Source organism: Streptomyces sp. NPDC042346 (genome assembly GCF_055581845.1).
The window spans coordinates 222,662-279,090 of sequence record NZ_JBVJEH010000007.1 but is presented as its reverse complement, the minus strand read 5'-3'; the positions used below and the strand labels follow the sequence as shown (position 1 = coordinate 279,090).

Genomic DNA, 56,429 nt, shown 5'->3' with positions numbered 1-56,429 from the left:
GCGTGGATCGCCTGCTCGGTCACCTCTTCCCAGCCCTTGCCCCGGTGGGCGGCCGGCTTGCGCGGGGCCGTGGTCAGGGCCCTGTTCAGGAGCAGGACGCCCTGACGGGTCCAGGGGGTCAGGTCGCCGTTCGACGGCCGGGGCAGACCGAGGTCGGTGTTCAGCTCGCGGTAGATGTTCTCCAGGCTGCCCGGCAGGGAGCGGATCTCGGGCGCGACCGCGAAGCTGAGGCCGATCGCCATCCCCGGTGTCGGGTAGGGGTCCTGACCCACGATCAGGACGCGCACGTCGTCGAAGGGCTGCTGGAACGCCCGCAGGACGTTCGGTCCGGACGGCAGGTACGTCCGGCCCGCGGCGATCTCCGCGCGCAGGAAGTCGCCCATCTCCGCCACACGTCCCGCGACGGGGCTCAGAGCCTCCGCCCAGCCGGGCTCCACCAATTCGTTCAAGGGTCGCGCTGTCACGGTCCGTCACTCTACCGGCCTACAGTGACACCCCGGTCCGGCCGATCGGCGGGACGCCCCTGGACCTTCTCCGGCGGACAGGCCCTAGACTCCCGCCGCTCCCCTGCCCTTCGTCCCCTTGTCCTTGTCCCCTTGTCCCCTTGTCCCCTTCACGCCAGGACGGTGCACCGTGGATTCCGTGAACGCCCCTTCAGAGGCCGCGCAAGGGCTGGTCGTCGGCGTGGACTCGGGCGGCTCCGGGCTGCGGATCGCCCTGGCCGAGGCGACGAGCGGCACGGTCCTCGACACCCTCGCCTCCCGGGAACCGGTCAGGACCGGGCCCGGCGGGATCTCCGCCGCCCATTTCCTGGAGCAGGTCCTGCCGGCCGTCCACGTCCTGCGGGAGCGCGCCGTGCCGGACTCCCTCGGCTCGCGGCCGGTCCTCGCCGTGGCCGTGGGCGCCGCCGGGATGGCGACGCTCGGGGACGAGCTGCGGGCCGAGCTGCCGGGTGCCTTCGCCGAGGCGTGGGGCGTGCGGCGGCTCGCGCTCGCGGCGGACGCCGTCACCGCGTACGCGGGGGCGCTCGGACAGCGGCCCGGCGCGGTCGTCGCGGGCGGCACGGGAATGATCGCGCTCGGTACGGATCTGGTGTCCTGGCGCCGCGCCGACGGCTGGGGGCACCTCCTCGGCGACTGCGGCAGCGGTGCCTGGATCGGCCGGGCCGGCCTGGAGGCGGCGATGCGCGCCCACGACGGGCGGCGCGGCGGTTCGGCGGCGCTCCTGGCCCGGGCCGAGAAGCTGTTCGGTCCGATCGCCGGCCTGCCGGGCGTGCTCTACCCCCGTACCGACCGGCCGGCCGTGCTCGCCTCCTTCGCCCCGGAGGTGGCGGAGTGCGCCGCCGGGGACCCGGTCGCGGCGGACGTCCTCGCCCGGGCGGCGGGGCACGTCGCGGACGCCGCCGAGGCCGTGTGCCCGGCGGACCCCGGGGCCCTGGTCGCCCTGACGGGCGGTCTCTTCAAGATGGGCGACCCCCTCCTCGTACCCCTGCGGGCGGCGCTCGGGGAGCGGATCCCGCACGCCCGGACGGTGGCGCCGGCGGGCGATCCGCTGGCCGGGGCGGTCACCCTCGCCTCGGCCCTCGCCACGGGCATCCTGAGGCTGCCGGAGGACCCGTCGCTGCTCCGCCTGTTCGGCGACGCGGCGGCGGAGGCGGCGGCATCCGCCCAGGTCGGGGGTGGTGCGGAGGCACCGGACGAGTCCGGAAGCGGGCACGGAGACCGGACATAGGGGGACAGACGGCGCGCGATCGCACCTCACCGAACAGCGTGGCCGACGAAACCAGTAGCATGCGGCGCCATGAGCTCCCCCACTGGGCCTGCTTCCGGCCTGCCTGTACGAATGCCTCGACCCCGCCAGTCCGGGCGGCACCGTCGCCCCGAACCCGCGGCGGCGCCCGAGGGCGCTCCCGCACTGGTTCTCGCCGTTCCCGGTGTGCCGTCGGCCGCCATACGCTCACTGGCCGAAGAGGTCGTGAGCATCGCCCGCTCGGAGCTGCCCGGCCTGGAGGCCGTGATCGGTTTCCTGGACGGCGACGACACCGAGTACCCCGCGCTCGCGACCGTGCTCGCCTCGGTCGAGGTGCTGCGCACCCAGCGCTACGAGCTGGCCGTGGCGGCGGGCCGTGAGGTCACCGCCCCGACGGGTCCCGCCGCGGTCGTGGTCCCGCTGCTCGCGGGCCCGGACAGCGCCCTGATGCGCCAGGTCCGCCAGGCCCTCATGGACAGCGGCAACACCGCCGAGCTGACCGAGGTGCTCGGTCCGCACCCGCTGCTCGCCGAGGCGCTGCACGTGCGCCTGTCCGAGGCGGGGCTCGCCCGCGCCGACCGCGCCCGGCTGTTCACGGTCGCGACGGCCGCCGACGGCATCATCCTGGCCACGGTCGGCGGCGAGGAGGCCGTGCAGGCCGCCGGGATCACCGGCATGCTGCTCGCCGCGCGCCTCGCGGTGCCGGTGATGGCCGCCGCGCTCGACCAGGAGGGTTCGATCACCTCCATCGCCGAGCAGCTGCGCGCCTCGGGTTCGGTCCAGCTGGCCCTCGCGCCGTACCTGATCGGCCCCGAGCTGGCCGAGGGCCTGCTCGACGAGGCCTCGAAGGAGGCCGGGTGCGCCGCGGCCGAGCCGCTGGGTGCCTACCCGGCGATCGGCAAGCTGGTGCTCTCGCAGTACACGGCGGCGCTGGGCATCCCGCCGCAGCAGCCGCAGGGCGCGCCGACGCTCTGAGACGTGCCGTAGCGAGAAGGGCCCGCACCGGAGGCATCCGGCGCGGGCCCTTCTGGCGTGGCGGGCTCTTATCCGACCTCGTATCCGACCTCGCATCCGACCTCGGATCCGCCCTGGTCTCCGGCTCAGCCGAAGACGACGCAGGAGGCCGCCGGGGCCTCGATCGCGCCGGCCCGGACGGGGACGCCGGTTTCGGGGTCGAGGTCGAACCAGGTGACGTCTCCGGAGCGCTCGTTGGCCGCGTACAGCCGCCGCCCGGAGGGGTCGAGGGTGAGGTCGCGGGGCCAGGCGCCCCCGCAGGGCACGGTGGCGACCAGGTCGGCCTTCGCGCCGTCCGGGTCGAGGGCGAGGACGGCGAGGGTGTCGTCGCCGCGGACGGCGGCCCACAGGAAGCGGCCGTCGGGGGCCACGACGACCCCGGACGGGTAGCTGGGGCCCGTGGTGCCCTCGGGGACGACGGGTGTCTCGCCGAGCGGTTCGAGGACGCCCGCCCCGGCGTCCCAGCGGCAGACGGTGAGGGTGGGCTCCAGCTCGTTCAGGACGTAGGCGTGGGTGCCCGAGGGGTGGAAGGCGAGGTGGCGCGGGCCGGTGCCGGGGCGCAGCGCGGTCTCGCCGTGGAGGGTGAGTGCGCCGGTCGCGGGATCGAGGGCGCAGATCCGTATGGAGTCGGTCCCGAGGTCCACGCTGACGATCCAGCGGCCTGAGGGGTCGGGGAGCACCTGGTGGGCGTGGGGGCCGCTCTGGCGCTCGGGGACGTCGCCGCTGCCCTCGTGGCGCAGGACGGCCGTGGCGGGGCGGGGGGTGCCGTCCGCGGCCAGCGGCAGGACGGTGACGCTGCCGGAGGTGTAGTTGGCGGTGAGGAGGTGCCCGGCGGCGAGGGCGAGATGGGTGGGGCCGGCGCCGTCGACGGGGACGGGCTCGCCGAGCGGCCGGGGTACGGGCCCGGTGACGTCGAAGGCGGCGACGGCGCCCGGCTCGGTCTCGGAGACGGCGTGGAGCACGGGGCCGGCGAGAGCGAGGAACGAGGGATCGGCGACGCCGTCGGAGGCGCCGGTGACGGTCAGCGCACCCGTCTCCGGGTCGACGTCGGCGGCGAGGACGCCGAGACCGCCCACCGACGTGAACGACCCGATGTACGCCCGCAGCCCGCTCCGGCCCTGTACCGCCCCTGTGTCGCCCATGGCGCCTCCCCTGTCGTGGGGCCGGTCACGGACGACCGGCCGTCGTCCGGTCGACGGTAGCAGGCGGTCTAGACCAGCCGGTTCCGGTGTGGCCCCGGGGCGGGATCAGGCCGCCGGGACGAGCGGGGCGCGCGGCGAGGAGCGCAGCGGCGCCGCCAGATCGACGAGGGCCTGCTCCAGCCCGTGCAGGTGCCCGAGGGCCGCCTCGGCGCCGGGGTGGTGGCGCGGTGTCGCGGCGGTTTGTCCGCCGGAGGCCGGGACGGGGCGCGTCGGGGGTACGAGGGCGTGGACGGCGGCCTCGACCCGCCAGGCCGCGGCCGCGAGCCGGGCGTCGTGGGAGGCGTCGGGGTCGGCCGCGACGAGGGCGAGGCCCCTGATCTCGCGGGCGCAGTCGTCCAGGAGCGCGAGCACCCGGCGGGCCCGGGCCTTGCGGGCGCGCAAGGGGCTCAGCGGATGCACGAGCGGGGCGAGGGAGAGCCGGACCCGGCCGAGCAGGAGCTCCAGCTCGGCGGCGTGCGGCGCCGGGTCGGCGACGGGGTCGCCCGCGAGCCGGCGGGCGGCTGCCGTGGTGCAGGTGTGGACACAGGTCACGGCCCGTTCGATCCAGGCATTGGTGGCGGCGTGCGTCGTCACCGGCAGCAACGCCACGCCGATCGCCGCACCGATGGCGCCGACGGCGGTCTCCTGGAAGCGCAGGACGAGCAGTCCGGGGTGCAGGACACCGAGCAGCCCGTAGAGGAGCCCCGCCATGACGGTCACAAAGAACATCATCCAGCTGTACGAGAGCGGGGCGGTGTAGAAGATCCCGAAGACGCACACGGCGACGAGGAGGGCGGTGGGGCCGGGCGCGCCGGCGAGGGGTACGGCGACGAGGAGGCCGGCGGCGATGCCGGTGACGGTGCCGAGAACGCGGCGGAAGCCGCGGACGAGCGTCTCGCCGCGCGAGGCCGTGTTGACGAAGATCCACCACGCGGTGCCGACGGCCCAGTACCAGCGCTCGTGGGAGATCAGCTGGCCGGCGGCGAGGGCGACGGCGCAGGCCGCGGTGGCCTGGAACGCCTGGCGGGTGGTGGGACGGGCCAACCCGGTCCCCGGCAGCGGGGCGGGCGCGGCGGGCGGCGGGACGCGCCGCTCGATGCACCAGGCGCCGAAGCGGACCGCTCCGGCGGCGAGGAGCGCGAGGGTCACCGCCGCGTACAGCTCGGGGAGCTGGGCGGGGACGGCGTGGAGGAACTGGGTCACGAAGAACTGCATGAAGGCGAAGATGCCGAGGGCGTGCCCGCGCGGGCCCCAGCGGCGGGCGTACACCCCGGCGAAGACGACGAGCAGCCAGGCCGCGTCGCGCAGAAGCGGCGCGTCGTGCAGGAGGGTCGCGAGCGCGAGTACCGGGAAGCCGACGGCCGGCAGCAGGGCGGTGGTGACCGCCTGGCGGCGCACGGTCGGGTCGCCGACGGTGAAGAGCGCCAGCAGGGCTGCGAGGCCGGCGGTGATGGACGCGACGAGGGACAGGCCGAGCAGCTCGGCCAGGGCGACCGCGAGCGCGATGCCGAGGACGGCACGCAGCGAGACCCTGAGCCGGACGAGCCCCGGATCCGGGGCCATGAAGTACTTCCGCACGGCGGCCAATCCCGCCCCCCTTGATCTGTTCCTCACCGCGAGCGAGGCTCCCCGGGGGTGGTGGGGGCTCGGACACGACGAAAGCACCGCGGGCCGGTCCGGCCTCGTCGCCGGACGGCGCTGCGCGGCGCCGAAAGTGTGTGATGGCTACAAGAATAGACCGAAGGGGGTGCAGCGGCTCAACTCACCGCCGAAGGAGTGGGCCATTGGCCCACCATGACAGCGCAGCGAGTGACCGGACGGAGCCATTGGCCCACGCTTCCCGCACACCGCACACGGCTACAAGCGGCTCGCCCAGGCCAAGGTGGCCGAGGTCAACACCCACTCGTCCTGGACGGTGGCGCGCGGCGGCGCCACGGACCCGACGGGCTGAGGAGCGGCCCGCTCGCAGGCATGTCGGGCGACGAGCTCGTCCGACGCACGGCACACACTCCGCGTTCAAGACGTGACGCAGCCCACACCTGGGGATCGAACTTCCGAGACGGGACCGCATCTTGTCGGTGTCACCCCTCGACCGCAGGAGACTTCCGTGCCCCCTACGCACCGCTACGACTCGCGCGTTCCTGACAGTGCCGGCGAGATGCTGGTCGGCCGGGAGGCCGACCTTCGACGCGTCGACTCCTTCCTCGCCGGCGCGTCCACCGCCGGCGGCACCCTGCTGATCTCCGGGGACCCCGGGGTGGGAAAGACCGCGCTGCTCGCGGCAGCCGCGTCCCGCGCGGAGGGTGCGGGCGTGCCCACCTTGCGCGCGACGGCAGTCCAGTTCGAAGCACAGACCAGCTTCAGTGGTCTCCAGCAGCTCCTCCAGCCGGTGATCGGCGAGGTGGGCGGACTCGGTCCGGCCCATCGGGAGGTGCTCACCGTCGTTCTGGGGCAAGGCGCGGGCCCCGTGCCCCCTCACGAAGCCGTGGCGCGGGCGCTCCTGGCGCTGCTGGCACGGACGGCGGGCGAGCGCCCTCTGCTGATCACCCTCGACGACCTGCAGTGGATGGATCCCACCAGCGCCCTGGTTCTGGGAATCACCGCCCGTCGGCTCATCGGCACGAAGGTCGGACTGCTGGGCTCCGAACGGCCCGGTGCGGGCGGCTTCTTCGAGCACTCGGGCCTCGCGGTCCACCTTCTGCGCCCGCTCGACGACCGGGCCGCCGACGCCCTGCTGGTCGACCGCTACCCAGCCCTGGCCCCACGGGTCCGACGACGCCTCGTCACCGAGGCGCAGGGCAATCCCCTGGCGCTGCTCGAACTCCCGGTGTCGCTCACCGACTCGCAGCGCACGGCGTCGGAAACGCTCCCCGGGCACCTGCCGCTGAGCAGCCGTCTCCAGGCGGCGTTCTCCTCACGCATCGGCACTCTCCCGGCGGTCACCCGCTACCTGCTGCTGCTCGCCGCGCTCGAAGGCACGGGCGACCTTCACGCCCTGGAGCGAGCCGTCGAGGGCCGGTGCAGCCTCAAACAACTCGGGCCGGCCGAACGGGCCCAGCTGGTCAGCGTCGACGACCGCACCGGTCGCCTGGCGTTCCGTCACCCGCTGACCCGCTCGGCCGTGGTCGACCTCTCCACCCACGACCAGCGACGCCACGCGCACCTCGCCCTCGCCCGCCCCCTGAGCGATCAGCCGGAGCGCCAGGCCTGGCATCTGGGTGAGGCCACCGTGGCACCGGACGAGGCGGTGGCCGCTCTCCTCGAACGTGCCGCGCGCAGCATGAGCCGCCGGGGCGACGGCTCCATCGCCATCGCGTCGCTGCTGCGCGCCGCGGACCTCAGCCCCGACGCCGAACAGCGGGCCCGCAGACTGGCGGAGGCGGCGTACGTCGGCGCCAGCGTCACCGGTGACCTGTACGAGGTCCCGAGGCTGCTCGACCACGCGCGACGAGCGGCGCCCGGCCCCGGATCCCTCGTCACGGCCGTGGCGAGTTCCGCCTATCTCCTCAACGGGTCGGGGGACGTCGACACCGCCCACCGGCTGCTCAGCGCGGCGGTGGCCCTGCAGCCCGAGCCGTACGACCCGGACGATCCCGTACTGGCCGAGGCGCTCCACACGCTGCTCCTGATCTGCTTCTTCAGCGGCCGGCCCGAGCCGTGGCAGCCGCTGGACGCCGCGCTCGGGAGATTCGGCGGCGATCCCGGCGCGCCGGCCATCACCCGGGCGACCTTCGGCGACCCGGCCCGATGCACCCGCGACGACCTGGAGCGGCTCGACACGGCCGTCGCCGAGCTCACCCACGTGTCCGACCCGCTGCGGATCGTCCGCACCGGGATCTCCTCCGCCTACGTCGACCGGCTCGGCGGCTGCGCCGACGCGCTCCGGCGCGTGGTCGAGGCCGGGCGCAAGGGCGAAGCGGTCGCGCCGGCGATCGACGCGCTCTTCCTCCTGGCCAATCACGCGCTGCTCACCGGTGAGTGGGAGCAGCTGAACAGAGCAGCCCACGAGGGACTCGCGATGTGCGAGGACCACGGCTACCCGATGCTGGCGTGGCCGGGGAAATTCCTCCTCGCCGCCCGGGCCGCGATGCAAGGTGACCACGCCACCGCGAACGCTCTGACCGGCGAGATGGACCGGTGGGCCGGGCCGCGGCGAGCCGGTGCGGTGCGCTTCTACGCCGCGCACACGCGCGCCTTGTCAGCGCTCGGCCGGGGGGACTTCGAGGAGGCGTACCGACAGGCCGTGATCGTCAGCCCCGCCGGCGAGTTTCCCGCCTTCGTCCCCCACGCCGTGTGGCTGGTCATGGACCTCTCGGAAGCCGCCGTGCGGACCGGTCGGCGCGGCGCGGCCCGAGCCCATGTCGCCGCCGCCCGCGACACGGGGCTGGACACGCTCTCCCCGAGACTGAGAATGCTGCTGCTCGCCGCGGACGCCCTCGCCGCCGACAGCGACACGAGCTCGCTCTTCGAGCAGGCCCTGACGGTTCCGGAGGCGGAGCGCTGGCCCTTCGACCTCGCTCGCGTCCACCTCTCCTACGGCGAACACCTGCGTCGGTGCAGAGCCGCCGCCCGCTCCCGGCACCACCTGGCGACGGCGAGGGACGTCTTCGGGCAGCTGGGCGCACACCCTTGGACCCGACGGGCAGCCCAGGAACTCCGTGCCGCCGGCGGCCACCGGGAGGACGACTCCGGCGGTTCCGGGTCCCCGCTGACGCCGCAGCAGTCGGAGATCGCGAAGCTGGCCGCCGCGGGCTTCACCAACAAGGAGATCGGTGAGCGTCTCTTCCTTTCCCCGCGCACCGTCTCCACTCACCTGTACCAACTCTTCCCCAAGCTCGGCGTGTCTTCCAGGGCTGCTCTGCGCGACGCGCTCGGCCGGCTGGAGGAGGGCTGAACGGGTCTTTGGCGCGGGCTACGTCACATGACGGAATCCACCGCGCCTCCCCGGCTCCTACCGTTCTCCCACGACCTCACCCAGCCGATGAAAGCAGGAATGGTGATGAGCGAGAACGTCCGGCCCAAGAACATCGTGCTCGTCCACGGCGGCTTCGTGGACGGCTCCGGGTGGCAGGGGGTGTACGAGCAGCTGAGCCAGGAGGGGTACCGCGTCAGCATCGTCCAGAACCCGACGCTGTCCCTCGACGGCGACGTCTCCGCCACCCGTCAGGTCCTCGACTCCCTGGACGGGCCTGCCGTCCTGGTCGGCCATTCCTACGGCGGTGTCGTGATCACCGAGGCCGGCAACCACGAGAAGGTGACCGACCTCGTCTACATCGCGGCCTTCGCCCCCGACAAGGGCGAGTCGGTCAGCACCCTGATCGCCGATCCCCCGCCCGGCGCCCCCGTGCCGCCCATCCTCCCGCCCCAGGACGGCTTCCTGTTCCTGGACCGCGACAAGTTCGCGGCCTCGTTCGCCGCGGACGTCCCGGCGGGCCTGGCCGCGTTCATGGCCGATTCCCAGGTCCCGTGGGGCGTCGACGCCCTCAACGGCGCCGTGTCCCGGCCCGCTTGGCGCACGAAGCCGGCGTGGTACCTGGTGGCCGCCGACGACCGCATGATCCCCCCGCCCGCCCAGCGCGCCATGGCGGAGCGGACCGGCGCCCAGACCGTCGAAGTGCCCGGAAGTCACGCCGTCTACGTCTCGCGCCCCGGCGCGGTGGCCGACCTCGTCAAGCAGGCTGCCGAACGCTGAGACCGGGGGCAACGCACCGCCACGTCCGCCTCGCGTACGGCCATGCCCGGGTCACGTACCGCCGTGGCCCGGCCTGCGACCCGGACGGCGAACAGCCGCCGAAGGGCCACTCGCGCTACCCCGAGGGCAACGGGAAGACCACCCGGAGTCTCTGGACGCGCCCGTCCCGACGGAACATGAGCCAGGCGAGATGCGGCGGACAGATGTGGACCGCACCGGGATGGGTGACGTCCATCTCCCAGATCTGGATCTCGCGGCTCGCCACCACATGGCGCAGATGCTGCCGCACTCCGTCTTCCAGGGTCTTCCGCATGACCGGGACGGGATGGACGCGTTCCCCCGGTCTGCCGAGTCGGCCGACCATCTCGGACTCGGCCGGCCACAACTCGGAGATGTCCCGGGGCAGTCCACCGGATTCCCACGCCCTCAGCGTCGCCACGGCCTCGTGCGTGCTCGCCTCGGCGAGTACGGAGGCGTCGTCGTGCGCCTGCGCGGCGGTCGACAGGAGCACCCGCGCGAGTGTGGCTCTGGCCTGGCTGAGCCGGCTGCGTACCGTACCGATCGGAATGTCGCAGGCCGAGGCGATCTCCCGGTAGGAAGTGACGCCGCTGAAGTGCCGGAGCATCAACACCAGCCGTTGCTGCTCGGGCAGTTCCTCCACCGCCTCCCAGATCCAGTCCCGCATCGCGTGCTGTTCGACGATCCGCTCGGGATGCGCCACGTCGTCGCCGCGGAGGTGCGGGAGCTGGAGGCCGTCGAGCCCCGGTGATTCCCGAGTGGCGCGCACGCGCATGCGGCAGGCGTTCCGCACGACCGCGCGCAGCCACGCGCCCACGGCCGCGGGATCCCGCACGTCACCGATACGGCGCAGCGCGGTCAACGCGGCCTCCTGCACCGCGTCTTCTGCATTCGGGCCGTGACCCAGCACGCTCAGCGCCACCGCGCGCATGGGCGCCTGATGGCGTGCCAGCAGCAGTCCCAGGGCCACGGTCTCGCCGGCCTGGGCCCTGCGGGTGAGTTCCTCGTCCGTCGGATCCGCTCGAAGGCCGGGAGCTGCCATGTCTCCGATCACCTCCGTGGCGACCCGTCACGAACTCGGCTCCTGAGGGGAGCGGGAACTTTCATACTCCCAAGCGGACGTGCGCGCCGGGTAGACCGGGAAACGCAGCACCTCTTCGGCCCGCTCCTCGCCTCGCTCCCCGCGCGACACGGAGTGACCGTTCCTCCGTCCTCCCGCTCCCATGGCCGATCATGGCGCGGTGCCCGTACGCGCGGTGCGGCACCGCACTCGATCATGCCGTCGGCAGACCTACGCACCCTTCCCCCCCCTCCCCTCCACTCCCCACGAAGGAATTCCATGCGCGAGAACGATCCGAGCGAGGCGGCCAAGGCGGTCGTGCGCCGCAACACCGAAGAGGTCCAGGGTGGCGGTGACTTCGCCCTCTTCGACGAGCTGTTCGCCGACGACTTCCTCGACCACACGCCGCAGCCCGGCCGCACCGCCGACAAGGCGGGCGCACGGGAGCTGTACCAGGTGCTCCGCGAGGCGTTTCCCGACTTCCGCCCCGTCATCCACTGGCAGTCCGCGGACGGCGACCTCGTCACCACGTTCAAGACGTATCACGGCACCCACAAAGGCGAGTTCTTCGGGATCGCGCCCACCGGCAGGCAGATCAGCTTCGACACCGTGGACGCCATGAGGGTGCGCGACGGGAAGATCACCGAGCACTGGGGCGTCGCGAACCTGTTCTCGCTCATGCAGCAGCTCGGCGGCCTGCCTGCCATCGTGTAGCAGCCCCGCCACCGGCCCGGACGCCCCTCGGACCACGTCCGATCAGTCGTTGTCCGCCGGCGCGTCGGTGAACAGGCGGAGGAGCCGGGCGATCGGCTCCTCGCCGAAGCACGTCTTCAGTCCGGCGGCGGATTCGGCGGCCTTCTCGGAGCTGCGCGGGAAGAGGGCCTCCTCGTAGACGGTGAGGGCCTTTTCGAGGTCGTTCGGGTGGGCGGCGAGGGCCTGGCCGAGTTCGGCGCCATCGAGCATGGCGAGGTTGGCGCCCTCGCCGGCGAACGGCGACATGAGGTGGGCGGCGTCACCGAGCAGCGTGACTCCCGGCACGCGGTTCCAGCGGTGGTCGGCGGGCAGAACGTTGATCTTGCGCGGCGTGAGTCGGCCGTCGGCGTTCGCCACCAAGGCCTTCAGGCTCTCGTCCCAGCCGTCGAACCGGGCGAGCACACCGGCCTTGGCCCTTCCGGTGTCGGCGAAGTCGATGCTGTCGAGCCAGTCGTCGGAGGCCGTGAGCGCGGTGTACACGTGCAGGTTTCCGTCGGTCTCGCGGTGAGCGAGGAATCCCTTGCCGTCGGCGAGCGCGAACAGCATTCCGTGTCCGACGACGGCGGCCTCGGCCGGGTGAGCGGTGTCGGCGTCGCGCAGGTCGGCTTCGACGAAGGAGACGCCGCTGTAGACGGGCTTCGCGTCGGAGAGCAGGGAGCGTACGCGCGACCAGGCTCCGTCGGCACCGACGAGCAGGTCCGTGGTGACGGCCGTGCCGTCGGCGAAGGTCACCTCGTGCCGACCCGCGCCGAGCGGCCGGGCGCCGGTGGCCTTACGGCCCCAGTGAACGGTGGTCTCGGGCAGGGAGTCGAGCAGAAGGTCCCGCAGCTGCCCGCGGTCGACCTCAGGGCGGTCGCCTTCGCCCTCGTCAGCCGCGTCCCAGTGCACGGTGGCGTGCTTGTCCAGGACCCGGGTCGCTTCTCCACCCGGGTGGACGAGAGCGCGGAAGCCGTCCAGGAGTCCGGCGGCGCCCAGTGCCACCTGTCCGTTCTCGGCATGGATGTCCAGCATGCCGCCCTGCGTACGGGCGTGGCGCCCGGTCTCCAGGTCGAAGACGGCGGACTCGATTCCGTTCACGTGCAGGACGCGCGCCAGGGTCAGGCCTCCGAGGCCCGCACCCACGATGACGACGGGGTGGTGGGGGTTCACGGTGGGGGTGTTCATGGTGGGCTCCGTTCCGAACGCCGGGGATCCGGCCGGCGAGCACCGATCGGGCGTACGCCAGCGCTGACACCTCCAACGTAACGAACATGTTCGTTACGAACAAGTTCACCCGAAGCCGAGCACGCGGGCGAGAGCGGCGGTGACGGACGCACTGTGGTGCGGCGGCTCGACGTCGGCGACAGGCCAGAGGTCGAAGCAGATCAGGGTGTCGGAACGGGGGTGTGCAGCATGCCGTTGAGGAGCATCTGGACACCCCACTTCCGGCGTGACCGCGGTGTGCCCGACAGCAGTCGGGAACCGAGCGCGGCCACGTGCGGAGCGCGATCCGAAGAGGCGTTCTCCAGGGCGTCGGCGAGCGCGCTCCAGTCCTCGTCGGCGTGGGGGGACGCGTCGTGAGCGGAGTGCTCGGCCGCGCTCGCGGTGGCCGCCTGGAGCAGCACGTCCACCCCCCAGGCAGCCTGCGCGTCCGGCACGCCACCCTCGGCCAGCAGCGCCAGCAGGGCTTCGAGCAGGGCCACGTAGTGGGGTCCGGACGGGCGGGCGACCAGCGCCGAGTGGGCCAGGGCCGGGTGCTGGTGCAGGACGTCGCCGTACGACTCCAGTACGGCCTCGATCCGCTCGCGCCAGTCGCCTGCGGACCCGACCGGACCGAGATCGACCTCGCCCAGCAGCACGTCGAGGATCGCGGCGTGCAGCTCGGCGGTGTTGGCCACGTACACGTACAGCGAAGCCGGCCCGGTGTCCAGCTCCTTGGCCAGTCGGCGCATCGTGACTCTCTGCAGCCCTTCGGTACGCATCAGGCGGACCGCGGTCGAGACGATGCCGCCACGGGTGAGAGCCGCCTTGGCGGGTCGCTCGCGGCGGCTGATCGGCTCAGGGCGCGCATTCATGATCCGATCGTACCGAACACGTTCGTCGCGAACGGGTTCACGCCGAGCCCTGATCCGCCGCCGAGAGGAGGTCATGGGCGCGACGTTCCATCAGGACGGGAAGGTAGGTGCGCACGCGGACGTACTGGAGGTCCGCATATGCGGTGTCGACCGCATCCCGGACGACGCGGGGATCCAGGCCGGGGAACTCTTTCATGAGTCGTTCGGTGACGTGAAGGAGAGCGACGGCATCCTTGGTTTCCTCCGGCATCGGGACGGCCTTCCTCCGCGGGACTTCCCTCCACTGTGGCGCACCCCGCCCGCCGGGCAAGCCGGTCTTCGGCCGAACACCGGCACCCGGCCCGTGCGTACGGCATCGCCGCAAGAGCGCCGGGCGGCGCCGACGTCCCGGCCGGCCGTCGCCTCCCGGCTCAGGAGCCGAGCGCGTCCTCGACGGTCCGCTGCCAGTACGTGACCGTCAACGAGCTGTCGTAGTAGATGCCCTTCGCCGGCAGGGACGGGGTGGCGGACGCCCCGCCGCTGCTGAGGGGCGTCCGTCCCTGGAAGGCGATCGTGAGCCGCCTTCCGGTCGCGCCGCCCTCGCCGCTGCCGTCGGCCGCCGACAGCATGGCCGCCGCGTAGCCCGACTCGCCGGGCGCGAGGGACACCACGGCCTGAGGCTTGGTGTCCTCCCGCGCGGCCGGCGCCCACTGCATCTCGTCGAAGCGGAGCACCGGGTAGTAGGTGAGATCGCAGAGCTTCGAGCCGGTGTTCCTCACCGTGATCAGCAGGTGGTTGAGGGGGCGGGACAGCGGCTGGACGGTGACCGCGGTGTTCGAGCCGTTGCACGAGACCCGCTCGGCCGCGGCGGACGGTTCCGAGGAGTGCTTCGCGTCCGCCGGTCCGCTCCCGCCGGTCGCACCGCCGGTCGCACCGCCGGTCGCTCCGCCGGTCGCTCCGCCGCCAGATGCCCGGGAGCCGTCGCCGGTCGTTTCGGGGAGGGGAGCCGGGGTGGTGCTCGGCCTCACCTGCCGGCCGGTCGGGGTGTTCTGGGCGCTTGGCGTGTCGCGCGGCGACGTCTGCGGCGCCGACGACGGCGCGACCGTGGTGGCGCTCGGGGCGGCCTCGGCTCCCTCGTCCTTCACACCCGTGCCGCCCTGACACGCGGTGAGGGCGAGCGCCGCGAGGGCGACGACGGCCGCGCTCGCGACGCGTCGGGAGTGCGGGGTCCGGGGCGCACCGGGCGTACAGGGCGTGCCGGGCGTGCGGGGCGTGCCGGGCGTGCGGGCGCTGCTCGTGGGGCGGGTGCCGCGGATGGCGAACATGTCTCTTCCCTCTCGTACGACAAGCCGTGGGTGGCCGGTTGAGGCCGGTCGCCCAGAGCGCTGTGCTTGGATGACCCGAGCTTGAGCGCAGTTCCGTCCCAGCTGCCAGACCCGATGGACGGTCAGGGACGCTGGAATGCCCAAAGGGGCTCTGAGCTGCTGAGACAACCCGCCCCTGGGACGTGGGACGGGACACTGGGGCGGGAGGAACAGTGTCGGAAGACACTGCTGAGGCCGGGTTCGCCGGGCTGTTGCGGGAGTTGAAGGACCGATCCGGGCTGAGCTACGGAACGCTCGCCAAGCGACTCCACATGAGCACGTCGACGCTGCACCGGTACTGCTCCGGTGACGTCGTCCCGACGGATTACGCACCGGTCGAGCGGCTCGCCCGCCTCTGCAAGGCATCGCCCGAGGAGCTCGTCGCACTGCACCGGCACTGGGTGCTGGCAGACGCGAACCGGCCGCGCAGAGGGACCGAGCCGGATCTCAAGGCCCCGGCCGGCGCCGCCCCGGTGACACAGCCCGTGCCGCAGGAGGCCGGCGCGAGCCCGCCGGTGGGGGTGGAGACCGGTACGCCCGCGCCGAAGGAGCGCCGCCGCGGGGCAGTCGTCGCCGGGATCGCCGTGGTGGTCGCCGCCGTGGTCGTCGCGGGGACGATCGCGCTCGCCACGAACCTGCCCGCAGGAGGCGGCGACTCGCGGAAGGGCACCGCCGGTGCCGTCGCCACCGGGGGTTCCTCCTCCGCCGGCCTCGGCGGAGGCGTCGGTCCCCGTGCGCCGCTGAGCGTCACCACCCAGCCGCACAGCTGGGAATCGCCCTGCGGCCAGCACTATCTGATCGACAGGCCCCCGGCCCGGGTCGGTCCGCCGCCGGTGGAACAGGACGCCCCCGCATGGGTGGCGGCGTCCGGAGCCGTGCCCGCGGGCGAGCAGTACGTCACGCTGACGCTTCAGGGCTCGGGCAAGGAGACGGTGGTCCTGGACAGCCTCAGCGTCCGTACGGCCGACAAGCGTGCGCCGCTCGCCTGGAACGACTACGCCATGGGTTACCCGGGTGTCGGCTGCGGTGCCGCGGTCCCGACCCGCTCCTTCACCGTGGCTCTCGACGCCACGCGCCCCGCCGTCGTACCCGAAGCGGGACAGCCGGACTTCCCCTTCAAGGTGAGCGAATCCGCTCCGGAGGTCTTCTACGTCAGGGCCGACGCCTCCGCCTACGACGTGAGCTGGTACCTGGAGCTGACCTGGTCCAGCGGTTCCCGCCACGGCACCCTCAAGATCGACAACAAGGGCAGGCCGTTCCGTACGAGCGGGCACAACGGGCGCCCCGGCTACGAGTTCCCCCTCGGCGGCGACGGGTGGGTCCCCGAGGGGACGACACTCTGAGCACGTGACCCGGCCACGTAGGCGCTGCGTCCTGGGCAGCCCGGGCGAGGAGGCCGAGGGCGTCGACGTGGCATCACAGGCCGTCCTGGTCGTGCCAGTGGTTCTGCCATCGGGTGTCGATCGGTTCCGAGGCGGCTTGGTAGCGGATGTCGGTGGACAGGCGGAACCGGCCGGCGGGGTCCTGGTTGTCGAGTGAGGCGTGGATGATGTGGGTGCTGTGCACCATGAGGTCGCCCGCGGCGAAGTCGGTGACGAGCCAGCGGGAGTCGTACTCCTCCGCCAGCGCGGGCAGGTCGGCCGTGATCGACGCGGCGGGGCGGCGCAGGCGGCCGGCGGCCTCGTCCGCCAGGACGCGGTGGTGGCTGCCTTCGAGGTAGACGAGAGGGCCCCGGGCGATCGGGCAGTCGCCCAGCGGAATCCAGGAGGAGACGATCCGGTCGGTGCCTTCGCGGAGGTAGACGAGGTCGTAGTGGGCCTGGGTGGCGGTGCCGATGCCCGACTCGCCCGGGCCCACATGGCGGATGATCTTCCTGCGGTGCAGGTGCACCTCGCCGGTTCCCAGGAACCACTGGTAGAAGGCGACGAGCGCGGGGTGCCGGCAGAGGGCCTCGTACTCCCGGCCGGGGACGATCCGTTGGAACAGCACGGAGCGGAGACGCGCCCGGTCCACATCTCCGGCGGCCGCGGCGAGTCCCTCGGACGGGTCGGAGCCGGGGCGGGTCAGGCCGGCCTCGGCCAGCCCGGCGAAGTAGTAGCGGCGGAAGCCCTCGATCGTCGCGCGGTCGAAGAAGCCCGGCAGGTAGAGGTAGCCGTCGCGGGCCAGACGGTGCCGCAAGGACCCCAGGTCGTGGCGTTCCGCGTCCGGTACCGGTTCCAGGCGGCCGAGCCTGCGGTCGCTTCCGTCCAGGCGGTGGCCGTTGGAGGTGAGGGCGGTCGGCAGGGGCCGGTCCAGTTGTCCCGTACTCATGGAGCAATCCTTGCCCCCTCTCTGACGTGGAACAATGCACGGATTCCGCGGAAACTTGGACGATTGTCGACGGGAGCGGTGCACGTTGGACTCCGTAGCGCACTACCGCACCCCGCCGGAGGGCGTGCGGGCACTGGGGATCGCCGTGACCGGGGCCGGCCGGATCTCCGGCCGGCTCCACGCACAGGGCGAACGCACTCTGAACTGCCACGCCGGCGTCCTCGTGCTCCGGGGATCGGGATCCCTGGAGCTCGACGGCCGCGGCCGCCACGACGTGCGGCCGGGATCGTTCTTCTGGCTGTCCCCCGGGGTCAGTCACTCTTACGCGCCGTCGCCGGACGGCTGGGACGAGCACTGGGTCCTGTTCGAAGGACCCGCCGCGCCGAGCTACGCGGAGCTGGGCTACCTCGGCGCGGAACACCCGACGGTCGAGCCCGCCGACCCCGCCGAGGCCCTTGCGCTGTGCGTCCGGATTCAGGACCTGCTGGCCCGGCCGGAGTCGCTCGGCGGCCACGTGGCCGCCGCGAGCGCCCTCCACGCCTTGATCACGGCGGTGGGCACCGGCCGGTCGACGCCCGTGGAGCCCGGACAGGCACGACGCGACCTCGGCCGTCGCGCCCTGGAACTGCTCGACGCGGCCGACGGCCCCGTACGGATCGGCGACCTCGCCAAGGAGCTGTCGGTCTCCCGCGACAGTCTCACCACGGCCGTCCGCCGGCTGACCGGCTCCCCTCCCGCGGTGTATCTGACGCGCCGCAGAATCGACCGGGCGAAGGCACTGCTGGCCGACACCGACCGGCCCGTCTCGCTCGTCGGGCGGGACGTCGGATACCCCGACCCCGCCTACTTCGCCAGGCTGTTCACCCGCCACGTGGGTGTCGCTCCGTCCGTCTTCCGCAAGCAGCAGAAACGCCCGTCGACTTCCCTCTAGTGCTGTGACCGGGATGGTTCACCGTGGTCGGGAGACGGCTCACGGGACGAGCGCGGTCCGCCAGACGACTGGTATTACTGGTGCATGCAGGAAGAGACCGCGCGGTCCGCGATCGACACGTTCATCTCCGCCTTCAACGCCTCGGACGACAGCTATGTGACTGCGTTGCTCTCCCAGGCCCTGACCTCGGACGTGGTCTTCTGGGGACCGTTGGGCCGCAGTGAGGGGATCGAGGCGGTCGAGCGGTTCGTGCTGGACATCCGGCGCCACCCCGCGGGGACCGGCACGATGGTGCGCTGTTCGGCGGTGGACATGCCGGACGAGTGGGCCCGGTACCAGTGGGTCTTCACGACGCCGGATGGAGGCCCCCGCCTGGCGGGAACGGACGTCGTCCATCTGCGGCGGAGCCTCATCGACCAGGTCATCGTCTTCGCGGGGGAGATCGAGCCGTCCGCCTCCTGAGCCATTCGCCTCTGGCGCCGTCCTGCTCCTGAACCGGCCCCGTTCGGGGCTCCGGATCTGCCCAGCCGAGATCATCTTCACAACACTTCGGTCGTCCGCGCTTGGCCACGAGCAGACCGATGATGCGCTGTGGCTGTGTAGGTTCGAGGTTGGTCAGGCTGCGGCGCTGAGGGGGCGTCCGCCCCAACGGATGCCCTTCTCGCTTCGGATGCGGGCGCGTTCCTTGCGTTCGGCGGCCAGGACATCGCGGTGGCGGGCGTTGGCGTTGCGCCAGCGCAGATAGGCGTGCAGGGCTCGTGTCTGCACGGTGTGGTTGGGGTGGTGGGAGTTGGCGATGGTGAACTGCCTCAGCGGTCCGAAGTGGGCCTCGATGGGGTTGGCCCAAGAGGCGTAGGTCGGGGTGAAGCACAGCTCGACCTTGTGCTTTGTCGCCCAGCGGCGGATGTCGGTGCCTTTGTGGGCGGACAGGTTGTCCGGGATCACATAGATGGGGGCGCCGTCGGGCCGTGCGGCGCGGATCGACTTGAGCGCGGCCAGCGTGTTCGCGGCACCTTTTCGCCTCGCGGTCGGGGTCGGTGGATTCCTTCCAGGTCTTGGTGCGCTGGAAGGTGACTCCACGGCGGGCGAGCAGGCCGCGTAACGCCTCGCGGCCGATACGGATCACTCGGCCGTGGACTGTGCGCAGGTAGGCGACGAGGTTGCGTAGCGACCAGCGAGTGAAGGGCTGGCCGAGCTTGGTGGGGCGGGTGGTGGCCGTCTGGACGACGAAGTCCTCGTCGTCATCGCTGAGCAGGCGGGGACGGCCTCCCGCCCACCGAGGGTCCAGGCAGGCCAGGCCGATCTCGTTGAACCGGTGGATCACATCGCGCACGGTGTCCTCGTCGGCCGCCACAAGCTGGGCGATCACCGGCACCCGATTCCCGCCGACCGAGGCCAGCAGCATCATCGCGCGCCGATAGCGCACCGAGTTGGTGCTGCCCCGGCGCACGATCTGCTGCAGCCGCTGCCCCTCCTGGTCGGTCAGTCTGCGCACACGGACAGGCTCGGCCACCGCGCCTCCAGCGGTCGGATCGGACGTCAACGCACACCCAACCGCCACGACGACCAACCCGGCGAACCTATGCGGTCACAGCACGAGCAAGAGGTCCCCCGATGCGCGACGGGATGTCAGGAACCCGTGCGCCGTATGTGCAGATGGCCGTCGAGGGGGAAGGAGGGCGGTGCTGCCGGCAGGACCCTGTCGAACGCGTAACCGCTCTTCCGCGCGACGCGGCACGAGGCCGGATTGTCTTCCTGGTGCAGGAGTTCGAGACGTTCGAGACCGTCCGCGCCGAAGGTGCCGAAGGCCCAGCGGGTGACGGCCTCAAGCGCGCGCGGGGCCACGTTCCTCCCCCGCGCAGGGGCAGCCGTCCAATATCCCACCTCGGCGGAGGGCTTGCCGGACGCGACCTCCTTGAGGACGACGTTGCCCACCACCTGTCCGTGTGCCGTGTCGGGTCGCGTTTCGAGAACGGCGAAGGCGAACCGGTCCCCCGCCGCCCAGCCGCGCTGCTGGGCCCGCACCCACCGCGAGCCGTCCGCGTGCTCGACCAGGGGCGTGCTCGTCATCTGGCGCAGGGCGGGGTCCTGGAACGCCTCGACCAGGGCGTCGATGTCCTCCGCGCGCCAGGGGCGAAGGACGAGGGCGGGAGCGGAGGGTGTCGGGCTCGCGTGCAGCAGGACGTCGGAGTTCACGCGCTGATCGTATGCGGCGGGGCCGGCCGGGCCGGGGCCTGGGTGCCCGGCCGTCCGGTCCTGGGGACCCGGGCGGCCGGGCCGGTGACGGCGCACCTGATGCGGTCCGCCGTTCGTGCGCACGGTCCAGCGCGGTGGAACCGCGCGGTACGTCCCGGCCCACACCGGAGGCGTCCCGCGCTCACTCCACGGTGGACTGGACCACTGCGGCCGTCAACCCCGGACGCATCCGGCATTGACCGATTGGTCCATACCAACTACCTTCCGATTGGCCCCAGTTCGGCGACCCCACAGGTTCCACGCCGCCGCCGAGGCCGCACACGGTCCCGCGACGCTCCCCGTCCACCCCATCGCGTCAGGGAGAACACGTTGAGAAGACCCTTACTCGGTCACGGCAGACTGCTCGTGCTGCTGGCCGCCCTGCTGCTCCTGCCCCTGAGCGTGCTCACCGGCCTCGCCCCGCGGGCGCACGCGGCCGCCGGTGCCACCGCCACCTTCACCAGCCAGGACAACGGCAGCTGGTGGAAGGGCACGTACGTCCTCCGCAACAACTCGGCCGCCGCGCTCACCGGATGGACCCTGGAGTTCGACCTCCCGGCCGGCGTGACCATCAGCGGCCACTACAACGGCGAAGCGACCGTCAACGGCCGCCACGTCACCGTCCGCAACGCCTACTACAACGGCACCGTCGCGGCCGGCGGAACCACCGAGCCGTACAGCTACTGGTTCGTCGCCAGCGGTCCGATCGGCACCCCCACCGGCTGCACCGCCAACGGCGCCAAGTGCGACGGCAGCCCCGACAAGCCGCCCACCGCCCCCGGCACCCCCCGGGCCACCGGCGTCACCGCGCGCACCGTGTCGCTGGACTGGACCGCCGCGACGGCCGGCGACTACCCGGTCACCTCGTACGAGGTCGTGAGCAACGGCGCCGTGGTGGCCACCAGCACCTCCACCTCCGCCGTCGTGGAACGGCTCACCCCGGCCACCCCGTACACCTTCACCGTCCGCGCCAAGGACACCCGCGGCAACACCGGCCCGGCGAGCGCCCCGGTGACGGCGACCACCACGGACCCGGCGAGCGACCCTCAGCCGCCCACCGCGCCCGGCAACCCGCGCTCCACGGGCAAGACCCCGACCACCGTCACCCTCGCCTGGGACGCGGCGACCGACAACATCGGCGTCGTGGCCTACGACATCTACCGGGGCGCCACGCTCTACCGCACGGTCGACGCCGCCACCCGCACGCTCACCGTGAGCGGACTCTCCCCGCTCACCCCGTACACCTTCACGGTCAAGGCGCGCGACGCGGCGGACAACTCCTCCCCCGCCTCCGCCCCGGTCACCGTCACCACCGACGACCTGGCGGCCGGCAAGCACCTGCGGGTCGGCTACTTCGCCCAGTGGGGCATCTACGGGCGCCAGTACTTCGTGAAGAACCTCGACACCTCGGGCAGCGCCGCCAAGCTCGACGTGATCAACTACGCCTTCGAGAACATCGACCCGGTCAACCTGACCTGCCTGTCCGGTGTCACCAAGGGCGTCTCCGGCAACCCCCAGGATCCCGACCAGGGAACGGGCGCCGGTGACGCGGACGCCGACTACGGCCGGCCCTTCTCCGCCGCCCAGTCCGTCGACGGGGTCGCGGACACCGGCTGGGAGAAGCTGCGCGGCAACTTCAACCAGCTGAGGAAGCTCAAGGCCAAGCACCCCCACCTCAAGGTCGTGGTCTCGCTCGGCGGCTGGACGTACTCGAAGTTCTTCTCCGACGCGGCCGCCACCCCGGCCTCCCGGGAGAAGTTCGTCCGCTCCTGCGTCGACGTCTGGATCAAGGGCAACCTTCCCGTCTACAACGCCGCAGGCGGCGAGGGATCGGCGGCCGGGATCTTCGACGGCATCGACCTCGACTGGGAGTGGCCCGGCTCTCCCGACGGCCACCCGGGCAACCACTACAGCGCCCAGGACAAGGCCAACAACACCGCGCTCATCCACGAGTTCCGCAAGCAGCTCGACGAACTGGGCGGCGGGCACAAGCTCCTCACCGCCTTCACCCCCGCCGACCCCGTGAAGATCGCCCAGGGCTGGGAGCTGGACAAGATCTTCACCTCCATGGACTTCGCCAACGTGCAGGGGTACGACTTCCACGGCGCAGGCAGCGACAACTCCTGGGAGCCGAACCGCGTCGGCCACCAGGGGAACCTCTACACCGACGCCCAGGACCCGTACGGCTTCCACTTCAGCATCGAGAACGCGGTCAAGCCGTACATCGACGCAGGCGTCCCGCCCCGCAAGCTCAACATCGGTCTGCCGTTCTACGGCCGCGGCTGGCAGAACGTCACCGACGGCGGAGTCCACGGGGAATGGCAGTCGGCCGGCGGCGCCGCGCCCGGACAGTTCGCGGAGGAGGCCGGCATACGGGGCTACTCGAACCTCCTCGCGTCCGTGCCCGGAATGACCGTGTACCACGACGAGCAGTCGGTCTCGACGTACGGCTACACCGGCCCCGGCGGCCAGTGGTGGTCCTTCGACGACTCCTGGTCCATCGGGAAGAAGACCGCCTGGCTGCGGTCGAAGGGCCTGCTCGGCGTCTTCGTCTGGGAGATGTCGGGCGACACGTCGAACGGGTCGCTGATGACGGCGATCGACAACGGCCTCACGCTCGGCTGACCCCCGTCCCCGGTGCCGGGCGCGCTCCACGCGTCCGGCACCTCGGCGACCCGATGCGGACGCCGAGCCCCCATCCGCTCCCGGGATCACGGGAAGTACAGGGCGGCCTTCTCCAGCACATGGCCCGTGAACATGCCGCCCCAGACGACCCTGCCCCGGTACATCGTGGTCCGCACGGCGCCCGGGCCGGTCTCGACCGTGAGGGGGCGGCTGATCAGCGTCGTGTCGAGGATCCGGGCGTCCTGAGCCGCCCACTGGGCCGCCTCGGGCCGGACCCGCGCGCTCACGAGGGCGGGGAGCACGAGTGCCGCGTTACGGGCGCCGGGTATGCCGCCGCGCAGACTCTTGGCGTAGCGCATGGCCCACGTGGTGAACTCCCCCAGGGTGGCGGCGTCGATCTCGGGGACGGCGGCCGCGAAGACGAACAGTTCGGCCTTCGTCCCGAACCAGCGGACCTTGCGGTCGGCGCGGCAGCCGGTCACCACCCGGTGGTCGTTCCACTGCGGCAGGGTCACGGTGCAGCCGTCGGCGGTCAGCCGCTCGTGGAGCGCCGTGAGGTAGGTGGCCGCCGCGTCGGCGGTCGGTTCGGTCGCATGCGGGTTCATGCGGTGATCCTCCAACACCCTTGGCAGGCAAGGGAAGAGGAGTAGAGGAGACCGCCCGTCCTCCGACCGGTGCGTGCGGATCAGTCCCGATCGGATCGCGGCCTCAGCCCGTCCATCGTCAAGCGGAAGAGGTGCTCCTGGCGTTCGGCGAGCGTCGGGGCCTGGTCGGCGATCCAGCTGAGGGCATTGGCCAGCGCGAACAGGTCGATCGGTGCCACGTCCGGCCGGATCACCCCCGACCCCTGAGCCGCCTCAAGCAGTCTGCCGCCTGCCTGGCGCATCGTCAGACAGTCGGCGTGCAGGGGTGATTGAGGATCGTTCAGGGTGGCCATGAGGGCCGCCGGCAGGCCCTGATAGGCGCCCGCGCCGAGGGTGAACTCGTAGAGCCACTCGGCCAGCGCGCGCTCGGGCGGGGCGGTGGCGGCGAGCGCGTCCGCCCGTTCGGCGAGGTGGGTGAAACGCCGGTGCAGCAGGGCCTCCAGCAGGGCCTCCCGGTTCGCGAAGTGCCGGTAGAGCGTGCCGAGGCCGACGCCGGCGCGCCGGGCGATGTCCCGCAGGGAGGCCTGGGTCCCCTGCTCCGCGATGACCTCCGCCGCCACCTCCAGGACGCGGTCACGGTTGCGCTGCGCGTCGGTGCGCGGTGCGCGCGGCGCGCGCGCTGTGCCGGAATGTGATTCAACAGGCATACGAGACCTCGCCTTTGACAAACGGAGCACTGCTCCGTTTATCTGTTCCGGAACAGTGCTCCGGATTCTATCCGGGCTGCACCGCCATGCGATCTTTGGGGGAGACATGGGTACAGCGACGATGCGAGCCGTCCGGCTGCACGCCTTCGGCGGGCCGGAGAACCTGGTCTACGAAGAGGTGGCCCGGCCCGTGCCCGGACCGGGTGAGGTGCTGGTGCGGGTCCACGCGGCGGGGGTCAACCCGCCGGACCGGTACGCGCGGCGCGGCTTCCGGGACTTCCCGGCCGAGCTCCGTCCGCACTGGACCCCGCCGCTCATCCTCGGCAGCGACATCTCCGGCGTCGTCACGGCCCTCGGCCCGGACGTCACCGAATGGCAGCCCGGCGACGAGGTGTTCGGCCTGGTCAACTTCCCCGGCCGCGCATCCGGCTACGCCGAGTACGCGGTCTCGCCCGCCGCCCACCTGGCCCCCAAGCCGGCGACCCTGGGACATGTGGAGGCCGCCGCCGTGCCGATGGCCGGGCTCACGGCCTACCAGTTCGTCTTCACCCATCTGCGCGGCCGTACCGGCTCCACCGTCCTGATCAACGGAGCGGCGGGCGGAGTCGGCCACTTCGCGGCGCAGCTCGTCCGGGTGGCCGGCGCGAAGGAGGTCATCGCGGTCGCCTCCGGACGGCACGAGGAGTTCCTGCTCGGCCTGGGCGTGGACCGGTTCGTCGACTACACCCGCACACCCGCCGAGGAGGCCGTCCACGACGCCGATCTGTTGATCGACACGGTCGGCGGCCCGGACGCGCACCGCCTGCTGGCCACCGTCCGGCGCGGCGGCCGGATCGCCCCCGTCTTCCTGGGCGACTACCACCGCGAGCGCGCGGCCGAACTCGGGATCGCCCTCAACGACACCATGTGGCAGGTCCGTTCGAGCGGTTCGGACCTCGCCGAGCTGGCGGCCCTCCTCGACAGCGGTCAGGTGAACGTCCACATCGACAGCGTCTTCCCCCTGCGCGACGCCGCCGCCGCCCACGCCCGCGCCGACCGGGGCCACCTCCAGGGCAAGATCGTCCTGAGCGTCGAGGGCGGGCCCACTGGCGGGTGAAGATACGGGACCGTCCGGACGACCGACACGTCGTGCGCCGCTCCCGGGACTTCGACAGGGGCCAGGTGCTGGACATCGAGGAGATCGTCAACGAGGCCGAGATCCCCTTCGACGGTACGTTCTCGATGCAGGCCACCCTGTTGCAGGGCAACGTGTGGGCCGTGAGCCCACGTTAGGCGCCCGCGTCCGGCCCGCCGCCCAACGGCCGCCCCTCCCGTCCGCGCGCCGCGTCGGCTGAGTACGATCGCCCACGCCGATCCGAGTACGCGTACGGTCGCCCGCCGCGCGCGGCGCCGGAAGGGTGGACGCATGCGCCGACTCCCGCTGCTCGCCCCGCTGTTGCTGCTCACCGTCGGCTGCGGGGTGATGCAGTCCTCCAACGGCGAGGCGACGGACGCCGCGCGGGAGGTGGCCAGGAAGGCGGGCGAGCGCCTCTACGGCCAGCGTCCGCGCACGGCGGAGGAAGTCGGGCGCTCCGCTTCCGTCATCGACGGGGTCGAGGTACTGCGGGTGACGGGTACCTCGACACACGACGGGGACGGGGTCGACGTCGTCGTCCGTACGTCCGGCTCGGCGTACAGCGAGTGGTTCGACCTCGACGAGATCACCGTGGTGCGCTGCTTCACGGTGCGGGTGTCGCCGACGTCGGAGTGGGGTGAGGATCCCCGTGACGTGGACTGCCCCGAGGGCCCTCCGCCGACCTTCGCCCCGGCACCCGAACCGCCCCGGCTGCCGTACGAGGAGCTCCGCGCGAAGCTTCCCCAGGTCCCGGAGGGCGGCCGGGTCGACGAGGCCGGGGTACGCCGTGCGCTCGCCGCCCTGGACCTGGATCCGGCGATCCGTACCGAGGTGAAGGCGGCCGGCGGCCGGGTCGGCGTCCTCCTGTCGGTGAAGGGCAACGGCTTCGACCCGCAGGACTGCGTACTGGCCCGCGTGAGCCCGGGCGCCACCGAGGTGTGGGTGCCGTCCCGGATCCAGCGGATGCCCGGAGAGGGCGGCTGCGGCATCAGCAACGCTCTGGACCCGATGCCGGCACCGCACTGAACGGGGCGGCCGCCCGGCGCCGGGGCAGGACGACGACCGCCACGACCGCCACGAGCACGAAGAGGGCGGCGGTGACGGCCAGGCTGAGGGCGTAGCCGGCGTTGAGCGCGGCTGCGGCTCTTCCGGCTTCGACGGCGGCTTCACCTGCGGATTCGGATGCGTACGCATGCTTGCGCCGACCGGCGGGTCGCCGTCACGCCTGACGGTGAGCGTGGTCGCCGGAAGGCCCAACGCCGGGTCGCCTCGCGTGGTGGGGGTGGCCGCGCCCTCACAGACTCCGTCCATGAGAAACCCCACGACCGGCCGGTCCCGGGCACGCGCGCGAACGCGCGTGAAGTCCGCCGGACTCGCCTGTGCCGCCGCCCTGGCGGCCGTCCCCGTCCTCGTGCTCGGCCCGGGCGCGGCCCCGGCGACGGCCGCGCCCCTCCCGGGCGGACTCGGCCCCTGTGTGCCCGGCGACTGCCCCGACCCGTTCCCCGGCGCCGACAACGGGGACATCGCGGGCCGCGACAACGCGATCAACGTCTTCGTCGGCAACGACTTCCTCGTGCGCGGCGCCGCCGCCGAGGCCGAGGGCCGGGTCGTCGTCCTCGACGACTTCGACATGAACAAGGACCCGCAGGCCGGCGGGAACTACAACATCGGCGAGGCCGGCGTCGGCTCCCGCGTGCCGCCGCCCGTCGGAGCGGACTGGCTGACCACCGGCGGCGACATCTCCGTGGCCGCGAACCAGCAGGTGCTGGCCGAGGCCGGCGTCGTACGGTACGCCGGTACGCTGACCGGCGACGTCGAGGCCACCCGCGTCCAGGACGACGCGGCAGCCGCCCCGTACACGGCCCTCAGGGACCAGCTCACCACGGCGAGCCGGTGCTACGCCCGTGTCGACGGCGTCCCGAGGACGCCCACCGGCACGGCCGAGAACCAGGGCGGGCAGACGCTGTTCACGGGTGACGGAACCTCCGCGCTCCAGGTCTTCAACGCGAACTTCAACCTGACCGGGCCGACCGGCGGCCAGCAGGGCATCGTCTTCGCGAACATCCCCGACGCCGCGACGATCCTCGTCAACGTCACGGGCGGCCCCGAGCGGGCGCTCAACACGTACAGCGGTGGCATCGACGACACGACCGACCCGCTCAACGCCTACCGCGAGCGGCTCCTGTGGAACTTCCCCGACGCGACCACGGTGACCCTGAGCGGAACGGGTCAGTTCCAGGGCAGTTTCCTCATGGGCGAGCAGGCCTCGACGACCACCGTCACCCTGCCGGGCGTCAACGGACGCTTCTTCACCACCGGATCGCTCACCCACACGAGCTCCGCCACGGGCGGCGGCGGCCAGGAGTTCCACGCCTACCCCTTCAACGGCGACCTCCCGGACTGCGGAACCCCGACACCCACCACCGGTGCGGTGAAGGTGCTCAAGACGGACTCCGAGACGGGCGCGGCACTGCCGGGCGCGTCGTTCCAGCTGTGGAAGGAGACCAACGGCACGGCGGACCTGCAGACCGGCGGGACGACTCCCGACACGAAGGTCGGGGCCGTCTGCACCACCGTGGCGGACGGCGCGTGCTCCCGGACGGTGGAGACCGGAACGTACTACTGGCAGGAGACGGCAGCCCCGACCGGATACGAGCTCCCTGACCCGGCCGTCTTCGGCCCCCTGGCCCTGACCGTCGACAACGCCGCCGCAGGTGTGACGGTCACCGCCGCCAACAGCCGCACCCCGGTGCCGCCCGTCGACGGCTCCATCAAGATCGCCAAGGTGGACGCCAAGACCGGAGAGCCGCTGCGCGGAGCGGTGTTCGAGCTGTGGGAGGAGACCAACAGCACCCCCGGCCTCCAGACCATCGGCATCAACGCCGACACCCGTGTCGGGACGACCTGCACCACCGGCGTCCAGGGCTCGTGTTCCTTCGACGACCTGGACCAGGGCACGTACTACCTGGTGGAGACGGACGTCCCCGACGGGTACGCCCTGCCCGACAACCCGGTCTCCGGCCCGTACGTCATCGACGCGGACCACGAGAACGTGACCGCCAGGCTGACCAACAGCCGTGCCGAGCACTGTGACGACACGGGCTACGGCGGCGACGGCTCGTGCGGCGACACCGGCTACGGCGATACGGGCTATGGCGACGCGGGCTATGGCGGCACAGGCCACGGCGACCACGGCTCGTACGACGCAACGGGTTACGGCCACCTGGGCTTTGGCGACCTCGGCCTCGGCGACCTGGGCCTCGGCGACCTGGTCCCCGGCTACTACCAGCGTCTGACCGAAGGCGTCTGACCGAAGGCGTCCGACCGCCCGTACCCGATGCCCCTCGTGGTGTGACCGCCGTGTCAGCGGCAGTCACACCACGAGGGCGTTTCCGCGTGAGCCGGCCCCCCGGCTCATCGGGAGCGGGCGGCGCGCAGTTCGAGGAGGTACGTCGCGGTCAGGGCGACGGCACGGTCCTCGTCTTCCGACAGCTCCGCGAGGGCACGGGCCGTGGTGGTTCCCGGGATGTCCGCGAGCGCCTCGGTCAGCCGGCGGCGGGCCGGCGACGTCACGGTGTCGTGGGCCAGGCGGTCGACGAGCCCGGTGGCGATCCGCTCCGCCCACGCGGGACGGCTCGCCAGCGCGCTCAGCGCGTCGGCGGCCGCGACGTCGTTCGTGCCCGCGACGATCATGTCGATGAGCGTCGGGACCGCCTCGGCCCCGCCGTTCGCCCCGAGTGCCAGCGCCGCGTACCCGCGCACCACGACGTCGGGGTGCGCGAGAGCGTCCCGCAGCAGCGCCGTCGCCTCGCCGTGCGGAAGCTCGGCGATGGACTGGACGGCGCGTTTCCGTACGTCGGCCGCGGGCGAGTCGAGGCCCTCCGCCAGCAGCGCGAGGCCGCCGTCGCCCGTCTGCGCCAGAGCCCATCGAAGGGCACCGGCGACGACCGGGTCCGCCTCGCTCAGTGCCGCCTCGACCAGTGCCTCCACCGGTACGGGAACCTCGTCGACCGAGGACAGGGCAGCGCGCTGGCGCGTCCTCGGGCTCTTCGACCCCAGCGCCTGGAGGAGCGCGACGACCTGGAGGACGTCCTCCCAGCCGGTCGGCTCGGCGGCACCGATCCGGCTGAGCCGCGTGAGCAGCTCCGTCTCTCGCGCGATCCGTTCCCGTGTCTCGCGGATGAGGTCGTCGACGAGGTCCGATGGCCTGAAGCCGGGGTCGTCGAGCGCGCGGCTGACGTCCCGCAGCGACAGCCCCAGGGACCGCAGGCTCTCGATGTGGAAGATGCGCCGGATGTCCTCGCCCGAGTACTCCCGATAGCCGCCGTCGGTACGGCCCGTCGGTCGCACCAGGCCCAGCGAGTCGTAATGCCTGAGCATGCGCGCGCTGACGCCGGACAGTCGTGCCACCTCACCGATCAACACTCTCTATGACTCCTCTGGCTCCTCTGACGCCTCAGGGCCGGTCGTGCCCAGGACCACGATGCGCTTCGCCTCCTCGATCGCGAACTCGAACCCGGCATCCGGGTCGCGCAACAGCCGTTCCGTGGCGATCGCGTGGTGCCGTACGTGCGGGACGGCATCCGGCGTCATCGCGGCGCGCAGCATCGGCACGATCACCTCACCGAGCGCGATCAGCGACCTGCTCAGGCTCAACTGCGTCTCCCGCCCCCCACGACCGAGCTGTGTCGCCAGCACTCCGGCCAACTCGGGTTCCTCCTCCTCGGGCACGAGGACGATCGCGGCCCGCCAGGCGGTCCGTGCCACCTCGTCGTCGGCGTCGGTCAGCAGCTCCCGTGTGAGCGCCGGCCATGCCTGCCGATCCCCGATCTTGGACAGGGTGTGCAGGGCCTGGCTCCGTGCCTGGGCACGCTCCGAGCGGAGCTCCTGGAGCAGCACGGGGACCGTCATCGCCGCCGAGTGGCGGGTGAGCGCCCACGTCAGCATGTCGCGGACGAGGAATTCGGGCTCGACCGCGCAGCGTTCGACGAGCCTGTCGATGCACCGCGGGTCGGGGGTCGTACCGACCGCCAGCGCCGCCTGCAGCCGCACCGACGAGTTGCCGTTCTCCAGCGCCTGGAGAGCTCGCATCGTGTTCGTGTTCGCGTTCGTGTTCGTGTCCTGTTTCGGCATGGTCATCGGGACACCACCTCCTTGGCCCCAGTGAAGACGTTGTCACGGTGTCAAGGTCAAGCGCGGCGGTCCGGACGCCGGTGGTGACGCCGGAGGTGACGCCTGCCGGTCAGCGTCCGTACATGCTGCGGCACAGGTCGGCGGCGCCCATCGGGGCGTCGATGGTCTGGGCCTGGCGGCAGAGCGTACGCATCTCGGGGGTCTGACCGGTCGCCGGCCGACGGGGGTGGGGAGCCGGTCGTTCCACGGAGCGGGGTTTCGGGTTCGGGTTCGGGTTCGGGACGACCGTCCTCCGGGTGGGCCTCTCCACCGGGGCGGGCCTCTCCACCGGGGCCGGCTCCGTAGCGCGGCGCGGATTCTTCCGTGGTGTCGCGCCGCGAGCGGGGCCCGGAGTGTCCGGTCGCCGGGCCCTGCGGTCCGTGGCCGGGGCGCGCTGTGCGGGGGCGGCCTTGGTGGGCGGGTGCGCCGGGCGCGGCTCGGTGGGCGTGAGGTTCTCCCGGGGCGGGGCCTGGGTGGGCTCCGGCCAGGTCGGGAGTGCGGTCGGCCGGCGTTCGGCGGCGGGTGCGAGCTCGGCGGGCCGGGCCGGGGCGCTCGGGCCCCGGGCCTCGGGGACGGCCACGCATCCGGTGGTTCCGGCGGTGAGGAGCGCGGCGAGGAGAGCGACCATCGCTCGGCGGGTGTTCATGGGCCTCACGCTGCCCGAGCCGAGACGGGGCCCGCCCGCCGCGCGGGCCCGATCCACCGTGACGAGTGACGGGGGCGCGTGGCGGGTGACGCGGTGGGGGTGCGTGAGGGATGACGGGCTACGGACTACGGGCCACGAGTCGCCGGTGACGCGCTGCCGGTGAGAGTCACGAGCGGCGTCGAGGTAGGTTCGAGGGACGTCCAGCGGGGTCCGCGAGCGCCCCGGCCGAGCACCCCGCAGGAGCACCACGTGCACTCCCTCGTCTACGACGACATCACGACCGCCGCCGACCGCGTCGCCGGTCATGTCCGGCCCGTCGCCCTCGCAGGGCCCACGGAGCCCGGCGGGGTGCACCTCGCGCTGGAGCTGATGCAGCACACCGGCTCGTTCAAGGCACGCGGCGCGCAGAACTTCCTGCTCGCCCACCGTGAGGCCGGCACCCTCCCCGACGCCGGGGTCACGATCGCCTCCGGCGGGAACGCCGGTCTCGCCTGCGCCTGGGCCGCCGCCCGCCAGGGCGTCCCCGCCACCGTCTTCCTGCCGACCACCGCGCCCCGGGTGAAGGTGGCCCGCCTCCGCGCGTACGGCGCGGACGTCCGCCTGGTCGGTACGGAGTACGCCGAGGCCCTCGCCGCCTGCGAGGAGTTCGCCCGGACGACCGGGGCGCTCGCCTCGCACGCGTACGACCATCCGCTGATCGCCGCCGGAGCGGGCACCCTGCTCGACGAGATCCGCCGGCAGGTCCCCGGGCTCGACACCGTCGTCGTCGCGGTCGGCGGCGGCGGTCTCTTCGCCGGGGTCGCCACCGCGGCCCGGCACCACGGCATCCGCACCGTCGCCGTCGAGCCCGAGAACTGCCGTGCCCTCGACGCCGCCCTCCGGGCCGGCCGGCCGGTCGACGTCACGGTCGACTCCGTCGCCGCCGACTCCCTCGGGGCCCGCCGCGTCTCCGCCACGGCCGTGGAGGCGGCGCGGCACGACGGCGTCCGCTCCGTCCTCGTCCCCGACGCCGCGATCGTCCGCACCCGGCAGACGCTGTGGGACGACCGCCGGCTCGCCGTCGAGCACGCCGCCGCCACCGCCCTGGCCGCCGTGACCCACCACGAGCAGGACGCAGCCGGCGCCGGATACCGCGCCGCGCCCGGCGAGACGGTCTGCGTCGTCCTCTGCGGCGCCAACACCGATCCGACGGACCTCGTGGCCCCGTAGGGGGTGTTCTCGCGGGACGGGCACTCGCGGTCGCGTCGCCGCCGGTGGCACACTGGCGCGTCGATCCGCCGAAGGAGCACGTCGTGTCCATGATCCAGCGTCTGCGCAGAGCCGTCCGTCTGACGTACCGGCGTGCCGTGGACCTCAGCCACCCGGCCCGCTCCCCGCTCGGCAGCGCGGTCGTCAACTGCGTGGTCTACATCGACGGCGTACGGCGGAGCGGGCGCGGGTCGGCCGAGGAGGCCCTGCGGCAGGTCCGCAAGGCGGGCGACGGCTTCGTCTGGATCGGTCTGCACGAGCCGGACGAGAAGGAGTTCACGGGTCTCGCCGAGCTCTTCGGGCTCCACCCGCTGGCCGTGGAGGACGCGGTCAACGCCCATCAGCGGCCCAAGGTCGAGGAGTACGACGGCGTGCTGTTCGCCGTCTTCAAGACCGTCCACTACGTCGAGCACGAGGAACTCACCGCCACCAGCGAGGTCGTGGACTCGGGCGAGCTGATGGCCTTCGTCGGGCCCGACTTCGTCATCACCATCCGGCACGGCGGCCACGGCTCCCTCGGTCCGCTGCGCGAGGCCCTGGAGGACCTGCCCGAGCAGTTGGCCAAGGGGCCCTCCGCCGTGCTGCACGCGATGGCGGACCACGTCGTCGACGACTACCTCGCCGTCGCGGACGCCGTGCAGGACGACCTCGACGCGATCGAGAGCGCGGTCTTCTCCGAGCAGGCGGACCGGCGGGACGCCGGCCGGATCTACCAGCTCAAGCGCGAACTCCTCGAACTCAAGCGGGCCGTGACGCCGCTGGGCAGGCCGCTCCAGCACCTCGCCACCCACCCGATGCCGCTGATCGACCCGGACATCAGGGCGTACTTCCGCGACGTGGCCGACCATCTCGCCCGCGTCACCGAGCAGGTCACCTCCTTCGACGCCCTGCTCGACTCGATCCTCCAGGCCCATCTCGCGCAGGTGACGGTCGCCCAGAACGAGGACATGCGCAAGATCACCGCCTGGGCGGCGATCGTCGCCGTGCCGACCATGGTCTGCGGCGTCTACGGCATGAACTTCGAGCACATGCCCGAGCTGCGCTGGACCTACGGCTACCCGCTGGTCCTCTGCGTCATCGCCCTCTCCTGTGTCGTCATCCACCGGGGCTTCCGCCGCAACGGCTGGCTCTGACCGACGACTTACGCCTGACGCGTGACGGCCGACGTGCCGGGGGCGCGGCGATCACCGCTCCCGGCCTCTGGCACCCTGCTCGGATGACCGACCGAGACTTCTGTTCCCTCCTGGACGACCCCGCCCTCGTCCTCCGCCACGACCGCGCCGAGCTGCGCGCCCGGCTGGCCGCCCTGCCCGAAGGGCTCGGCGGTGTGGGCCGCGAGGTGTTCACCCAGGCCGAGGCCGTGTTCGGCGGCGCCCGCGTGCCCGCTGCCGAGTTCGCCTCGTGGCTGCATTTCGCGGCGACCGTCCTGGGCCACCACGCGTACGCGGAGCGGGTGGCCGCCGCCGAACCCGGGCTGCCCTGGCGGACGGTGTGGGCGTGGTGGCGGCCGGTCGGCGCGTACGAGGCCGAGCCGAACCTGAGCGGCGACCGTTCGGCCGAGGTGTACGAGACCGAGGGCGGGCCGCTCGTGAAGGTGTGGGCCCTGTGGTGCGAGGACACCTGGTTCGACCTGGCGACCGGTGAGCGGCGCGCCGCCCCGGCCGACGGTGCCGCCGAGCCCCTCGACGACGCGTACCCGGACGAGCCCTGGCTGTTCGACGGGGACACGGACGGGCCGTCGCCGCGCTGTCCGGAGGGCTGGGAGGAACCGCTGGCGGTGGGCGAGTGCCGGTACCTCTTCCTCGACGCGCGCGGGGTGGTGCTCGTGGAGGAGAACGAGAAGGGCGAGCGGGCGGACGACCGGTCGGCGGACGGAGCGGAGCCTTCCCGGTGGACGTCGCCGGGCGACGACGGGCCCTGGTTCGTGCCCAGGGACGGCGCCGGCGCGCGGGACGGCAGCGGGCCGCTCACCGCGGACCGCCTCGACGGCGTGTTCGGGACCGGCCGGGTCGTCCGCGTCCCGGCCGCCGAGCTCCCCGAGGCCCTCACGCACGCGCCGACCCGGACACTGCTGAGCGGGGTCGGACTGCCCCGCTTCTGGGCCGCGGGCGTCACCTCCTTCGCGGTGGACGAGGAGCTGCTGGGCCCCGGTCCCGAAGGACTGCTGCGCATCGGCGAGTTCGACCTCGGCTACTGCGATCCGGGCGAGGTCTTCGTCCACCCGGTCAGCGGCGCGGTCGCCCTGCGGCAGCCCGACGGCAGCCACGGCCCGGGCGGGGACGCCGCGTTCCCCCTCGTACGCGATCTGGAGGCGTTCGTCCGGTTCCTGGAGGGCGTGCGCCGTCACATGGGCGCCTGCTGGGACCCGTACCCCGGTGAGGAGGGCGCGGAGACGTTCCTGCGGGCGATGGCCGCCGTGGACGCCGAGGCGCTGGCGGAGGACGCGCCCGGCGCGGAGGTCTGGGGGCACCTCTTCGCCTCCATCACCGAGCTCGGCGTCGACGGCTACTAGGGGGTGTCTTGTCGATCACGCCGCGAGCCCGGCCTGATCGGCAAAACACCCCCTAGGCCACGCCCGCCCGAGGGTGCGCCCCGGGCCTGGCGGCGCGTCCCCGCAGGCCAGGCCCTGGGTAGAGTCGAGAACCGGACATCCCGACCCCTGGGAGCGAAGGAGGCCGACCGGCCATGGCGGTGGACGAACTCGACACCCGCATCCTGCGGCTCCTCATCGAGCAGCCGCGGACGAGCGTCCGTGAGTACGCGCGGATCCTGGGTGTGGCGCGGGGCACCGTGCAGGCGCGGATCGACCGCCTGGAGCGGGACGGGGTGATCACGGCGACCGGCCCCGTCCTCTCCCCCGCCGCCCTGGGGCATCCGGTGCTGGCCTTCGTCCACGTCGAGGTGACACAGGGCCATCTCGACGAGGTCGGTGACGCGCTCGCGGGCGTCCCGGAGATCGTGGAGGCCTTCTCGATCACCGGCGGCGGGGATCTGCTGACCCGGGTGGTGGCCCGGGACGCCGGACACCTGGAGGACGTCATCCAGCGGCTGCTCCAGCTGCCGGGGGTGGTCCGCACCCGGACCGAGATCGCACTGCGCGAGCGCGTGCCGCACCGGCTGCTGCCGCTGGTCGAGGCGGTCGGGCGCCGGTCGGGAACCTCCTGAACGGACGGCACCCGAGCCTCGTGGCCTTGTCGATTCCTCCAACGAGGCTGGCGAATGCGCCGAGATGCGCCTCCGTACGTTGTAGGTAGGAGGTCGCACGACCTAACGTGGCGCACATGCAGTCCTACACCATCGGGCAGGCGGCGCGTCTCCTGGGCGTCAGCCCCGACACGGCACGCCGCTGGGCCGACGCGGGCCGGGTCGCGACCCAGCGCGACGAGAGCGGCCGACGGCTCATCGACGGCCGCGACCTGGCCGCCTTCTCGATCGAGATCGCCCAGAGCGGCACGGGCGACGAGGACGACTCGTACACCTCGGCGCGCAACGCCTTCCCGGGGATCGTGACCGCCGTGAAGCTCGGCGACATCGCCGCGCAGGTCGAGATCCAGGCGGGCCCGCACCGCCTCGTGTCCCTCCTCACCCGCGAGGCGGTCGAGGAGCTGGGGCTCGAGGTCGGCATGCAGGCCACCGCCCGGGTGAAGTCGACCAGCGTCCACATCGACCGGGCCTGATCCGCAGCGACCGCGCGTGAACCGCACCGAGCTCGGGTGATCCGCGCCTGATCCACCGTCTTCCGGGGCGCCCTCCTCCCGCACCGGCCGGAGCCCCGGAACTCACCGTGGGGGCTGTCCGCTTCCGGAGGGACGGACAGCCCCCACCTCCGCCAGCTTCCAGGGAACACCGATGAAACGCCTCCGCGTCCGCCCCTCCGGTCAGGGCCCGCGCACGCCCGTCGTCCTCGCCGTCCCCGCGGTGCTCGCCGTGGCGCTCCTGGTGCTGCCCCTCGTCGGTGTCCTGGTCCGCACCGAGTGGGGTGCCTTCGGCGCGCACCTGACGGATCCCGGCACCGTGCAGGCCCTGAAGCTGTCGCTGGTCGTCTCCTTCTGGGCGCTCGGTCTGTCGCTGCTGCTCGGGGTCCCGCTGGCCTGGCTGCTCGCGCGGGTGCCGTTCCGCGGCAAGGCGATCGTCCGCTCCCTCGTCCTGCTGCCGATGGTGCTGCCGCCGACCGTCGGCGGTGTGGCGCTGCTGCTCGCGTTCGGGCGGCGCGGGCTCCTGGGGCCCTGGCTGGAGTCGACGTTCGGCATCACGTTCCCCTTCCACACCTCGGGCGCGGTCCTCGCCGCGACCTTCGTGGCGATGCCGTTCCTCGTGATCAGCCTGGAGGGGGCGCTCGGCGGACTGCGTCCCCGGTACGAGGAGACGGCGGCCTCCCTCGGCGCCTCGCCGATACGGGTCTTCTTCACCGTCACCCTGCCGATGGTCGCCCCGGGGCTGCTCGCGGGCGCCGCGCTCACCTGGGCCAGGGCGCTGGGCGAGTTCGGTGCCACGATCACCTTCGCCGGCAACCTCCCCGGCACCACCCAGACCCTGCCGCTCCACGTGTACCTGCTGCTCCAGGAGGAGCCCGAGGCCGCGACCTCCGTCTCGCTGCTGCTGCTCGCCATCGCCATGGGCGTGCTCGTCGCCCTGCGCGGCCGCTGGACCGGCACACCGGCATCGGCGCCCCGACGGACCGCTCCCGTCCCGGACCCCGCGTCCGAGCCCGGGTCCGGGGCCGGGGCCGGGTTCGGGGCCGGGGCCGGGGCCGAGCCTGCGTCCGGTCCTGGCCCCGAGTCAGGTCCTGGCCCCGACTCCGGTTCTGCCCCCGAGTCCGGTTCTGAGCCGGCCGGTGGGCGCTGGGCGTTGCGGGCCGAGGTCGACGGGTTCACCGCACTGACGCTGGACGCCGAGCCCGGCACCACCATCGCCGTCGTCGGCCCCAACGGCGCCGGGAAGACGACGCTGCTCCGGGCCCTCCTCGGCCTCACCCCCCGCGCCCACGCCGCGCTGCGGCTCGGCGACACCGACGTGACCGGCCTGCCTCCGCACCGGCGCCGGGTGGCGTGGGTGCCGCAGGACGGCGCGCTGTTCCCGCACCTGTCGGCGCTTTCGAACACCGCGTACGGCCTGCGGGCGCACGGCGTTCCGCGCGCCGAGGCGCGGCGGACCGCCCAGACCTGGCTCGACCGGCTCGGCGTGGGGCAGCTGGCGCACCGCCGCCCCGCGCAGCTGTCCGGCGGCCAGGCCCAGCGGGTCGCCCTCGCCCGCGCGCTGGCCGCCCGGCCCCGGCTGCTGCTCCTCGACGAGCCGCTCGCCGCGCTGGACCAGACGACCCGGGCCCATGTGCGGCACACCCTGCGCAGCCACCTCGCCGGGTTCGGCGGGGTCTGTCTGATCGTCACCCACGACCCGGTGGAGGCCGTGTCCCTGGCCGACCGGGTCCTCGTCCTGGAGGAGGGGCGCACCCTCCAGGACGCCTCCCCCGGCGAGGTGTCGCGCCACCCCCGCTCGCCGTGGGTCGCCAGGATGCTGGGCAGCAACGCGTGGCCGGGGGCCGCGAGCGCCGAGGGTCTCGCGCTCGACGGGGGCGGCGCCCTGGTGGCGGCCGAGCCGCCGCCGCCCGGCACGCGGGCGCTCGCGATCATCGCGCCCGAGGCGGTGTCGGTGCACCGCGAGAAGCCGGGCGGCAGTCCCCGTAACGTCTGGCCCGGAACCGTACGGGAGATCACGGCGAGCGGCAGCCGGCTGCGGGTCCTGGTGACCTCCGACCGGGCCCCGGACCTCGTCGCCGAGATCACCCCGCAGGCGGCGGCCGAGCTGGGACTCGCGGACGGCGTGCCGGTCTGGACGGGCGTCAAGGCGACCGAGGTGACCGTCGTGACGCTCTGAGCGGCGGCGGTTCGGCGGGGTGGGGTGGGGTGGGGTGGGGTGACGGAAACAACCCCGGCGCCGCGACCTCAGCGGATGGTGCGCGTGCGGGCCATGAGGATCGCCACGTCGTCCAGCGCCGGTCCGACGAGGAGTCGTGCGAGGACCTCGTCGCACAGGACGTCCAGCGGCCGGTCCAGGTCCCGGAGCGCCTGGGCGAGCTGGCCCATCCCCTCGTCGAGGTCCCGGTCGCGGGCCTCGATGAGGCCGTCCGTGTAGAGGACGAGCAGGCCGCCCTCGGGCAGGGCGACCTCCTCCGTGCCGAAGTCGCGGGCCCCCGTGCCCAGGGGGGTGCCGGGCGGGCCTTCGAGGAAGGTGATGGTGCCGTCCGGGGTGGCCAGCGCGGGTGGCGGGTGCCCGGCGCGGGCGATGGTCCACCCTCCGGTCGCGGGGTCGTGGACCGCGTACACGCACGTGGCCATCTCGTCCTCGCCGAGATCGGCCACGACGGCGTCCAGTGAGCTCAGCATCTTGGCCGGGGCGATGTCGTGGCGGGCCAGGGTGCGTACGGCGGTGCGCAGCTGGCCCATGACGGCCGCCGCGTGGATGCCGTGGCCCATGACGTCACCGATGACCAGGGCCGTCCTGCCGCCGGGGAGGGCGATGACGTCGAACCAGTCGCCGCCGACGTCATGGGCGCTCGCGGGCAGGTAGCGGCCGGTGAGTTCCAGTCCGGTGACGGCGGGCAGCGCGCTGTTGGTGAGGCTGCGCTGGAGGGTGAGGGCCGCCTCCCGCTGGGTCGTGTAGAGGCGGGCGTTGTCGATGTTGAGGGCGGCGCGGGCCACGACCTCGTCGATCAGGACGCAGTCCTGTAGGTCGAAGGGCTCGCGGGTCCGCAGCCGCGTCACGGTGACCGCGCCGAGCACCTTGCCCCGGGCCACCAGGGGGACGAGGCGCGCCGAGCCGATGCGGGTCGCGAAGTAGGTGCGGAGCGCCTCGGTGCGCGGGTCGGTGAAGAGCGCCGGGAGGTCGGAGGTGTAGAGGTTCGTGGGTCTCCCGCTGGCGACGACCCGCTCGTACACGGAGTCCAGCGGGAGCTGGAAGGTCTGGCCCGCCGTGAGCAGGGACGTGGGGGCGGTCGGGTCGGGGAAGCCGGCCGCGAGGCGGCGCAGCACTCCGCGCGTGGAGCCGGCCGGGTCGTCCGGTTCGAGGACCGCTTCCAGCATCTGTACGTCGGCGGAGTCGGCGAGCTGGGGCACGAGGAAGCGCACCACCTCGTCGGCCGTCTGCCCCAGGTCGAGGGTCGTGCCGATGCGGGCACCGGCCTCGGCGAGCAGGGCGAAGCGGTGCCGGGCCCGCTCGACCTCGATGTGCGCCTCCTGGCTCTCGGTGATGTCGACGAGGGAGGCGATGAGCCCGAGGGTCTTTTCGGAACGGTCGCTGAGCGGCGCGTACGAGCAGGACCAGATGTGGTCGCGGTCGGGGTCGGCGGGCGTGCGGCCCACCCTGCGGGCGTCGACGACGGCGGTCCCGCTGTCGAGGACCTCGCGCATCAGGGATTCGAGCGAGTCGGCGTTGACGCCGGGCACGACCTCGGTGAGCAGGCGGCCGACGTGGGAGGCGGCGGAGACGCCGTTCATCCGGGCGAGGGCGTCGTTGACGCGGAGGAAGCGCAGGTCGGGGCCGAGGAGGGCGAGGCCGATGGGTGACTGGGTGAAGAGGCTCTCCATCGCCGCGAGGTTCTCCCGCATGCGCAGGACCTCGGAGGTCTCCACCGCGATGAGCATGGCCCCGGGGCGGCCCTCCGGGTCGGCGGCGGGCACGATCCACATCTCCATGGCGATGGTGTGGCCGTCGCGGTGGCGGACGGGGAGCGTGCCGACCATCGTCTCGCCCGACTGGACGCGCTGGGTGAGCCGGGCGGCCAGGTCGAGGTTGGCGTTCGGGACGAGGAGCGGCGTGGCGAGCCGCCCGAGCACGTGTTCGGGCCGGTGGCCGAGCAGGTCCTGGGCGGCGAGGGACCATTCGACGATGCGCCCCTCGGCGTCCTCCCGCCAGAGGGCGATGGGCAGCAGCTCGCGGAGCACGCCCGCGTCCCCGACGGCCGCTCGCGGCGGCTGCGGAACCCTGCTCGACGACTGATGAGTCTCCACGCATGACCTACGCATCGGCCTGGCCCCAGAGGGCGCAATCCCTACCGAATCACCCTATCCGAGTCGCTGACGGCGGGCCCTGCGCAGTACGGCCGTCCGATTCCGTAGTTCTACGGATGTGCGGACGGCCGGCGTCTGCGAGAGTCGGCGTGACCTCCGTGTATGCGCATCCAGTGACATCGCGCCTGCATGTACGCGCGCACGCGCGCCGCCGTTCCGTCTCCCGTTCCCGGAGTACCTCGCATGACCAGCCGCCCGTCCGACGCGCGCCCGTACGACCGGGGGTCCGGCGGCCGCGAGCCCGAGGACGCGCACGCCCTGCTGGACCGGGCCCGGCGGCTCTCCGCGGCCGACGGGCACCCCGCGGCCGGCGGGGCCTGGGAGCGGGCCGCGACCGCCCTGCGGCGCGCGGGCGGGGCCATCACGCCCCGGGACCACGCCGACGCGCTGGACGCGACCGCACTCGACTGCCGGGGCGGAGCACGACCCGCCGCCGAAACCCTCTTCTCGCGCGCCGCCGACCTGCACGAACGGTCCGGCCAGCTCGGCAAGGCGCTCATCTCACGGGCCCGGGCGCTCGTCACCGGCCTGGAAGCGGGGGCGACGGCCTCCGCCGGACTCGCGGAGCTCTGCGAGCGCGCCGCCCACCTGCACGCGGCCGGCCGCGCCACCGTCGCCCAGACCGCGACGGTCCGCCTCCTGCGTTGCCGGGCCCGCGCCGACCTCCTCGACACCGCGTCCGACCCGGCGGCCGAGGCCGCCGCCCTGCGCGAGGACCTCTCCCGGCTCGTCGCCTTCACCGCGCCGCACCGGGCGGACCCCGCCGTCCTCGGCCCCCTCGCCGACTCCCGCGCGCTCCTCGGGCGGGTCACCGCGCCCGACGACCCGGCTGCGGCCCTCGCCCACCTGCGGGCGGCGATCGCGGACCACGGCGTCTCGGGGCGGCCCTGGCCGCCCACGGAGGCCGAGCTGCTGCTCGCCGGGGTGCTCCGGGCGACCGGCGCGCCGGCGGAGGCCGCCGCCGTGCTCCGTACCGCCGTCGGCTCCGGCGAGGAGAACGCCCTGCTCCGGGCCGCCGACCGGGCCCGCCTCCGCCTCGCACTCGCCCGGACGCTCCAGGGACCGGAGGCCGCCGACTGGCCGGGGGCGACCGACTGGCCGAGGGTGACCGGCCGGCCGGAGACAACCGACGGGCCGCGGATGGCCGAGAGGCCGGGCGGCGACGAGGTGGTGTCGCTCCTCGCCGAGGCCGTCCGCCTGTCCGATCGCTCCGGCGAGGATCCCCGCCTGGGCGTCCTCGCCCGGCTGCGCCTCGGCTCCGCCCACGCGGCACGCGGCCGGTGGCAGGAGGCCGCCACCGTCCTGGAGGAGGTCCTGGCCGGGCCGGCGCGGGACGGGGACGAGGCGGCTCGCGTACGGGCCAGGGCCTGGCTCGCCCTCTGCGCGCTGCGCCTGGGCGAACCCGAACGGGCCGCGCGGCAGTACGCGCTCGCGGCGGCCGAGGCCCGGCTCCGGGCCGACCGCCGCCACGGCGCGGCCCTGAGCCACCGCGCCGCGCACGCCCTCGGCATCGCCGGGGCGCCGGAGAAGGCGGCCCGGGCCTACGAACGCGCCGCCGACCTGTGGCGTTCGGCCGGCGACCACACCGCCGCGGCCCACTCCCTGCGCGCGCGGGCCCGGCAGGTGCGGACGGCCTGGGGTGCGGCGAGGGCCGAAGTGGTCCTGGAGGAGGCCCTCCGGGAGGCCCAGCGCGGCCTGCGCGGCGTGCCGGCGCCGGCGGAGCGCGACCGGCTGCGCGCCGAACTCGTACGGATCCGCGAGGAACTGACGGATCTCCTCGATCCCTGTGCCGCCGTCGGCGACCCCGGCGAGGATGACGACACCGGCCCCGGGCTGTGGCTGCCACCGGATCCGTACGAAGTGTCAGGGCACTACCAGGTGAACGTGTACGGCGACGTGGGCGGGGCCGGTCACCGGCCACCACCGCTCCGATGACCCGAGTACAGGGGTGCGTGTGAGCAGAGTGATCGACGGCCGCTTCGAGCTGGTGGAGCGACTGGGCGGCGGCGGCATGGGAACGGTCTGGCGCGCCCGCGACCTGGCCCTCCACCGTGACGTGGCCCTCAAGGAGGTACGCCCGCCGGATCCCGCGCTGGCCGAGTACGACGTCGAGGGCGCCAGGACCCTGCGGGCGCGGGTGCTCCGCGAGGCCCGGGCGCTGGCCCGGATCGACCATCCGGGCGTGGTGACCATCCACCACATCGTCGACGCGGGCGAGGGAACGTACCCCTGGCTCGTGATGGAGCTGGTCACCGGCGGTTCCCTCCAGGACCGCCTCGACCGGGGCCCGATGACACCCACCGAGGCCGCCGTCCTCGGCCACCGCCTGCTCGACGCCCTGACGGCCGCCCACGACCGGGACATCGAGCACCGTGACGTGAAGCCCGCGAACGTCCTGCTGCGGCCCGACGGGCGGCCGGTGCTCACCGACTTCGGCATCGCCGCGATCCGGGAGTCCACCGTCCTCACGGCCTCGGGTTCGATCATCGGCTCGCCCGACTACATGGCACCCGAGCGGATCCGCGGCCGCTCCAGCGGCCCCGCCGCGGACCTGTGGTCCCTGGGCATGCTGCTGTACGTGGCGGTGGAGGGCCACCACCCGCTGCGCCGGGAGAACACCCTGGCGACGCTGGCGGCCGTGCTCTCCGACGACGTGCCACCGCCCCTGCGGGCCGGCGGACTCACCGACGTCCTGACCCGGCTGCTCGTACGGGATCCGGCGACCCGTCCGGACACGGCGGAACTCGACCGCGCCCTGGCGGCCGCCGCGACCGGCTCGGAACCGGCGGACGCGAAGCCCGCCGACCGCCGGGAGGAGGCGGGCGCCGAGGCCGTCGAGGAGCGGGGGCGCGAGGTCGGCGAGCGGGCTGCGGCAGGGGAAGGGGGAGAGAGGGCCGGTGACAGGACGGAGACCTCGTTCCGGCTCGCGCCGCCGGCATCGCCCGCGTCTCCGGCATCGCCCGCGTCTCCGTCAGCGCCCGAGTCTCCGTCCTCACCGGCATCGCACTCGTCGCCGTCATCTCCCTCGTCCGCGCGTCCCGCGACGGAACCTTCCGTTCCCGCACCCTCACCGGCCTCGGCTGCCTCGGCGGCGCGCGCCGGTGGTGGGCGCCGGAGGGGGCGTGTCGGCCGGTTCCTCGGCAGCGCCGTCGTCGTGGTGCTCGCCGTCGGCATCCCCGTCGGGGCCATGACCTGGGACTGGCGGCCCGGCGAGGCGGGCGACGGCCCCACCACCGCGCCGCCCTCGCAGCAGGGCCCCGCCGCACAGCGCCCCGGCTCGTCGAAGACGGCGACTGCGACTCCGACTCCGACTTCGGGCAAGACCACGGCGCCGAAGGAGCTCGATCTGCTCACGCCCGCCGGGATCAAGTCCGCCGTCGCCGCGGTCCACGCCGCCACGGACGGTGCGAAGGTCACCAGTTTCGTCGTGTACCCGGAGTACGCGGTGGCCCAGTCGCTGGTCAAGGGCAGTACGAAGCGCTACGACCGGTACGTCTACCGGGGCGAGGACGTGGCCGTCCGCGAGGGCCCTGGCGGCACCTCCTTCCCCGGCGCGGTCCCGACCGACCTGGACGCCTTCGACTGGGACGCCCTGCCGGCGCTCCTGAAGCGCGCGGACAAGGACCTGGGCATCGACCGGCCCACCAGCCGGTATCTCATCGTCACCCCGGGCTCGACGATGCTCGGGAGCGGGCCCGGCCTGAGCGTCTACCTGTCCGACACGTACGGCGTGGGCTACATCAACGCCGACACGAAGGGCCGGGTGACCTCCACTCATCCCCGCGAGAACTGACCTCCGCCCACCCCGGTCCTGACGACCAGGGAGGCGAGACCCGCCCGGGTCTCCACACCCGTCTTGCGGTAGACCCGGGCGACGTGGCTCTCGACCGTGCGGGGGCTCAGACAGAGCCGGTCGGCCACCGCCTGGTTGGTCAGCCCTTCGGCGACGAGCACCGATATCTCGCGCTCGCGCGGGGTGAGCACGGAGAGGCGTCCGCCGAGGACGCCGCCGTCCGGTGGGGCCTGTCTGGTCCGGTCCGCCAGGTCGACCAGCATGCGGGCGCCGCCGTCGGCGGCCAGGCGGCGGCCCCTGCGCCACAGCGCGGCGGCCCGTGCGCCGTCGCCCGCGGCCTGTACGTGCGGGGCGGCGAGGAGCAGGCTGTGGGCCTCGCGGAGCCCGGCCCCGGAGCGGGCGCTCTCCCGCGCGGCCTCGGTGAAGGCCTCGGCGGCGGCCGCGGATTCGCCTCGGTGGGCCAGCACCCGCCCCCACGCGCGCTGGGCGGCCCCTCGCTGGACGGGCAGCCCGAGCCGCTGCGCCTCCGTCAGGGCGCGCCGGGCCACGCGCTCGGCTTCCGCCGGGTCTCCGGCCGCGAGGGCCGCCCCGGCGAGGAGTTCGAGATAGCCCGGGCGCAGGGAGGGCTGGAGCCGGGAGAGGTCCCGGTCGCCGCCCGCCCGCAGGAGCGCCCCGCGCACCCGGTGCGGGTCCTGGCCGAGCGGGACGCTGTGGGCGAGCATGCAGCGGGCCTGCGTGGCCCACCAGCCCTGGGCGGTGCCCACGGTGGCCGCCGCCTCCTCCGCGGCGGCCAGTCCCTCGGGGTCGCCGAGGGGGCGGGCGTGGAGGAGGACGGTGGCGCGGATCGCCCGGCTGAAGCCGAGGAGTTCGGCGCCGCCCAGGGTGCGGGCGACGGCGAGGGACTCCTCGGCCAGGTCGAGGGCGGCACCGACCCTGCCGGTGACGAAGTGGACGTACGCCGAGCAGAGGAGCAGCTGCGAGAGCGCGAAGGGCCGTCCGGCGCGGCGGGCGACGGCGATGCCCCGCGCGGTGTGACGCTCGGCCGTCGCGTACTCCTCCAGGAAGGCCTCGGTCCAGCTCAGCCGCACCAGCGACTCGACGTGGTCGGCCAGTTCGCCGTCCGTGAAGGCGTCGGTGAGCGCTGCGGCCTCCGTCGCGCGGGCGCGGGCGGTGGTGGTCGCGCCCTCGTAGGCCTCGCCGAGGGCGGAGAGCGTGAGGGCCTCCGCCGTGTCCGCCTCGTCGCGGCGGAGCCGGGCCTCGTCGAGGGTCCGGTCGACCTCGGCGCGGACCTCGGGGTAGCGGGTGGCGAAGAGGGCCCGGGCGCCCCACTCGACGACGAGTCCGGTCCGCAGGCCCGCCCGGGGGCCGGGGCTGCGCTCCAGCTCGCGGCGGAGCAGCGCGTCCGCCTCGGGGTAGCGGCCGAGGTGGCGCTCCATGAAGGCGCACAGGAGCACGGCGGAGGTCCGGATCGCGGCGGTGTCCTGGTGATGGCCGCCGGGAGTGCCGCCCGGGGTGTCATCGGCGGTGGCGGTGGCGGGGACGGCACCCGCGTCATGGCCGGAGCCGGGATCCGGGAGGGGACGGAGGGCGAAGCCAGGGACCGGAAGGGAGGCGGCGACCGGGGCGGGGGCGGGGGCGGAATCGGGAGCGACACGGGGGCCGGGAAGGGTGACCGGCCCGGAAGCGGGCCCCGGACCGGATTCCGGGGCGGTGTCCGGACGGCATGTGTCGATCAGTCGGTGGAGGAGGTCCCGGCTCTCCGCGACGCGACCCGCGGAGCCGAGCGCATGGGCTCGGCGGAGCGTCAGTTCGTGCCGGTGGGCGAGGTGTTCGGCGGTGTCGGGGAGGTGGTCGAGGGCGGCCGCGAGCCAGTGGGCGGCGCGGGCGGGGTCGACGGTCCCGGTCCGCTCGGCGGCTTCGACGAGTACCGCCGCAGTTCCGGCGTCCGGGCCGGTCGCCGCGCCCACGAGGTGCGGGGCTCGCGCGGTCGCGGGTGCGCCGGCGCGGGCCAGTGCGGCCGCCGCCCGCCGGTGCAGCTCGCGGCGGCGCCACGGGTCGAGCGCGGCCCGGACCAGTTCCGGGACGGCTGGGTGGCGGGGGCCGAGGGTACGGCCGTCCTCCTCGGGGCGGACGAGGTCGCGGCGGGCGAGCGCGCGCAGGGCGACGTCGATCGCCTCGTGACCGTCCCCGACCTCCCCGACCTCCTCGCCTCCCCCGTCTCCCCCGTCTCCCCCGTCGGCGGTGCGGGCCGGGGACGCCACGGCCGCGACCAGTTCGGTCGTGGCACGGCCGTCGAGCACGGCGATCGCCTCGACGACCGCCCGCTCCACCGGGCCGAGCGGTGTCAGTTCGTCGAGGAGCACCGCGACGGGTCCGGTGCCGGGCGCCCCGCCGTGCCGGGTGCGCGTGCGGGTGTGGGCGAGCGCGCGGAAGTAGAGCGGGTTGCCGCCGCTGGCCGCGTGGAGCTCCCCCACCGTGTCCTGCGGCACCCCCGGGGCCAGGCCCGCGGCGCAGTCGTCCGGGGCCAGCGGTCCGAGGTCCAGCCGGGCGAGGGCGCCGGAGTCGGTGGCCCGGGCCAGGGAGGAGGCGAGGGCGGGCGGCGTCTGGCGCTCGCGGCGGGCCACGACGACCAGGACGGGGGCGCGCAGCGGGTGCCGGAGGAGATGGTCGACGAGGGCGACGGTGGCCGGGTCCGCCCGGTGGAGGTCGTCGAGGAGGAGCACGAGCCCGGGCGCGGGCACCCGGCCCAGCGCCGCGCCGATCCGCCGCACGCGCTCGCCGTGTCCCTGTCCGCCCGGCCCTGTCCCGGCCATCACCTCGCCCGGCAGCCCGTCACGGGCGTCACGGGCGTCACGGGCGTCACGGGCGTCACGGGCGTCACGGGCGTCACGGGCGTCAACGGCGTCATGGACGTCATGGACGTCATGGATGTCATGGACGTCGTGCTCGACGAGGCGGGCGAGTTCCGCCAGGGCCGGGGTGGTGGCGCGCTCCCGGTGGTCGAGGTCGGCGAACGCGTCCACGACGGCCTGGAAGGCCGTGCCGCCGTCCCCTTCCCCATCCCCTTCGGCGGTTCCGGCCCTGCCGCTCAGGACGGTCGTTCCGCGCGCCCTGGCCCGTATCGCGAACTCGGTCAGGAGCCGGGTCTTGCCGATGCCCGGTTCGCCCGTGACGTCCACGGCCACCGGGCCCGCGCCCTCCGTGCGGCGGCCCAGCAGCCCGTCCAGCCGGTCCAGTTCCCGGGCACGCCCGACGAGGGGTGCGCGGTCGCCGCACCCCTGGTCCGCGAAAGTGTCCACGTATCAATCCCCCTCGTGCGGTCGCACGTCGGTCGCGCGGTCGTGCGGCCCTGCTCTTTTCCCCGCTCTCAGTTGTACGGCACGCCACCGACAGGCCCGTCGGCCGGAGGTCCCACGGGGAGCGGTCAGCCGAGGGCGAGCGCCTTGAACGCGCGGGTCTGCTCGGTGACGGCCCGCTCGGTGGGCAGCCGTTCGATCGACGAGGCCCCGAAGAAGCCGACGACGCCGGTGGTGTGCTCCAGGACGTAGCGCGCGTCCTCCGGCTCCGCGATGGGCCCGCCGTGGCAGAGGACCAGGACGTCGGGGTTCACGCGCTTGGCCGCGTCGTGCATCTCCTGGACCGCCGCGGCCGCCTGGTCGAGCGTCAGGGCCGTACCCGCGCCGATGGCGCCCTTGGTGGTGAGCCCGACGTGGGGCACGAGGACGTCGGCGCCCGCCGCCGCCATGGCGGCCGCCTGCTCCGGATCGAAGACGTACGGGGCGGTGAGCAGGTCCCGCTCGTGGGCGGCCCGGACCATGTCGACCTCCAGGCCGTACCCCATGCCGGTCTCCTCCAGGTTGACGCGGAAGGTGCCGTCGTACAGGCCGACCGTGGGGAAGTTCTGGACGCCGGCGAAGCCCGTGGCCTTCAGCTCGTCCAGGAAGACGTCCATGCGGCGGAACGGGTCGGTGCCGCAGACCCCGGCGAGGACGGGGGTGTCGCGGACCACGGGCAGCACCTCGCGGGCCATGTCCTGGACGATCGCGTTGGCGTCCCCGTACGGCAGGAGTCCGGCGAGCGACCCACGGCCCGCCATCCGGTAGCGGCCCGAGTTGTAGATGATCAGCAGGTCGACCCCGCCGGCCTCGGCGCACTTGGCGGAGAGTCCGGTGCCCGCCCCGGCGCCGACGATCGGCCGGCCGGCGGCGACCTGGCCGCGCAGCCGGGCGAGAACGTCCTGACGGCTGACGGTGGATCCGGTGTTCACGGTGGTGGCTCCTCGGTGTGTGGGTGGCCCGGTCCGGGGGCCGTTCGGTGACCCGGTCGTTCGGTGACCCGGTCGTTCGGTGACCCGGTCGTTCAGTGGCCCGGTCGGTCAGTGGCCCGGCCCGCGGGTGTTCTCCGCGATCAGCTGGTGGAGGCGGTCGGCCATCGCGACCGCGAAGGAAGCGTCGTTGACGTGGGCGTCGAGTTCGTGGACGCGGACCTCGCCGCCCCGGACGGCCGCGCGCAGGGCGTCGAGACCGGCCCGGTCGGCCTCGGGGTCGTCGAAGGGGCCGTCGGCCGTGTCCACGGCGGAGATGCCGCGCAGCGGCCAGAAGACCTCGGCGGGACCGCGCGCCGTGCGGAGCTTGCGGCCCATCGAAGTGCCGAGTTCGGCCATTTCGGCGGCGGTGGTGCGCATGAGGGTCACGGTCGCGTTGTGGACGAGCAGCCGGCGGCCGGTGAACCGTTCCGGCACGGTCGCGGCCGGGCCGAAGTTGACCATGTCGAGGGCTCCGGGGGCGACGACCTGCGGGATGCCCATGGCCCCGGCGGCGGTGAGCCGGGCGGGGCCCGCGCTGAGCACGCCGCCGACCAGCTCGTCGGCGAGCTCGGTGGTCGTCAGGTCGAGTACGCCGTCGAGCATGCCGTCCCGCGCCAGCTTCTCGACGGCCCGGCCGCCCGCGCCGGTGGCGTGGAAGACGAGGACCTCGTAGCCCAGTTCGGCGAGCCGGGCGCGGGCCGCGTCGACGGCGGGGGTCGTCACGCCGAACATGGTGGCGGCGACGACCGGGCGCCCCCGGCCGGCGGGCTCGTCGTGGTTGCGCTCGTGCCGGCGGGCCATTCCGGCGGCGGCCGCGGCGGCGTTGCCGAGGACCTGGCAGGAGACGGCGTTGAGGCCGGAGATGTCGACGACGCTGTACATCATGGTGAGGTCGCTGCTGTCGACGTACGGGGAGACGTCCCCGCCGGCCATGGTGCTGACGAGCACCTTGGGTACGCCGATGGGCAGGGCCCGCATCGCCTGGGCGGCGATCGCGGAGCCGCCGCTGCCGGCCGCGGCGAGCACGGCGTGCAGCTTGCCCTTGCGGTAGAGGTCGAGGACGACGCGCGCGAGGCCGTGCGCCATCGCGGCGACGGCGGCGCCCCGGTCGCCCGCGGCCCGCAGCCTGGCGAGGTCGTGGCCCCCGGCGCGCGCGACGACGTCGGCGGAGACGTCGGGCACGGGCGCGTGCGCGGGTGGCGGCAGGACACCGGTGTCGACGAGGAGGACGTCGCTGCCGTACTCCCTGAGCCGCTCCCGCAGCCAGGCGTACTCCTCCCCCTTCGTGTCCAGCGTCCCGACCAGCACGACGGTCGCCATGCCTCCACCCTTCTCCCGGTCCCGCGTCCGGTACCGCGGTCCGGTCCCGTTCTCGTCGATCCTCCGTCGCGCCACCTGCGGCGACAACGACCACTCCGGGCGTATTGGCCTGCGTCGTGGCGCACTATGGGAGCCATGGCCAGGATTGCTTCGACCCGTTTGTCCCGACTTCTCACCGGCTGGTCCTCGGAGGGACCGGGGCCCCTGCCACGCCGACTGGCGGACGCGCTGCGGGAGCTGGCCGAGCGCGGCGACGTACCGGCGGGGACCGTGCTGCCCTCGCAGCGCGAACTGGCGCTCGTCCTGGCCGTCAGCCGGTCCACGGTCACCTCCGCGTACGGCCTCCTGGAGGCCGAGGGGTGGCTGGAGAGCGTGCGCGGCAGCGGCTCGCGGCTGCGGGGCTCGGGGGCGCTCGACCGGTACGTCGCCGAGGGCCGGCTCGTGAGCTTCGACGCCCGTACGGGCACGGGCACGGCGGACGTCGCGGACCTGTCGAGCGGGGCGCTCCCGGGGCTCGGCGCGGTCGGCGAGGCGGTGGGGGCACTGACCTCCGGCGACCTCGGCGGGCTGCTCGTGGCCGACGGCTACCACCCGTACGGCATCCCGGCGTTGCGGGAGGGCATCGCCGCGTACTACCGGGCGGCCGGCGTGCCGACGGAGGCCGCGGAGATCCTGGTGACCGCGGGTTCGCAGCAGGCGGTGTGGCTCGTGGCGCAGGCGCTGGTGGAGCCGGGCGACACGGTCGTCGTGGAGGACCCGACGTACCGGGGTGCCCTGGAGGCGCTGCGGGCGCGGGGCGCCCGGCTGGTACCGGTCGGCACGGAGGGCGCCGACGGGGGCGACGGTTCCGGTGCGGCGGCGGTGCGGCGGCTGAGCGCCCACGGCAGGCCCCGGCTGGTGTACCTCCAGCCGACCGTGCACAACCCGACGGGGCGGACGCTGGACGGCGCGGCGCGCCGGGAGTGGCGGCGGGTCCTTGAGGACCTGGAGCTGTTCACGGTCGAGGACACGGCCTGTGCGGAACTCGCCCTCGGGGACGGGGACGAGGACGAGGGCGGCACCGTCGGGCGCGGCGGCGGGGACAACGGCGGGCACGGCAGCGGGGACAGAGGCCGAGACGGATACGGGGAGTCGGCCGGGGCCGGCGCTCCGGCGCCTCTGGTGGCCGGGCTCCCCATGGCGTCGACGGTGACCGTGGGCACGCTCTCGAAGCTCTTTTGGGGCGGTCTGCGGGTGGGTTGGGTCCGTTCCTCCCCCCAGGTGGTGGCCCGGCTCGCGAAGATCAAGACCTCGGTCGACCTGTCCTGCTCGGTCATGGACCAGCTGGTGGCCGTCCGGCTCCTCGACCGGTTGCCCGAGGCCCGGGCCCGGCGCAGGGCCGAGCTGCGGGCCCAGCGGGACACGGCCGAGGCGCTGCTGCGCTCCGGGGCTCCGCACTGGGAGTGGACCCGGCCGGCGGGCGGCGCCGCCCTCTGGGTGCGCGTCCCGGGCACCGACACCGAGACCCTCGCCCAGCTGGCGCGGCGCCGTGGCGTCTCGGTCGTCCCTGGCTCGGCCTTCTCCCCGGTGGACGGCTTCCGGGACCGGCTCCGACTGCCCTACGCCCACGGGACCGCGGCCTTGGCGGCGGCCCTTCCCACGCTCCTGGAGTGCGCGGAGCGCGCGGCGGCGGGGTGACGCCTGGCCAGAACTGGCCACGCGCCCGGGCCCGAGAGGCGTCCTTCTGTCAACTCGGGCAGGTCGCCCCCGCGCCCAGAGGTCTCGATCAGGCCAGGTCGCGGCGGCTCTCCACGGGCGGACCACGGCACCGGAGGGGTGCGGACGGCCGGATTCCACTGCTCGTCACTCAAACGGAACAGATGATGCACAGGTCGTCATACCCCCAGGTCGCAGTGATCCCAGCGCCCCCGTACACGCCCTGTTGAAGGTGATCTTCCGCGAGCACGCTGAACACCGGGAACGGTGAGCGGCGAGCGGGGGTGGACCGGTTGGACACAGGCAGGGGCGGAGACGTCGGCGGGGACAGGGCCGGCGAAGGAGGCGGCACAGGAGCCGGCGGAGGAGCAGGCGAAGGAGGCGGCACAACGGCCGGCGACGAGGGCCCGGCCGGCGACGTGGACGTGTGCGTGGTCGGGGCGGGCCCCGTCGGCCTCACCCTGGCCATCGGCCTGCGCCGGCTCGGGCTCCGCGTCCGGATCGTCGACAAGGCGCCCGCGACCAAGCGCGAGGCCCGGGCCCTGGTGCTGTGGGCGCGGGCCAGGGAGGCGCTCGACGCCCTGGGCGTCGGCGAGACGCTTCTGCGTCACGGGGTGGAGCTGGAATGGGCTGCGACGGGGCCTCCTCCCCCGTGCGCAAGGCCTGCGGGATCGACGCGCCCGAGCGGCACCGGACCCGCACCCTGCGCAACATCCTCTTCCGGGCCCCCGGGCTCGGGGCCGGGCTCGGGCCGGGCGCGGCGCTCGTCCACTTCGTCACGGAGCCCGGCGGGCTGCGCTATCCGCTGCGGGCGATGGACGGCCGGGGGCTGTACCGGCTGACGTGTCCGGCCGGGCCCGCCGACGCCGAGCGGGTCGTGCGGCGGGCGATGGCGCTGGACGTACCGGTGGAGGTGGTGTCGGACACCACCTGGCACCTGACGCACCGGGTGGCCTCGCGGTACCGCGACGGCCGGGTCTTCCTCGCCGGGGACGCGGCGCACACGCTGTCGCCCTCGGGCGGGCTCGGTCTCGCGACGGGCGTGGGCGACGCCGCCGACCTGGGGTGGAAGCTGGCGGCGGAGCTGGCGGGCTGGGCGGGAGCGGGGCTGCTCGACACGTACGAGAGCGAACGGCGGCCGGTCGCCGTCGGCAGCCTGGAGGAGAGCCACCGCAACCTGCGCCGGACCGTCGACCGGCGGCTCTCCGCGGCGCTGCGCGACGGGACGGAGGAGGGCGAGCGGGCCCGCGCCGCACTGGGCAGGGAGATCGCGGAATCCGATCCGTTCAGGGAATTCGACGCGCCCGACCTGCACTTCGCGTACCGGTACGCCTCGCGGGCGATCGCGGACGAGAAGGGCGGGACGGGTCCGGCGCGCGACGTGGACGGATCCGACGGGCGCGAAGGGTCCGACGGGCGCGAGGGGTCCGGTGCGTCCGACGGGTCCGACGGGTCCGACGGGCCGGTCTGGAACCGTACGACGCTTCCCGGGGTACGGGCTCCCCACGCGTGGCTCGGACCGGGCCGGTCGACGCTCGACCTGTTCGGCGGGGAGTTCGTCCTGCTCTGCTTCGGGGACGGCGTGGATGGAGGAGTCGGCGGGGACGGCGGGGAGGGAAGGGTCGGCGGGGACGGCTGCGGTACTCCCGACGGTCTCGTCCGCGCCTTCGCCGATCGCCGGGTCCCGCTCCGCGTACGGCACTGCCGCGACCCGGAGGTGGCGCGGCGGTACGAGCGGCCGTTCGTCCTGGTCCGCCCTGACGGGCACGTGGCGTGGCGCGGGGCCGCCCTGCCGGCCGATCCGCTGCGGGTCGCGGATCTGGTGCGCGGGGCGGGCGGATGAGCGGGCGCACGGGCGGGATCCGTACGGGCGCGGGCGGGCCGCCGGAGCCCCCGGAGCCCTTCGACCCGGCGCGGCTCGACCTGGCCGACCCGTACCCGGTCTACCGGCGCTACCGGGAGACGGACCCGGTGCACGCCGTACGCGGCGGTCCGGACGGGCACGGCGGGGCGGCGCCCACGACCTGGTACCTCTTCGGGCACGCGGAGGTGGCGCACGTCCTGGCGGGGCGGAGCTTCGCCAGGACGTCCCCGCTGACGGCGCGCTCGGCGCCGGTGCCGGACGGATACGTCACGCTGCGGCGGGTCGTCGAGAACTGGCTCGTCTTCCTCGACCCGCCCCGGCACACGCGGTTACGGGCGCGGGTGACGCCGCCGCTCGGGGCCGCAGCCGTGGCGGCGATGCGTCCGCGCGTACGGGAGATCGCGGAGGAGCTCGTCGCGCCGCTCGCGCGGCGGCCGGTGGTGGAGCTCGTCGAAGGCTTCGCCGCTCCGTACCCCCTGCTGGTCATCGGCGGGCTGCTCGGGGTGGAGGCCGAGCGGTGGCCGTGGTTCCGCGAGCAGGCGCTGGCGTTGCAGCAGGCGGGCGGGACCCGGGGCGACCGGACGCCGGCCTCGCTGGACGGGGCCGAGCGGGCGGCGGCGGAGCTGGACGGGTACTTCCACCGGGAGCTGGAGGCCCGGCGCGGCGAGGACCGCGGGGATCTCCTCTCGGCGCTGGCGCGGGCGGGGACCGAGGACCCGTCCCTGAGCGGGTCGGAGCTGGCGGCGACCTGTACGCACCTGCTGACCGCCGGGCACGAGACGACGACGGGACTGATCGGCAAGGCGGTGCTCGCGCTGCTGGCGCGCCCGGAGGTGGGGAACGAACTCCGGGCCGATCCGGGGCTGTTGCCGAACGCCGTGGACGAGTTCCTGCGCCACGACCCGCCGGTGCAGATGGTGACGCGGTGGGCGCACCGGGACACGGAACTGGCGGGCCGGACCGTCCGCCGGGGCGACCGCCTCCAGTTGGTCCTGGGCTCGGCCCACCGGGACCCGGACCGCTTCCCGGACCCCGAGGTCCTCGACATCCACCGCGACAGCGGCCGCCACTGCGCCTTCGGCCTGGGCATCCACTACTGCGCGGGGCGGCGCTCGCGCGCGCGGAGGCCGAGATCGGTCTCGGCGTCCTCCTCGACCGGCTTCCGGCGCTCGCGCCCGGAGCCCGGCCGGGGGTCGAGGTGGAGTACGCCCCCGACTGGGTGTTCCACGGCCCGTCCCGCCTGACCCTGTCCTGACCCCACTGACCCGACCCCACTGACCCCACTGACCCCACTGACCCCCGGGAAGTTATACCCCCCACGGGTATAACGAGGAGGCTCCGTGACCACGAGAAGACTGACCGCACTCACCCCCGAGCAAGCGCCGGGCCGCGCGGGCGAGTTACTGACCGACATCGTCGAACGGCACGGTACGGTCGGCGAGATGGTGTCGACCATGGCGCATTCGCCGGCGCTGCTCGACGGCTACCTGAGCCTGTCCCGGGCCATGAAGCGGGTGAAGATCCCCCGCGCCCTCAGCGAGAAGCTGTCGCTCGCCGTGCAGGAGTGGATCGGCTGCGGCACCTGCCGCGAGGCCCACGTCTCGGCCGGGCGCGCGGCGGGGCTGAGCGAGACCGACATCACCCTGGCCCGCCAGGGCACGTCGACCGATCCGCGCGAGGCCGCGCTCATCGGCCTCGCGCTCCGGGTCCTCGCCGAGCCGGGCTCCCTGTCCGACGACGACGTCGCCGAGGTACGGGCGCACGGCTGGAGCAACCGGGTGATCGCGGAGGTGGTCGGGGTGGTCACGCTCAACCTGCTGACCGGGGCCTTCAATCTGCTCGCGGGCATCCAGCCGGATCCGGCGGCGGAGGTGGAGGCGAAGCCCGGGGAGTGAGCCCTACGGGGTGGCGGACCGGGTGACTGGCGGGCCCGACCGGAGGTCGGCGAGCAGTTCCGCCTGTCCCGCGAGGACGCCGGACAGGATCGAGCGTGCCACCAGCAGCAGTTCCGCCACCTGCGGGCTGGTCAGCGTGTAGTACACGGCCACGCCCTCGCGCCGGGCGACGACGAGGTTCGCCCGGCGCAGCACGGCCAACTGCTGGGAGAGGTACGCCGCTTCGACGCCGGTGTCGCGCAGCATCTCGGAGACCGCGTGTTCGCGTTCGCTGAGCAGCTCCAGGACACGGATCCGGACGGGGTGTCCCAGCGTTTTGAAGAACTCCGCCTTCAACTGGTAGAGCGGAGGCGACATCGCACCCACCCCGCCGTCGCGCGTCGCACCAGCACGTTGCACCATGCCCCCATCCTCGCGCCTTCCCGGACGCGCGATCTACCGATCCGCGGAGTCGGGCCGTACGGAATGCCGGGCCGGGCCTGCTCGCTCGGGCTGCTCCCCGGACCTACTCGGTCGGCCAGGCGTCGCTGCGCCAGGCGCGCTGTTCCGCGCCCGCGTCGAGGTGGGCGGCAAACGCCGCGTCCAGGTCGCAGTGGACCGGGATGGCCGGGCCTTCGCCGGCGGGGGCGAGGGAGCCGTCGGCGGGGATCGCGGCGAGTTCCAGGCTCCGGCCCGCGGCCCGGAGCCGGTGGGCCGCCTCGGTGACGGCGAGCTGCCCGCCCGCGGACCAGCCGCGGAGCCGGCTCAGGTCGAGGACGACGGGGCCCGTACCGCGCGCCACCGCCCAGCCCACGGCCCCGGTGAATCGCCCGAGGGCATCGCCGCCGAGGAACCCGGCCAGGGACAGCACGCCCAGCTCCTGCTGGACCGTGTAACGCCATTCGATGGTCATGCGCGTCGTCTTCCCTGTCGTACGGCGGCGGTGGTGACGGGGCGTGGGGGCGTGGGGGCCGGACCAGGATGTAACGAATTGCAGGATTGTGCAATCGTCCGTCTCACAGAGCGGATAGGGCGGCGGACGGCCCGCCGCGGGCCGCCCTGTTCCTAGGGTTCC

47 protein-coding genes and 2 pseudogenes (2 of these 49 running past the window's edge) are annotated in these 56,429 nt (G+C 73.8%); 26 read left to right on the top strand and 23 right to left on the bottom strand.

The window, feature by feature from the left end:
- On the bottom strand, nt 1-464 hold the 5' portion of the coding sequence (locus ACZ6K0_RS27435) for a uracil-DNA glycosylase (protein WP_469232373.1). 214 nt of this gene lie to the left of the window's left edge; 464 of the gene's 678 nt are visible here — the first part of the coding sequence; its start codon is at nt 462-464; its stop codon lies off the left edge, out of view.
- A 169-nt stretch (nt 465-633) separates the two neighbouring features.
- On the opposite strand from ACZ6K0_RS27435, the gene ACZ6K0_RS27430 reads away from it, so the two are divergent.
- Together ACZ6K0_RS27430 and ACZ6K0_RS27425 are read left to right on the top strand one after the other, a co-directional pair.
- On the top strand, nt 634-1,731 hold the full coding sequence (locus ACZ6K0_RS27430) for an N-acetylglucosamine kinase (protein ID WP_469232375.1): 1,098 nt from the start codon (nt 634-636) through the stop codon (nt 1,729-1,731).
- Nucleotides 1,732-1,800: 69 nt separating this feature from the next.
- A complete protein-coding gene (locus ACZ6K0_RS27425; RefSeq protein WP_376396571.1) occupies nt 1,801-2,724 on the top strand; it encodes a sirohydrochlorin chelatase in 924 nt (307 codons plus the stop codon).
- A gap of 125 nt (nt 2,725-2,849) precedes the next feature.
- Here the strand turns inward: ACZ6K0_RS27425 and ACZ6K0_RS27420 are convergent, their stop codons facing one another.
- Nucleotides 2,850-3,905: a lactonase family protein gene (locus tag ACZ6K0_RS27420; RefSeq protein WP_469232377.1), complete on the bottom strand. Its 1,056-nt coding sequence runs from the start codon at nt 3,903-3,905 to the stop codon at nt 2,850-2,852.
- Nucleotides 3,906-4,010: 105 nt separating this feature from the next.
- Nucleotides 4,011-5,507 (bottom strand): FUSC family protein, encoded by a 1,497-nt coding sequence (locus tag ACZ6K0_RS27415; protein ID WP_376397267.1) that lies wholly within the window; start codon nt 5,505-5,507, stop codon nt 4,011-4,013.
- Nucleotides 5,508-6,051: 544 nt separating this feature from the next.
- Here ACZ6K0_RS27415 and ACZ6K0_RS27410 point away from each other — a divergent pair.
- Both ACZ6K0_RS27410 and ACZ6K0_RS27405 read left to right on the top strand, forming a co-directional pair.
- Nucleotides 6,052-8,838 (top strand): helix-turn-helix transcriptional regulator, encoded by a 2,787-nt coding sequence (locus ACZ6K0_RS27410; protein WP_469232379.1) that lies wholly within the window; start codon nt 6,052-6,054, stop codon nt 8,836-8,838.
- Between the two features lie 105 nt (nt 8,839-8,943).
- The gene (locus tag ACZ6K0_RS27405; RefSeq protein WP_469232381.1) at nt 8,944-9,636 is read left to right on the top strand and encodes an alpha/beta fold hydrolase; all 693 of its coding nucleotides are present in this window, start codon (nt 8,944-8,946) and stop codon (nt 9,634-9,636) included.
- Between the two features lie 115 nt (nt 9,637-9,751).
- On the opposite strand, the gene ACZ6K0_RS27400 is transcribed toward ACZ6K0_RS27405, so the two are convergent.
- Nucleotides 9,752-10,696 (bottom strand): RNA polymerase sigma factor, encoded by a 945-nt coding sequence (locus tag ACZ6K0_RS27400; protein WP_469232383.1) that lies wholly within the window; start codon nt 10,694-10,696, stop codon nt 9,752-9,754.
- Between the two features lie 297 nt (nt 10,697-10,993).
- Between ACZ6K0_RS27400 and ACZ6K0_RS27395 the strand changes: the two genes are divergently transcribed.
- A complete protein-coding gene (locus ACZ6K0_RS27395; RefSeq protein ID WP_376396588.1) occupies nt 10,994-11,428 on the top strand; it encodes an ester cyclase in 435 nt (144 codons plus the stop codon).
- A 42-nt stretch (nt 11,429-11,470) separates the two neighbouring features.
- On the opposite strand, the gene ACZ6K0_RS27390 is transcribed toward ACZ6K0_RS27395, so the two are convergent.
- The 4 genes from ACZ6K0_RS27390 to ACZ6K0_RS27375 all read right to left on the bottom strand — a co-directional run bounded on the left by ACZ6K0_RS27390 (nt 11,471) and on the right by ACZ6K0_RS27375 (nt 14,825).
- A complete protein-coding gene (locus ACZ6K0_RS27390; protein ID WP_469232384.1) occupies nt 11,471-12,631 on the bottom strand; it encodes an FAD-dependent oxidoreductase in 1,161 nt (386 codons plus the stop codon).
- A gap of 200 nt (nt 12,632-12,831) precedes the next feature.
- A complete protein-coding gene (locus tag ACZ6K0_RS27385; RefSeq protein ID WP_469232386.1) occupies nt 12,832-13,521 on the bottom strand; it encodes a TetR/AcrR family transcriptional regulator in 690 nt (229 codons plus the stop codon).
- A gap of 37 nt (nt 13,522-13,558) precedes the next feature.
- Nucleotides 13,559-13,771: a three-helix bundle dimerization domain-containing protein gene (locus tag ACZ6K0_RS27380; protein ID WP_376396597.1), complete on the bottom strand. Its 213-nt coding sequence runs from the start codon at nt 13,769-13,771 to the stop codon at nt 13,559-13,561.
- Nucleotides 13,772-13,931: 160 nt separating this feature from the next.
- On the bottom strand, nt 13,932-14,825 hold the full coding sequence (locus ACZ6K0_RS27375; protein ID WP_469232387.1) for a DUF4232 domain-containing protein: 894 nt from the start codon (nt 14,823-14,825) through the stop codon (nt 13,932-13,934).
- 248 nt (nt 14,826-15,073) lie between these two features.
- Here ACZ6K0_RS27375 and ACZ6K0_RS27370 point away from each other — a divergent pair, with 248 nt between their 5' ends.
- The gene (locus ACZ6K0_RS27370) at nt 15,074-16,207 is read left to right on the top strand and encodes a helix-turn-helix domain-containing protein (protein ID WP_469232667.1); all 1,134 of its coding nucleotides are present in this window, start codon (nt 15,074-15,076) and stop codon (nt 16,205-16,207) included.
- Nucleotides 16,208-16,280: 73 nt separating this feature from the next.
- On the opposite strand, the gene ACZ6K0_RS27365 is transcribed toward ACZ6K0_RS27370, so the two are convergent.
- The gene (locus ACZ6K0_RS27365; RefSeq protein ID WP_469232388.1) at nt 16,281-17,174 is read right to left on the bottom strand and encodes a phytanoyl-CoA dioxygenase family protein; all 894 of its coding nucleotides are present in this window, start codon (nt 17,172-17,174) and stop codon (nt 16,281-16,283) included.
- A gap of 85 nt (nt 17,175-17,259) precedes the next feature.
- Here ACZ6K0_RS27365 and ACZ6K0_RS27360 point away from each other — a divergent pair, with 85 nt between their 5' ends.
- Together ACZ6K0_RS27360 and ACZ6K0_RS27355 are read left to right on the top strand one after the other, a co-directional pair.
- A complete protein-coding gene (locus ACZ6K0_RS27360; RefSeq protein WP_469232390.1) occupies nt 17,260-18,105 on the top strand; it encodes a helix-turn-helix domain-containing protein in 846 nt (281 codons plus the stop codon).
- A gap of 84 nt (nt 18,106-18,189) precedes the next feature.
- Nucleotides 18,190-18,567: a nuclear transport factor 2 family protein gene (locus ACZ6K0_RS27355; protein WP_024757633.1), complete on the top strand. Its 378-nt coding sequence runs from the start codon at nt 18,190-18,192 to the stop codon at nt 18,565-18,567.
- Between the two features lie 153 nt (nt 18,568-18,720).
- Here ACZ6K0_RS27355 and ACZ6K0_RS27350 read toward each other — a convergent pair.
- Nucleotides 18,721-19,618 (bottom strand): annotated as a pseudogene (locus ACZ6K0_RS27350) (helix-turn-helix domain-containing protein).
- Nucleotides 19,619-19,734: 116 nt separating this feature from the next.
- The gene (locus ACZ6K0_RS27345; protein WP_376396609.1) at nt 19,735-20,301 is read right to left on the bottom strand and encodes a GNAT family N-acetyltransferase; all 567 of its coding nucleotides are present in this window, start codon (nt 20,299-20,301) and stop codon (nt 19,735-19,737) included.
- 369 nt (nt 20,302-20,670) lie between these two features.
- On the opposite strand from ACZ6K0_RS27345, the gene ACZ6K0_RS27340 reads away from it, so the two are divergent.
- Nucleotides 20,671-22,965 (top strand): glycosyl hydrolase family 18 protein, encoded by a 2,295-nt coding sequence (locus tag ACZ6K0_RS27340; RefSeq protein ID WP_469232392.1) that lies wholly within the window; start codon nt 20,671-20,673, stop codon nt 22,963-22,965.
- 86 nt (nt 22,966-23,051) lie between these two features.
- Here ACZ6K0_RS27340 and ACZ6K0_RS27335 read toward each other — a convergent pair whose 3' ends face one another.
- The gene (locus ACZ6K0_RS27335) at nt 23,052-23,570 is read right to left on the bottom strand and encodes a hypothetical protein (protein ID WP_469232394.1); all 519 of its coding nucleotides are present in this window, start codon (nt 23,568-23,570) and stop codon (nt 23,052-23,054) included.
- Nucleotides 23,571-23,650: 80 nt separating this feature from the next.
- Nucleotides 23,651-24,256 carry a TetR/AcrR family transcriptional regulator gene (locus tag ACZ6K0_RS27330; RefSeq protein ID WP_469232396.1) on the bottom strand — a complete coding sequence of 202 codons (606 nt, stop codon included), beginning with the start codon at nt 24,254-24,256 and terminating at the stop codon, nt 23,651-23,653.
- Between the two features lie 106 nt (nt 24,257-24,362).
- Here ACZ6K0_RS27330 and ACZ6K0_RS27325 point away from each other — a divergent pair, with 106 nt between their 5' ends.
- The 4 genes from ACZ6K0_RS27325 (at nt 24,363) to ACZ6K0_RS27310 (ending at nt 28,680) form a co-directional block, all read left to right on the top strand.
- Nucleotides 24,363-25,352 carry an NADP-dependent oxidoreductase gene (locus tag ACZ6K0_RS27325; RefSeq protein WP_469232398.1) on the top strand — a complete coding sequence of 330 codons (990 nt, stop codon included), beginning with the start codon at nt 24,363-24,365 and terminating at the stop codon, nt 25,350-25,352.
- A 32-nt stretch (nt 25,353-25,384) separates the two neighbouring features.
- Complete coding sequence (locus ACZ6K0_RS27320) at nt 25,385-25,528, top strand: hypothetical protein (RefSeq protein ID WP_469232399.1); 144 nt, start codon at nt 25,385-25,387, stop codon at nt 25,526-25,528.
- Between the two features lie 133 nt (nt 25,529-25,661).
- The gene (locus tag ACZ6K0_RS27315) at nt 25,662-26,396 is read left to right on the top strand and encodes a translation initiation factor IF-2 (protein ID WP_469232401.1); all 735 of its coding nucleotides are present in this window, start codon (nt 25,662-25,664) and stop codon (nt 26,394-26,396) included.
- 283 nt (nt 26,397-26,679) lie between these two features.
- Nucleotides 26,680-28,680 carry a choice-of-anchor A family protein gene (locus ACZ6K0_RS27310; RefSeq protein ID WP_469232402.1) on the top strand — a complete coding sequence of 667 codons (2,001 nt, stop codon included), beginning with the start codon at nt 26,680-26,682 and terminating at the stop codon, nt 28,678-28,680.
- A gap of 104 nt (nt 28,681-28,784) precedes the next feature.
- Here ACZ6K0_RS27310 and ACZ6K0_RS27305 read toward each other — a convergent pair whose 3' ends face one another.
- The 3 genes from ACZ6K0_RS27305 to ACZ6K0_RS27295 form a co-directional block, all read right to left on the bottom strand.
- On the bottom strand, nt 28,785-29,795 hold the full coding sequence (locus ACZ6K0_RS27305) for a HEAT repeat domain-containing protein (protein WP_469232404.1): 1,011 nt from the start codon (nt 29,793-29,795) through the stop codon (nt 28,785-28,787).
- A 3-nt stretch (nt 29,796-29,798) separates the two neighbouring features.
- Nucleotides 29,799-30,509, bottom strand: a complete 711-nt coding sequence (locus ACZ6K0_RS27300; protein ID WP_469232406.1) for a HEAT repeat domain-containing protein — start codon at nt 30,507-30,509, stop codon at nt 29,799-29,801.
- Nucleotides 30,510-30,612: 103 nt separating this feature from the next.
- Nucleotides 30,613-31,188 carry a hypothetical protein gene (locus ACZ6K0_RS27295; protein WP_469232408.1) on the bottom strand — a complete coding sequence of 192 codons (576 nt, stop codon included), beginning with the start codon at nt 31,186-31,188 and terminating at the stop codon, nt 30,613-30,615.
- 249 nt (nt 31,189-31,437) lie between these two features.
- Here ACZ6K0_RS27295 and ACZ6K0_RS27290 point away from each other — a divergent pair, with 249 nt between their 5' ends.
- From ACZ6K0_RS27290 to ACZ6K0_RS27265, 6 genes are all read left to right on the top strand, one after another.
- Nucleotides 31,438-32,397 carry a serine/threonine dehydratase gene (locus ACZ6K0_RS27290; RefSeq protein WP_469232409.1) on the top strand — a complete coding sequence of 320 codons (960 nt, stop codon included), beginning with the start codon at nt 31,438-31,440 and terminating at the stop codon, nt 32,395-32,397.
- 89 nt (nt 32,398-32,486) lie between these two features.
- Nucleotides 32,487-33,569 carry a magnesium and cobalt transport protein CorA gene (locus tag ACZ6K0_RS27285; RefSeq protein WP_376397273.1) on the top strand — a complete coding sequence of 361 codons (1,083 nt, stop codon included), beginning with the start codon at nt 32,487-32,489 and terminating at the stop codon, nt 33,567-33,569.
- An 83-nt stretch (nt 33,570-33,652) separates the two neighbouring features.
- Nucleotides 33,653-34,948: an SUKH-4 family immunity protein gene (locus tag ACZ6K0_RS27280; RefSeq protein WP_469232411.1), complete on the top strand. Its 1,296-nt coding sequence runs from the start codon at nt 33,653-33,655 to the stop codon at nt 34,946-34,948.
- Nucleotides 34,949-35,121: 173 nt separating this feature from the next.
- The gene (locus ACZ6K0_RS27275) at nt 35,122-35,601 is read left to right on the top strand and encodes an Lrp/AsnC family transcriptional regulator (protein WP_469232413.1); all 480 of its coding nucleotides are present in this window, start codon (nt 35,122-35,124) and stop codon (nt 35,599-35,601) included.
- Between the two features lie 116 nt (nt 35,602-35,717).
- The gene (locus tag ACZ6K0_RS27270; RefSeq protein ID WP_376396647.1) at nt 35,718-36,113 is read left to right on the top strand and encodes a TOBE domain-containing protein; all 396 of its coding nucleotides are present in this window, start codon (nt 35,718-35,720) and stop codon (nt 36,111-36,113) included.
- Between the two features lie 172 nt (nt 36,114-36,285).
- Nucleotides 36,286-38,310 carry an ABC transporter permease gene (locus ACZ6K0_RS27265; protein WP_469232415.1) on the top strand — a complete coding sequence of 675 codons (2,025 nt, stop codon included), beginning with the start codon at nt 36,286-36,288 and terminating at the stop codon, nt 38,308-38,310.
- Nucleotides 38,311-38,378: 68 nt separating this feature from the next.
- Here the strand turns inward: ACZ6K0_RS27265 and ACZ6K0_RS27260 are convergent, their stop codons facing one another.
- A complete protein-coding gene (locus tag ACZ6K0_RS27260) occupies nt 38,379-40,442 on the bottom strand; it encodes a SpoIIE family protein phosphatase (protein WP_469232417.1) in 2,064 nt (687 codons plus the stop codon).
- Nucleotides 40,443-40,685: 243 nt separating this feature from the next.
- Here ACZ6K0_RS27260 and ACZ6K0_RS27255 point away from each other — a divergent pair, with 243 nt between their 5' ends.
- Both ACZ6K0_RS27255 and ACZ6K0_RS27250 read left to right on the top strand, forming a co-directional pair.
- Nucleotides 40,686-42,437 (top strand): hypothetical protein, encoded by a 1,752-nt coding sequence (locus ACZ6K0_RS27255; RefSeq protein ID WP_469232419.1) that lies wholly within the window; start codon nt 40,686-40,688, stop codon nt 42,435-42,437.
- 76 nt (nt 42,438-42,513) lie between these two features.
- Nucleotides 42,514-44,295: a serine/threonine-protein kinase gene (locus tag ACZ6K0_RS27250; protein ID WP_469232669.1), complete on the top strand. Its 1,782-nt coding sequence runs from the start codon at nt 42,514-42,516 to the stop codon at nt 44,293-44,295.
- On the opposite strand, the gene ACZ6K0_RS27245 is transcribed toward ACZ6K0_RS27250, so the two are convergent.
- The 3 genes from ACZ6K0_RS27245 to ACZ6K0_RS27235 form a co-directional block, all read right to left on the bottom strand.
- Nucleotides 44,277-47,594, bottom strand: a complete 3,318-nt coding sequence (locus ACZ6K0_RS27245; protein ID WP_469232421.1) for a helix-turn-helix transcriptional regulator — start codon at nt 47,592-47,594, stop codon at nt 44,277-44,279. The two genes, ACZ6K0_RS27250 and ACZ6K0_RS27245, sit on opposite strands and share 19 nt — an antisense overlap.
- A gap of 125 nt (nt 47,595-47,719) precedes the next feature.
- Nucleotides 47,720-48,562, bottom strand: a complete 843-nt coding sequence (locus ACZ6K0_RS27240) for a phosphoenolpyruvate hydrolase family protein (RefSeq protein WP_469232423.1) — start codon at nt 48,560-48,562, stop codon at nt 47,720-47,722.
- A gap of 108 nt (nt 48,563-48,670) precedes the next feature.
- A complete protein-coding gene (locus ACZ6K0_RS27235) occupies nt 48,671-49,921 on the bottom strand; it encodes a Tm-1-like ATP-binding domain-containing protein (protein ID WP_376396668.1) in 1,251 nt (416 codons plus the stop codon).
- Nucleotides 49,922-50,056: 135 nt separating this feature from the next.
- Between ACZ6K0_RS27235 and ACZ6K0_RS27230 the strand changes: the two genes are divergently transcribed.
- The 5 genes and pseudogenes from ACZ6K0_RS27230 (at nt 50,057) to ACZ6K0_RS27210 (ending at nt 55,375) form a co-directional block, all read left to right on the top strand.
- Nucleotides 50,057-51,598, top strand: a complete 1,542-nt coding sequence (locus ACZ6K0_RS27230) for an aminotransferase-like domain-containing protein (RefSeq protein WP_376396671.1) — start codon at nt 50,057-50,059, stop codon at nt 51,596-51,598.
- Nucleotides 51,599-51,900: 302 nt separating this feature from the next.
- Nucleotides 51,901-52,191 (top strand): annotated as a pseudogene (locus ACZ6K0_RS27225) (FAD-dependent oxidoreductase); the annotation flags it as partial.
- Between the two features lie 50 nt (nt 52,192-52,241).
- Nucleotides 52,242-53,459: an FAD-dependent monooxygenase gene (locus ACZ6K0_RS27220; protein ID WP_469232425.1), complete on the top strand. Its 1,218-nt coding sequence runs from the start codon at nt 52,242-52,244 to the stop codon at nt 53,457-53,459.
- Nucleotides 53,456-54,724: a cytochrome P450 gene (locus ACZ6K0_RS27215; RefSeq protein ID WP_469232427.1), complete on the top strand. Its 1,269-nt coding sequence runs from the start codon at nt 53,456-53,458 to the stop codon at nt 54,722-54,724. Before ACZ6K0_RS27220 ends, ACZ6K0_RS27215 begins: the two co-directional genes overlap by 4 nt.
- Before the next feature lie 96 nt (nt 54,725-54,820).
- Complete coding sequence (locus tag ACZ6K0_RS27210) at nt 54,821-55,375, top strand: carboxymuconolactone decarboxylase family protein (protein WP_469232429.1); 555 nt, start codon at nt 54,821-54,823, stop codon at nt 55,373-55,375.
- Nucleotides 55,376-55,378: 3 nt separating this feature from the next.
- Here the strand turns inward: ACZ6K0_RS27210 and ACZ6K0_RS27205 are convergent, their stop codons facing one another.
- The 3 genes from ACZ6K0_RS27205 to ACZ6K0_RS27195 all read right to left on the bottom strand — a co-directional run.
- Nucleotides 55,379-55,732 (bottom strand): ArsR/SmtB family transcription factor, encoded by a 354-nt coding sequence (locus tag ACZ6K0_RS27205; RefSeq protein WP_469232671.1) that lies wholly within the window; start codon nt 55,730-55,732, stop codon nt 55,379-55,381.
- Between the two features lie 148 nt (nt 55,733-55,880).
- A complete protein-coding gene (locus ACZ6K0_RS27200) occupies nt 55,881-56,267 on the bottom strand; it encodes an STAS domain-containing protein (protein ID WP_376396688.1) in 387 nt (128 codons plus the stop codon).
- A 152-nt stretch (nt 56,268-56,419) separates the two neighbouring features.
- Nucleotides 56,420-56,429 carry the 3' end of an isochorismatase family protein gene (locus ACZ6K0_RS27195; RefSeq protein WP_469232431.1) on the bottom strand. The gene runs 587 nt beyond the window's last position, so 10 of the gene's 597 nt are visible here — the last part of the coding sequence; the start codon falls outside the window, past its right edge; the stop codon is at nt 56,420-56,422.

What these genes read in the sequence shown, in the direction of transcription:
- ACZ6K0_RS27335 (WP_469232394.1), bottom strand. Translation starts at nt 23,570, where the DNA reads ATGAACCCGCATGCGACCGAACCGACCGCCGACGCGGCGGCCACCTAC.
- ACZ6K0_RS27205 (WP_469232671.1), bottom strand. Translation starts at nt 55,732, where the DNA reads ATGTCGCCTCCGCTCTACCAGTTGAAGGCGGAGTTCTTCAAAACGCTG.
- ACZ6K0_RS27215 (WP_469232427.1), top strand. Translation starts at nt 53,456, where the DNA reads ATGAGCGGGCGCACGGGCGGGATCCGTACGGGCGCGGGCGGGCCGCCG.
- ACZ6K0_RS27235 (WP_376396668.1), bottom strand. Translation starts at nt 49,921, where the DNA reads ATGGCGACCGTCGTGCTGGTCGGGACGCTGGACACGAAGGGGGAGGAG.
- ACZ6K0_RS27400 (WP_469232383.1), bottom strand. Translation starts at nt 10,696, where the DNA reads ATGGCAGCTCCCGGCCTTCGAGCGGATCCGACGGACGAGGAACTCACC.
- ACZ6K0_RS27425 (WP_376396571.1), top strand. Translation starts at nt 1,801, where the DNA reads ATGAGCTCCCCCACTGGGCCTGCTTCCGGCCTGCCTGTACGAATGCCT.
- ACZ6K0_RS27295 (WP_469232408.1), bottom strand. Translation starts at nt 31,188, where the DNA reads ATGAACACCCGCCGAGCGATGGTCGCTCTCCTCGCCGCGCTCCTCACC.
- ACZ6K0_RS27375 (WP_469232387.1), bottom strand. Translation starts at nt 14,825, where the DNA reads ATGTTCGCCATCCGCGGCACCCGCCCCACGAGCAGCGCCCGCACGCCC.
- ACZ6K0_RS27330 (WP_469232396.1), bottom strand. Translation starts at nt 24,256, where the DNA reads ATGCCTGTTGAATCACATTCCGGCACAGCGCGCGCGCCGCGCGCACCG.
- ACZ6K0_RS27255 (WP_469232419.1), top strand. Translation starts at nt 40,686, where the DNA reads ATGACCAGCCGCCCGTCCGACGCGCGCCCGTACGACCGGGGGTCCGGC.
- ACZ6K0_RS27300 (WP_469232406.1), bottom strand. Translation starts at nt 30,509, where the DNA reads ATGACCATGCCGAAACAGGACACGAACACGAACGCGAACACGAACACG.
- ACZ6K0_RS27200 (WP_376396688.1), bottom strand. Translation starts at nt 56,267, where the DNA reads ATGACCATCGAATGGCGTTACACGGTCCAGCAGGAGCTGGGCGTGCTG.
- ACZ6K0_RS27265 (WP_469232415.1), top strand. Translation starts at nt 36,286, where the DNA reads ATGAAACGCCTCCGCGTCCGCCCCTCCGGTCAGGGCCCGCGCACGCCC.
- ACZ6K0_RS27315 (WP_469232401.1), top strand. Translation starts at nt 25,662, where the DNA reads ATGCGCCGACTCCCGCTGCTCGCCCCGCTGTTGCTGCTCACCGTCGGC.
- ACZ6K0_RS27420 (WP_469232377.1), bottom strand. Translation starts at nt 3,905, where the DNA reads ATGGGCGACACAGGGGCGGTACAGGGCCGGAGCGGGCTGCGGGCGTAC.
- ACZ6K0_RS27310 (WP_469232402.1), top strand. Translation starts at nt 26,680, where the DNA reads ATGAGAAACCCCACGACCGGCCGGTCCCGGGCACGCGCGCGAACGCGC.
- ACZ6K0_RS27220 (WP_469232425.1), top strand. Translation starts at nt 52,242, where the DNA reads ATGGGCTGCGACGGGGCCTCCTCCCCCGTGCGCAAGGCCTGCGGGATC.
- ACZ6K0_RS27405 (WP_469232381.1), top strand. Translation starts at nt 8,944, where the DNA reads ATGAGCGAGAACGTCCGGCCCAAGAACATCGTGCTCGTCCACGGCGGC.
- ACZ6K0_RS27285 (WP_376397273.1), top strand. Translation starts at nt 32,487, where the DNA reads ATGATCCAGCGTCTGCGCAGAGCCGTCCGTCTGACGTACCGGCGTGCC.
- ACZ6K0_RS27395 (WP_376396588.1), top strand. Translation starts at nt 10,994, where the DNA reads ATGCGCGAGAACGATCCGAGCGAGGCGGCCAAGGCGGTCGTGCGCCGC.
- ACZ6K0_RS27390 (WP_469232384.1), bottom strand. Translation starts at nt 12,631, where the DNA reads ATGAACACCCCCACCGTGAACCCCCACCACCCCGTCGTCATCGTGGGT.
- ACZ6K0_RS27415 (WP_376397267.1), bottom strand. Translation starts at nt 5,507, where the DNA reads ATGGCCCCGGATCCGGGGCTCGTCCGGCTCAGGGTCTCGCTGCGTGCC.
- ACZ6K0_RS27365 (WP_469232388.1), bottom strand. Translation starts at nt 17,174, where the DNA reads ATGAGTACGGGACAACTGGACCGGCCCCTGCCGACCGCCCTCACCTCC.
- ACZ6K0_RS27270 (WP_376396647.1), top strand. Translation starts at nt 35,718, where the DNA reads ATGCAGTCCTACACCATCGGGCAGGCGGCGCGTCTCCTGGGCGTCAGC.
- ACZ6K0_RS27325 (WP_469232398.1), top strand. Translation starts at nt 24,363, where the DNA reads ATGGGTACAGCGACGATGCGAGCCGTCCGGCTGCACGCCTTCGGCGGG.
- ACZ6K0_RS27355 (WP_024757633.1), top strand. Translation starts at nt 18,190, where the DNA reads ATGCAGGAAGAGACCGCGCGGTCCGCGATCGACACGTTCATCTCCGCC.
- ACZ6K0_RS27275 (WP_469232413.1), top strand. Translation starts at nt 35,122, where the DNA reads ATGGCGGTGGACGAACTCGACACCCGCATCCTGCGGCTCCTCATCGAG.
- ACZ6K0_RS27230 (WP_376396671.1), top strand. Translation starts at nt 50,057, where the DNA reads ATGGCCAGGATTGCTTCGACCCGTTTGTCCCGACTTCTCACCGGCTGG.
- ACZ6K0_RS27385 (WP_469232386.1), bottom strand. Translation starts at nt 13,521, where the DNA reads ATGAATGCGCGCCCTGAGCCGATCAGCCGCCGCGAGCGACCCGCCAAG.
- ACZ6K0_RS27380 (WP_376396597.1), bottom strand. Translation starts at nt 13,771, where the DNA reads ATGCCGGAGGAAACCAAGGATGCCGTCGCTCTCCTTCACGTCACCGAA.
- ACZ6K0_RS27250 (WP_469232669.1), top strand. Translation starts at nt 42,514, where the DNA reads ATGGGAACGGTCTGGCGCGCCCGCGACCTGGCCCTCCACCGTGACGTG.
- ACZ6K0_RS27280 (WP_469232411.1), top strand. Translation starts at nt 33,653, where the DNA reads ATGACCGACCGAGACTTCTGTTCCCTCCTGGACGACCCCGCCCTCGTC.